The organism is Streptomyces albidoflavus (assembly GCF_000719955.1).
Lineage (GTDB): Bacteria > Actinomycetota > Actinomycetes > Streptomycetales > Streptomycetaceae > Streptomyces > Streptomyces albidoflavus.
The window spans coordinates 57,672-109,314 of sequence record NZ_JOII01000021.1 but is presented as its reverse complement, the minus strand read 5'-3'; the positions used below and the strand labels follow the sequence as shown (position 1 = coordinate 109,314).

Here is a 51,643-nt window from a genome sequence, read left to right as displayed (position 1 = left end):
GTTGGGGGGAGGGGGCGTGGCGGGGTTGGAGTTGACGCGGGGTGTTGTCCTGTTCCGATCCGCAGGAGCCACTGGGCGAGCCGGGTCGGAAGTTGGGGGCTTGGTTTCACTTGGGTGCGACGTTGCTGGGGGGGCGCTCGAGAAGGCGGAGTCAGGTGGGGGGAACTGGGGGAGGATGGGCGGGGGCTGATGAATCGGGAGGGGGTGCTATGTCGCTTTCATGTGAAAGGTCGCAATCGGCGAAGCTTGCAGGAACGGGTGGCGGCGCCGGGTAAAGGTGCAGGTCATGGAGAGTGCTCCCCGCGTGTGCGGGGGTGGTCCCACCCGCCAGGAAGTCCTGCTCGCCGAGGCCACGTGCTCCCCGCGTGTGCGGGGGTGGTCCCGCGACCGCATCGCCGATCTTCTGGTGCGGAAGGTGCTCCCCGCGTGTGCTGGGGTGGTCCCGTCGGGTCGACGTCGCTCAGCTTGATGGGGTTGTGCTCCCCGCGCCCGCGGGGCAACTCACCCGCCCTCCCTCAGCTCTGCCCACGCCCCCTCACGGCTCGCAAGCCCCACCCTTCACAGCAGCCCCCTCCGCGCCCGCGAAAAACTCCACAACCCGCCCCGCGCACCCCCCACCAGCCATCCCCCCATGTTCCCCGTCCCCCACCACCAACAACGACCCCCCAGTTCGCGCCCGCATCGCCCGGGCCCAGGGCAACGGCGTGATCACCTCGTCCCTGTGGGCGACCAGCAGCAAAGGCCCGTCCGTCCGGCCCGGTTCCACAGGCGGCCGCTCCGGAGCCGGCAAGCCCGCGCACGTGCTGGTCCCCGGGACCTCGCCGCTGCCCGGGAACATCGGGCGGGTCGCGCCCAGTACCGGGTAGGCGGTGCGGCGTTCGCCGTAGGCCGACCACTGTTCCGTGAACGAGGCGGCGTGGGTCACCTGGGAGCAGAGCAGTGCGGTGCCTGCGAAAGGGGCGACCAGGGGCGGTGCGGCGGCGCGGGGTTTGCCGTCGCCGCCCCCGGCCGGGGCCCGGCCCCGTGCCAGGGCCGCCAGTGCGGCCCCGGCCCCGGCCCGGTCGGCCGGTTCGGCGTCCAGGTACTGGTCGGTCTCCACTCGCCCGTACGTGCTGTCGGAGGTGCGCAGCGGACGCGTCGTCAGTCGCTCGCGCAGGGACAGCAGACGGGTCCGTACTTCGTCGGCGGTGGTGCCCAGGCCGTAGCGGTCCGAGCGGGCCGCCAGCCAGGCGGTGAAGTGTTCGAAGCGTTGCTCGCGGGCCCGCGTCACCCCGTCCAGCAGGCCGCGTAGGTCCGGGTCGGGGGAGACGACCGACTCCAGGAGCGTCCGGCCGGAGTGGGTGGGGAACAGGGTGCGGTACGTGGCGCCGAGGCTGGTGCCCCAGGAGACGCCGTAGTAGTGGAGGCGGGGGGCGCGCAGGGCGCGGCGCAGGGCGTCCAGGTCGTGGGCGGCGTTGGTGGTGGTCAGGGAGGCGAGCCGGGCCGGGTCGGCTTCCGCGCAGGTGGCGTGGGCCCGGGCGAGGCGGTTCCAGTAGGCGCGGGCGGTGCGGTGGGTGGGGGCGGCGGGCTGCGGGCCCGCGTCCAGGGATTCGGCGGCGGGGCAGGTGGCGGGGCCGGAGCGGCCGGTGCCGCGTACGTCGAGGCCGACCAGGTCGTAGCGGTCCAGGAGGGCGCGGGCGCCGCCGGAGGCGATGCCGATCGGCATCAGGCGGCCGGAGACGCCGGGGCCGCCCGGGTTCAGGGCGAGGGGTTCGGCGGGGCCGTCGCCGGTGGAGGGGAGGAGGGCCACCGCCAGTTCCAGGCGCCGGCCCTGAGGGGCCGTCCAGTCGGCGGGCACCGTGAGGGTGCCGCAGCGCAGCCGGGCCGCGTGGCGGGCGTACGCGGGGCGGTGCTCGGCCGCGCCCCAGACCTGCGCCTCGGCCTCGCTCGGTTCCGGGCACGTGCCCCAGGTCAGCTCGCCGGTCCGGGGCGGGGTCCCGGTGGCCGCCGCCTGCGGCCGTACGTCACCGTCGGCGCAGGCGGCGGCCAGGAGGCCGGCGAGTACCACCCCGGCCACCCTCCGCACGCCCCGCGACCGCGCGCCGCCCACCGCACCTCCACCCGGAGAGAGCCAAGCCCAGCCCGCCCGACGATAGGCACCCCCACGCCCCCGCCCGGGCGACGCGCCCCGGACCTCGGCCGACCGGGTGGCGACACGGCGAGGGCCCCCGGGTGGAACCGGGGGCCCTGTACGTCCGGCGTCTCAGCGCTTGCCGTACCGCAGCATCTCCCAGGTCTTCGGGCCGACCATGCCGTCCGAGAGGGCCTCGCTGCCGTAGTACCACTGGAACCAGGAGACGGCCGACTCGGTGGTGGGGCCGAAGTCCCCGTCGACGGCCAGTCGCTTGCCGGTCTGCTTCGGCCAGATGGTGGTCTCGTTGATGAGCGCCTGGATCTCCTTGACGTGGGCGCCCTTGCTGCCGCGCTGGGCGAAGGCGTTGCTGGTGCTGTAGCCGCAGTGGAGGCCGACGGTGCTGACGCCGCGGCAGGTGTCGGCGGCGGCTGCGACGGGTGCCGGTGCGGCGGATGCCTTGGCGGCCGGCAGCAGGGCCAGAGCGGCGGCGGCGACCACCCCGGCGGCGACGGAGCGGGTGTACGGACGGCTGCGCATGAGATCCCCCTGTCGTCCGGCCGGGGCATCCCGCCCCGGCGCGTCGGAAGCCACCACCAGGCCCTCCGGGCCGGTCCCCCGTGCCGGCCCGGCGGGCGCCGGTGGTGCGGTCCTCGCGGCACACCCGGGGCGCGGTCCGAGGGGTTCTCGGGAGCGCCGGGCGGCGCGGCGTGACGGTCCTCAGCTTGGCGCCGGGTGGCCGATCACCGCCACCCGGCCCGGGGACTTGGCGGTATTCTGGGTCGTCCCAGGCTCTGACCAGGGAGTTTTCCCGCCCGGCGGAGCACGCCGGGGGCCACCGGAGCCGGGGCGAGTGGGGGAGGACGTAGCGCATGGCGCCGTGGAAGGCACTTCCGGAGCACCTCGATCCGCAGGCCGGACGGCTGGTGGACCGGCTGAGGCGGCTCAAGGACGCCACCGGGCTCAGCTTCACGGCCCTGGCCACGAGGACGAGTTACAGCCGTTCTTCCTGGGAGCGGTATCTCAACGGCCGCAAGCTCCCGCCCGCCGACGCCGTCACCGAACTCGCCGTGCTCGCGGGTGCCGACCCCGACCGGATGCTCGCCCTCCACACCCTCGCCGCCCAGACCTGGTCGGGCCCGCAGCCGAAGGACGCCGCCACTCCCGATACGTCCGGCGCCGGGCCGGAGCCGACGGAGCCCGAGCCCGAGCCTGACCCCGGGGCCGCCCCGGAGGCTGCCGCCACCGCTCCCGCCCCTGCTCCTGCGGAACCGGACACCCCCGCCGCCGTACCGCCCGCCCTCATCGGTGAGCCGGACGTCCCGGCCGAGCCCGTCCGGGCGCGTCCTGCCCGGCGTACCCTGCTGGCCGCCGGTGGCGCCCTGGTCGTCGTGGCGGCCGTGCTGGCCGTCGTCGTGACGCTGGTCCTGCCGGGGCGGGGCTCCGCCGGGGCCGGTGAGGAGGAGCACCGCCGCACCGCCACCGAGGAGTTCGCCTTCAAGCCCGACCGCACCTACGACTGCGACATCCACCGCTTCGAAGGCCGCCTCTACGCCGGGCACAGCGACACCCAGGACGCCCTGCTCCAGCAGATATCGACCACCTGGGAGGTGGTCGAGGCGCAGTGCCTGCTGGAACACCGGGGGTACCGCATCGGCGGGATCGACGGCGCCTACGGGCCCGCCACCGAACGCGCGGTCAAGCGGCTCCAGGACAAGGAAGGTCTCGTCGTCGACGGGATCATGGGCCCGCACACCTGGGAAGCGCTACGACGGTGAGCGGCGAACTCACCTTGGAATGCGCCCACCTCGCCCGCGAACTGGCCGGCCTGCGCGCCACCACCGGGCTGAGCCTCGCCGGGCTGGCCGCCCGCACCACCGCCAGCAAGTCCTCCTGGCAGCGTTATCTCGGCGGCACCCAGATCCCGCCGCCCGAACTCGTCACCGAGCTGTGCGCCCTCGCCGGCGAACCGCCCGCCCGCCTGCTGGCCCTGCGCGAACTGGCCGAACTCTCCCGGCGCCACCCGCAGCCCCGCCCCGCACATCCCGCACCGCCCGCCTCCGAGGAGCCGAGCCGGAAGACCGGGCCCGCCACGGCGGGGGAGCCGCCCGCCGCCGGGACCCCGGACACCGGACGGCCGCACGCACCGCCCCCCGCCGCGCCCGCGTCCGTTCCCCGCCCCCGCCGCTTCCTCCGCCGCCGTAAGGTCGCCCTCGCCGGGGCCGGGGCGCTGGCGACCGCCGCCATGGTGGCCGGTGCGCTGCTGCTCGGCGGGGCCCGGGAGGAGCCGGAGGACATCGGCGTCTGGCCCGGCTGCGTGGGCGAGCGGTGCCGGGGCAAGCAGGCGCAGTCGCAGGGCTGCGGCCTCAAGGGCAGCGGGATGCGCACCGTGGCGGAGCGGGAGTACGGCAGGCAGACGGTGGTTGAACTCCGTTACAGCCCGACGTGCCGCGCCAGTTGGGTGCGCATCCGGTTCGGCGCGACCGGCGACCGTATCGAGATCACCGGGCCGGACAAGGAGAGCCAGTCCGCCGAGGTCGCCGACAAGTTCGACGCGCAGAACTACCTCCCCACCCCGATGCTCGCAGGCGGCCCCGAGGGGATGACGGCCTGCCTCGTCCGGGCCGACGGCGGGGAGCGGCACTGCTTCGGGCAGTGAACCGGCCGGGCTGCCGCCGGTCCCGTACCCGCATGCCTGCAGGCATGGGCGGCCGCCACCCCGCTCGCGCTGCTGGCGAGCCTGGAAGGCCGGGTGTGACGGTGTGACGGAACGACCGGGGCGGGGCGGCTCAGTTGTCCGAGTAGCTGAAGTCGCCCACGGTCCACGCGCTGACGTCCTCGATCGCCACGCGGTACATGCCGCCGGTCTCGGGGATGCCCACCGTGCCCTGGAGGATCCGCGCGACGTGGAAGTGCAGATGCCGGGGCGGCCCGTCCGCGGGCCGCTCGTTGGTGAAGACGGCGGAGAACGCACCCAGCTGCGCCGAGTCCGCCAGGACCTCCGAGACGCGTTCGCGCCACACGGCCTCGGGAGCCAGCCGGCCCGTGATGACGGTGCCCCCGGTGACCACGGTCAGAGACATCTGGTTGCTGCGCCCGGACTCCACCAGCGTGGCGAGGTCAACGAGCAGTGCGTCAGTCTTCGACATGAAACCCGAGTCTAATCCGCCCGCCGGGCGGCGGCCCGCTGCCGGGACGCCTCGTAGAGCACCGCGGTCGCCGCGTTGGCCGCGTTCAGCGAACTGGCCGCACCCGCCATCGGGATGCTCACCGTGACGTCGCACACTTCCCGCCACGCCCCCGCCAGCCCCGAGGTCTCGTTCCCCACCAGCAGCAGCACCGGCTGGGTGAAGTCGAAGTCGTAGACGTCCGCGTCCCCCTTCTCGTCGGTCGCCACCAGCACCAGCGGCAGCCCCGCCGCCCGCCGCCGCTCCACCCACGCCATCACCTCGGCGGGCGAGGGCACCCGCACGGTCGGCAGGGAGAAGAGCGAGCCGGTCGTCGCCCGCACACTCTTCGGGTCGTACACGTCGGCGGCGTGACCGGACACGATCATCCCGTGCGCCCCGAAGGCGTCCGCCGACCGGATGATGCTCCCGATGTTCCCCGGCATGGTCGGCCGGTCGAACAGCACCCCCAGAAACTCCGGCCCCGCCTCGATCCGCTCCAGATCGTCCGCCGGCACCTCCACCACGGCCACGACCTCGGGCGCGCCCCCGCTCTTCTCCCCGAGCTCCGCCATCAGCTCCGGCGCCAGCGCCACCCGCTCACCCTCGACCGCCCCCAGCACCTCCCGCGCCCACCCCGACAGCTTCCGGCTGTCGTCGTACAGCAACGCCCTGACCCGCCACCCGTACTCCACGGCCAGCGAGATCGGCCGCACCCCCTGCACCAGGAACTCCCGCAGCTGATTCCGCTTCTTCCGGTTCCCGAGCAACGCCTCCCACTGCTGAAACCGCGCATTCCGCGACGTGACCCGCTGCACCGACGGCATCCGCCCTCCTACATGATCGACAACGAGGATGCGGACCCGACCTCTGCGGAAGGCGCACCAGCGAATCCGAAAGCGTACCCGGACGCCGCCCGCGCCCCGCCCACGGAGCACGCTCAGCCGGCGACGTCCACCCCGTACCCCCGCGCGAGAGCGGCGAGGCCGTGGTCGTATCCCTGCCCGACCGCGCGGAAGCGCCAGACGGGGCCCCGGCGGTACAGCTCGGCGAGCAGGAGGGTGCGTTCGCTGGTGGCGGCGTCGAGGGTGGCGCGGGCGGACGGGGCGGCGGCGCTGCCGCCGGGGGCGAGGGTCACCTGGACCGCGCCGACGTCACCGAAGGCCGGCTCCCCGTCGACGGCGGCCGCGACGACCACCTTGTGCGTGGACGGCGGCAGCGAGGCCAGGTCGACGGCGACGGTCTGTTCGGCGGGGCCGCCGGTGAGGAGGCGGACCGTGCCGGCCGGGTTCTCCGGGGCTCCGTAGAACACGAAGTCCTCGTCGAAGGCGACCTGCCCGTCCTCGTCGAGCACGAAGGCGACGACATCGACCTCGCCGTGGACCGGCTGCTCATAGGCGGCGGTGACGTGACAGGTGGGCGCGGGCGTGCCGGAGGGCGGCGCGGGCAGATCGACGACACCGCCACGGGGCAGGACGAGGGGAGCCCGGGAGCCCACGGACGTCGCCGGTTCCCCGGCCGGTGGCGCGGCAGTCCTGCCAGGCGTGACGCCGGTGTCCGTGGACCCGCCGAGCCACTGCGCGTCACGCACGGGTATCCCCAGCTCCACGACGCGCCGCATCCGGCGGTCGCGCTCACCGCCCGCCAGGACCACGACGGCGGTGACGCCGCGCGACAGGTTGACGGCGGCGGAGCCACCCCGCTCGACGACGCGCGTACGGGCGGCGGCCGCCTCGGCGTGCGGTCCGCCCAGGACGAGTACGCGCTGCCCGGCGAGTGGCTCACCGGCCGCCACCCGCTCAGGACGGCGGGGCGCCGGTACGGGGGGCCTGGACGCGGACGACGTCACCGAGGTGGCCAGGTGCGACGTCCCCGGCCGTACGTCCCCGAGCAGCTTCAGGAAGGTGTCCTCGTCGATCACGGGAACGCCTTCGACGCCGGCCCTGCGCACCTTCGTCGATGCGGACGCCGGTTCGTTGGTGACCAGGGCACTGGTGTGGCGACTGACCGAGGTCATCATGTTCAGCCCGGCGGCGACTCCCCGGCCGGTCAACTCCGCCCGGGCGAGGGCGGTCTCGCCGCTGACAGCGATCTTCATCCCCTGCCGGAGCGGGCCACCGGGTGTCAGCCGGCCGGGGTTGCGGTAGGCGCAGGGCGCCTTGGGCGGCTTAGGCGTGAACTGGGACTCCGCCCGGGGAGGACAGGTCACCAGCGGCAACGGCAGGGCCAGCCGCTCGGCCTCACGCAGCGACGCCCGCAGGACCCCGGCCAGCACCCGCGTGTCGTCCAGCGCGTCGTGCGCCCGCCGCTGCGGTACGCCGTAGTGGGCGGCGAGCGTCCCCAGCTTCAGGTCCTCCGTCGGCGGGTCCACCTGGCGGCTCAGCGCCAGCGTGCAGAGCCGCCGCGCCACCGGCAGCCACCGGCGCGCCCGCGCGAACTCGTGGGCGAGGAAGTCGTAGTCGAACTGGGCGTTGTGGGCGACCAGGACCCGGCCCTGGAGCATCGCCGCCAGCTCCTCGGCCACCAGGTCGAAGGTCGGGGCGCCGAGCAGCCGCTCGGTGGTCAGCCCGTGGACGTCCACCGGGCCCGGGTCGCACCCCGGGTTCAGCAGGGTGGAGAACTCCCCGGTCCGCCCGCCGTCCGGACCGACCGTCACCACCGCGACGGACAGCACCCGGTCCCGGCGGGGGACGAGCCCGGAGGTCTCCACATCGACGAGTGCCCAGTCGTGTGCGTAGTCGCCCATGAGGCGCCCCTCCCACCGGCGGGCCGAACAGCCCCTGAGGAACGAGAAGCCCCTCCCGGACAGGAGGGGCGTGTGGAGCGAAGTGTGCGCCCCCGGCAGGACTCGAACCTGCGGCCAAGCGCTTAGAAGGCGCCTGCTCTATCCACTGAGCTACGGGGGCCGGTGCGGTGTGCCCGGGGTACCGGGTGGTCCGGGGGCTGCGGCCGGGGACAAGGATAGGGCTCCGGTCGGGCTGGCCCGGTTGCTTCACGCGCGTGGCATGATGTGGAGGTTCGGTGAAGCACAGCGATAATCGCAGGTGAGTGCCGATCGCGCAGTTCTTTTGGCGCCTTGTGCGGTGGGTGTTGTGCACTCGTTATACCTGCGACACCTGGAGATCTGACCTTTCCTGCCATACGGGGGCGATCGGGAGCGGTGGCCGGGGGTGTCAGCGTCCCATCCGCAGGCCGTCCTGGTCCGCTCCCCGGCTGAGTACGGCCTTGCGGACGGCGGCCAGGGCGGCGGTGTCCTCGGGGTCGGGGGCGGGCCGCTCGGTGGCGCGGGGGAGGTTGACCAGGCGGAGCGGGTCGTTGGCCATGCGGTGGGGGATGTACTCCGCCGAGGTCACCTGCCAGGCGGCGCCGGGCTCGCGGGGCTCGGTGAAGGTGAAGCGGGCGGCGGAGCCGAGCTGGCCGCGCGGGTCGGTCATCTCGCCCGCGACCTGGTCGCCCATGCCGTAGACGACCCAGGTGCCGTTGACCTTCTCGTACGCCTGGGGGACGTGGGCGTGGGTGCCGAGGATGAGGTCGAGGTCGCGGCGGCCCTGGCTGCGGGAGGCGGTGAGCTGCCGGGCGACCTCGCGTTGCTGCCGGTCGGGGGCCTCCTGCCACTCGGTGCCCCAGTGGACGCTGGCGATCACCACGTCGGCCCCGGCGGCGCGGGCGGCCCGGGCGTCGGCGACGACCTGGTCCGGGTCGAGCTGGTCGACGAGGTAGGGCTTGCCGGGCGGGACCTCCTTGTTGGTCCAGTGGACGTAGGAGAGGTGGGCGACGCGGGCGTCCCCGGCGCGCAGCAGCAGGGGGCGGGCGCGGTCCTCGGGGGCGCGGGCGGTGCCGGTGTGGGCGACGTCGGCGCGGTCGAGGGCGTCGAGGGTTCTGCGGACGCCCTCCTCGCCGTCGTCCATCGCGTGGTTGGAGGCGGTGGAGCAGGTGTCGTAGCCGGTGCTGCGGATGGCGCGGGCGATGTGCGGGGGCGTCTTGAACAGGGGGTAGCCGGTGAACGGCCCGTTGTCCTCGCCGACGATGGTCTCCAGGTGACAGACGGCCAGGTCGGCGCCGGTGGTGACGGCGCGGGCGCCCGCGAGCATCGGGGCGAAGTCGTACCGTCCGTCGTTCTCCGGCGCGAAGGGGTCCGGCCCCGCGTCCCGGTCGGGTACGCCGGAGGCGTCGGCGGCGGCCTGCCGGATCACCGCGTCGTGGGCGAGGATGTCGCCGGTCGCGACCAGGGTGAACCGTCCGGGCGCGGGCGCCGGGGGAGCGGCGGCGCCCGGCCGGGGCGCGGGCGGTCCGGGCTCGGCGCAGCCCGCGGTCAGGGCGCCGAGGGTGAGTGCCGTGGCGAGGGCGGCGGTGCGGCGCGGGAGGGTCCGGCGGTGGGGCGAGGGCATGGCCTGCTCCGTGGGGGTAGAAGGCATTACCTCCATTTATGTGATGATCCGACAGCTCGCCACGCGGAGTGCGCCGGTGTCTCGGCGCAACGGAGCAGCGGAGTCACCCGGGAGGCGGGGCGGACGGGTTACGCCTGTTCCGGGTCCAACCCTTCCGCGCGGGGGGATTCGGTCGAGGAGTGGTGCCCGTTCCGCTCGGTCCGGACATATCGGCGCGCCCGCCTGCCTAGGGTGTGCTGGCTGTACGTTCACTCCTCGTCACTCGGTGTGTGTGGGGGGTCGGGGTGTGCTTATCAGGGAGTTGTACGTGTCGAAGAAGAAGCTGTGGCTGCGCGCCGCCGCCTCCGCCGCTGTGCTGACGCTGGCCCTCACCGGGTGCGGCGGGTCCGACGAGGGGGACGGCGCCACCACCGACAAGGGCGGGTCCGCCTCCCAGGAGCAGGACAAGGGGCAGGGCGAGGAGCAGCCCGAGGAGGAGAAGGGCGGCGGCGAGCTGGCGGCGGGGGAGAAGGCCACCAGCGAGTTCGACGAGGACGGCACCAAGGTCACGTACGAGATCGCCGCGCAGAAGGTCGACGTCGGGACGGCCGAGGACACCAAGAAGCTGGTCTCCGACCCGAAGAAGGCGGCGGGCCTCGTGCCGGCGGTGGCACACGTCGAGTTCACCGTGAAGGACGGCGGCCCGGTCGCCGACTACCCGGACGCCGGCCGTGAGATCGAGGTGTACGCGGACGGGCAGCGCGGCACGATCCTGATCGGTGCCTCCGACGACGCGCCCGGCTGCGAGAAGAGCACCGACGTCAAGGACTGGAAGGCCGGGGAGAGCCACGTCTTCTGCGACACCTACATGGTGCCGGAGGGGGCGAAGGAGCTGACCGTCCAGTGGGCGGCCGACCGGGACGCCGACCCGTTCATCTGGACGTTCGAGAACTCCTGAGCACGCGGCCGGGCCCGCGCTCCCCGAGGAGGCGCGGGCCCGGCGCTGTCTCCGGCGGCGGCCGGCTACGGGTTGATGTCGATCTTGAACGTGCTGGTGTCGTTCTTCACGTTCTGGTGGTTGCCGTTCAGGGTGAGGCCGTTGATCGTGACCTCGCCGACGGCCGGGCCCTGCCCCGCCTCCGGCAGCTCGTTGGCCCAGAGGCCGAAGCCGGACTTGGCGTCGAAGGCGTCACCGGACTTCTTGGCGCCGGTGATCGAGATGTCGGTGAGGACGGTGTCCTTGATGGGGAACTGGGGCTGTCCGCCGACGTAGTTGGTCTGGAACATGATGCCGCTGTACGTCGGGTCGACGATGTCGACGTTGTTGATCCGGATGCCCTGGAAGACCTTCGAGGCGGAGAAGAGCCAGATGCCGGGGAAGGTCTGCGAGCCCCAGAAGTGGCCGCCGGTGCGGACCAGGGAGACGTTCTCGATGGTGGTCGGTTCGGTCCCGAAGCCGTTCATCGGGTAGCCGAAGTCGAGGGAGCTGACGGTGATCCCGGAGTAGACCAGGGTGTCGGCGATGTGGATGTTGCGGAAGGTGTTGCGGTAACCGCCGTAGACCGCGAGTCCGGCGGCGCGCCAGGTCAGGGTCGAGGTGAGGTTCTCGTAGACGTTGTCGGTCTCGTCGGCGCCGCCCGCGTCGATCGCGGAGAACAGGGCGAAGCTGTCGTCGCCGGTGGCGCGGGCGTCGTTGTTGACGACGTGGTTGTGGGTGGAGCCGTTGGTCATGTTGACGCCGTCGGCGAAGAGGTTGCGGATGCGGGAGTTCTTGATGGTGATCCGGTCGGTGTTGGCGCCCCAGTAGAGGCAGACCATGTGCTCGACCCAGATGCCGTCGATCGTGATGTCGGAGACGTTGGCGAAATCGAAGACCTTGCCAGGGCCGTCGATGCGTGAGGTGTAGTTGCCGAAGTAGGCGAAGTCCGCGAACGAGGAGCCCTTGGCGCTCGCCTCCGCGCGGAAGCCGACGTCGGTGTTGTCCTGCGAGGCGGGCGCGTGGAAGCGGGTGAACCAGCCGCCCGCGCCGACGACGTCCACCTTCTTGCCGTAGACCTGGAACTTGCTGGAGGTCTGGTAGTCGCCCGGCGGCAGGTAGACGCCGGTCAGCTTGCCGGTGGTGTCCATACGGACCCGGTCCAGGGCGTCCTGCACGTCCTGGTGGGAGAAGCCGGCCGGGACCGTGTACGCGGCCGGGTCCGGGTTGGGCAGCGCGGTCGCCTGCTCGGTGTCGACGAAGTCGATGGCGTACGAGGAGGCGGTGTTGGCGGCGTCCTTCTGGAGGCGGATCACCGACCCGGCGGGCACGGTGCGGCCGAGCAGGGTGCTCGCCTCGTCGTAGATGTGGCGGGGCGCGCCGGAGCCGGGGCTGTTGCCGGGGGCGGCCTCGTTGCCGTACAGCCAGGCGTACTTGGAGGTGAGGTCGAGGGCCTTGAGGAACTGGCCGTCGACGTAGACGTTGAGGGTGGCGTTCGTGCCGGTCCCGGCGGCGTTGTCGGGGATGGAGAAGCGGGTGACCAGGGTGTTGGTGGGGGCCTTGGTGGTGAACTCGACGTACTGGCCGTTGCCGGTCAGGGTGACGGCGCGCCGCCCGCTCGCCTCGCCGGCCACGTCGCCGACGGTGCGGTTGGGGCCGACGACCTTGGCGCCGCCGCCGACGGTGCCGTCCTCCGCCTCGTGGGTGGTGTACGGCATGTCGGCGCCCCGGCCCACGAAGAGCGGCTCGGTGCTGGTGTTGTTGGCGCGCTTGACCGGCAGCTCGTTGGCGTCGTCGGCGATGACGGTCTTCACCGTGTACTTGCCGTTGGCCGCCGTCCAGGTGCCGAGGCGGACCGGGGCGGTGGTGGCGCCGGGGGCGATGGCGCCGTTGTGCGCGCCGGTGAGGGTCTTGACGACCGCGCCCTTGGCGTCGGTCACGGTCAGCGTGACCGGGTGGGCACCGGAGGCCGAGGCGGTGGTGCCCTGGTTCTTCACGGCGACCGAGAAGGTCAGCGTGTCCCCGGCCGAGGCGGAGGAGGGCGACCAGGAGACCGGCGAGGCCACCAGGTCGGAGCTGGCCACCGGCTTGACCACCAGCGGATCGGGGCTGGTGTACCGGTTGTTGGCCTCCTCCTGCTCGGTCACCTTGCCGCTCTCGTCGACCACGGCCCCGACCTCGTACGACCCGGCGTCGCGCGAGCCCACCGAGCCGGTGACGGTGCGGGAGGCGCCCGCCGCCAGCGCCGGTACGTCGGCGGTGCCCGCCTTCTCGCCGCCGAGGAGGAAGGCGAGGTCGGTGGCGGTGGCCGCCTCGGTGCCGGAGTTGGTGACGGTGGCGGTGAGGTCGATCCGGTCGGACTCGACCGGATCGGCGGGGCTGTGGGTGATCTTGGTGACCTTGAGGTCCGGGTTGGGCGCGGGCACGCCGTGCACCTCGAACTCGGCGAGCTGGCCCGCCGGGGCGCCCGAGTTGGCGGTGAACCTCAGCTGCACGTCGGCGAAGCGGCCCTCGACCGGGATGGTGACGGTGTTCTGCGAGGACGGGGCGAAGGTGTAGCTCTTCGCGGCGACCGCGCTGGTGAAGCCGTCCGCGTCCTGGGCGCGGCCCAGCACCTGCACGGTCTGGTCGCGGGTGCCCCAGGCGCTGTCCGGGTTGAGCTTGAGGACGACCTGCTTCACGTCGGCCCCGGCGCCCAGCTTCACGGTGAGGGTCTGCGGGTAGCTGCCGCCCGCGCCCTCCCAGTAGGTGCTGGTCTGCCCGTCGTTGGCGTTGGCGGCGACGAAGGTGTGGACGGTGGAGGAGGCGGTGATCGGCTTGCCACGTGCCAGGTCGGCTCCGGTGCCGCCGGTGCCCGCGCGGGTCACGGCGTTGCTGTGCGGCGAGGTGTTGCCGGCCGCGTCCCGGGCCCGGACCGTGTAGGTGACGGTCTGCGAGGCCGGGCGCCCGGTGTCGGTCCAGGTCAGCACATCCCCGCCGACCGACTTCACCACCTGTCCGTCGGCGTACACGTCGTACGCCGTCACCTTGACGTTGTCCGTGGCGGCCCGCCAGCTCAGCCGGATGTCGCCGCCGGACTGGGTGTGGGTGAGGCCGGTGGGCGCGGTCGGCGCCTGGGTGTCGCCCGAGCCGCCCTCGCGGGTCACGGCGTTGCTGTCGCCGGAGACGTTCCCGGCGGCGTCCCTGGCCCGCACGGTGTACCGGACGGTGGCGTCACCCGGCTGGGTGTCGGTCCAGGTCAGCACATTCCCGGCGACCGAGGCGCGCAGCTGCCCGTCGGCGTACACGTCGTACCCGGTCACCCCGGTGTCGTCGCTCGCCGCCCGCCAGGCCAGCCGGATCTGGCCGGTGGCCGGTTCGGTGAGGGTGAGGCCCGTCGGGGCGGTCGGTGCCTGGGTGTCGCCGGTGGCCGGGCCGTACACCTCCAGCTCGGCGAGCTGGCCGGCCGGCTGCCCGGTGTTGGCGGTGATCAGCACCCGGACGTACCGGGTGGAGGTCGCGTCGAAGGAGATCGTCGCCGACTGCTCGTTGCCCGCGTCGAAGGCGTACGCGCGGGAGGCGGTCAGGTCGGTGAAGGAGCGGCCGTCGGTGGAGCCCTGGATCTTCAGGGTCTGCGAGCGGCTCGGCCAGCCGCCGGGCAGCCGCAGCACCACCCGGTCCACCCGCACCGAGGAGCCGAGGTCCACCTGGGCCCACTGCGGCAGGTCGTTGTTGTGCGACTCCCAGTACGTGGCGCGGTTGCCGTCCCCGGCGTTCGGCGCCGGGTAGACGTCGGTGTGGCTGCTGGCGGTGAAGGGCTTGCCCTGGGCGAGGTTGGGAGTGGCCGCGGCGGCCGTGCCCACCTGCAGCTCGGCCAGCTGGCCCGTGCCCGCCACCGAGTTGCCCCGGAAGTCGGCCCGTACGTACCGCGCGAGCGTCGCCGGGAAACGCACCGTGACACGGTTCCCCGATCCCGGCGCGAAGGAGTATGTCGCCTCCTTCTTCAGCGTCGCGAAACTCTCCCCGTCCCGGCTGCCCTGGAGCGCGATGGTCTGCTCGCGCTCCTTCCACCCGGCGGGCAGCCGCAGCGTCACCTCCCGGACCCGCTGCGCCTTGCCGAGGTCGGTCTGCACCCACTGGGCGGACTTCTTGCCGGAGCCGCCCTGCCAGTACGTGGCGAGGTCGCCGTCGGTGGCGTGCGCGGCCTGGTGGCGCGGGGCGGCGCTGCCCGCGCGGGTCTCGGCCCCGGCGGCGGCGTTCGGGCCGCCGGCCGCCGAGGCGGGCAGGGCGGGCAGGCCGAGGAGCAGCAGGGAGGCGGTGACCAGGGCGGTCGCCGTCCTCCTGCCTGGTCTCGGGAGGCGGCCGGACAAGGCCGGGGGTCTGCGGCGAGCGGGCTTCATCAGGGGGTGTTCCTCTCTGCGGGGCCTCGGACGCGGGTGCGCCCGAGGGCGGCTCCGGTGGTTCCTTCGTGCAGAGCGGGGGCGCGTGTGGGCGCGCCGGGTTGTGCCGGGCGGGGCCGCTGGACCCCACCGCCGGTGCCGGTGCTCGGTTCTTGCGTTCGGCCATCGGAGAATTGCAGAGAGTTGTGCGTCGGTCTACAGAGTTGGCACGAGTTTTTACCTCACCGGCCTCCTGGTCCCGCCTCTCGGGCGACAGCCACGCAGAAAAGCCCCATACGCTTCAAAACGGCTTCAAAATTGGGCATTCTTCGCTTGTGGTGACCTTGGACGTACGGCCTCAGCTCCTGGACGCTCTCTCCGCCCTGCGCGACCGCGTCGCCGCCGCGCGCTTCCCGCTACCCGTGCCCGGCGCCCCCCGAGCCCGCGTCAACCGCGACGAACTCCTCGCCCAGCTCGACGACTACCTGCTGCCGCGCCTCCGCGCCCCCGAGGCGCCCCTCCTCGCGGTCATCGGCGGCTCCACCGGCGCGGGCAAGTCCACCCTGGTCAACTCCCTGGTCGGACGGCAGGTCAGCGAAGCGGGCGTGCTGCGCCCCACCACCCGCACCCCGGTCCTGGTCTGCCACCCCGACGACCACCACTGGTTCGGCACCGGCCGCGTCCTGCCCGGCCTCGCCCGCATCCCGCACCCCACCCGGCACCACGGCGGCCGCCCCGGCCCCGACCTCGACGAGGACGACGACACCGGCCGCACCGACACCCCCGTCCTGCGCGTCGAGACCGCCCCGACCCTGCCCCGCGGCCTCGCCCTCCTCGACGCCCCCGACATCGACTCCCTGGTCACCGGCAACCGCCTGCTCGCCGCCGAACTCATCACCGCCGCCGACATCTGGGTGATGGTCACCACCGCCGCCCGCTACGCCGACGCCGTCCCCTGGCACCTCCTGCGCACCGCCAAGGAACACGACGCCACCCTCGTCAGCGTCCTCGACCGGGTCCCCCACCAGCTCGTCGCCGAGGTCTCCCGGCACTACGCCGCCCTCCTCACCAAGGCCGGACTCGGCCACGTCCCCCGCTTCACCGTCCCCGAACTCCCCGAGTCCGCGGGCGGCGGCGGCCTCCTCCCCGCCACCGCCGTCGCCCCGCTCCGCGCCTGGCTCACCCACCGCGCCCAGGACCCCGACGCCCGCCGGCACGCCGTCTCCCGCACCGCCGAGGGCGCCCTCGACTCCCTCCGCGCCCGCATGCCGGAACTCGCCTCCGCCGTCGCCGCCCAGTACGCCGCCGCCCTGCGCCTCGCCGGCGCCGTCGAGGACGCGTACGCGGGCCAGTACGACCGGCTGCGCGCCCGGCTGGACGACGGCGAGGTCCTGACCGGGGACGCCGTCAACCGCTGGCGCAGCTTCCCGCTCGACTGCACCGGCACCGAACTCCTCGACTCCCTCGTCGACGGACTCGTCTCCCTCGTGCTGTGCGCCGTCACCGCCGCCGACGCCGCCGTCGACGAGGCGTGGCGCGCCGAACCCGCCGCCCGCGCCGAACCGCTCGCCGCCGCCCCGCCCGACCACGCCGCCGCCGAACACCGCCTCGGCATGGCCGTCCGGCGCTGGCGACGCGTCATGGACGAGTACGTCGAGGACGAACTGCGCGGCCACGAGCGGGCCACCGCCCCCGAGCCGGAGACGGTCGCAGGGCTCCTCGGCACCGTGCTGCTCGGCGGGCGCCGGGGCCGCGCGGCCGGGGAGGAGCTGGCCGAACGCGTCGGCGCCCACGGCGCCACCCGGCTCCGCGACCGGGCCGGACGCCTCCTCGACGAGTACCTCGACCGGGCCGTGCACGCCGAACGCGACCGGCGCCTGGCCGCCGTCGAGAACCTCGGGGTCCACCCCGAGCCGCAGGCCGAACTCATCGCCGCCCTGTCGGTCCTTCAGAAGGAGAGGTGACGCGGGTGACCAGCACCGCCGGCCACACCCAGCAGACCGAGGAAGCGGAGCGGACGCGGGAGGGCGAGGGGGCCGCGCCCCCACCCGGGCCGGACGCGGGCGCCGGGGCCTGGGACGACGGGCTCATCGCCCGGCGCGCCGCGGGCGCCACCGGAGGCGGACAGCCGCCGGTGCCCCTCCTCCCCGCCCCCCACACCGGTAGGCCCGCGCCCGGACCGGACGGCGCCGACGACGACCTCACGGCCCGCCTCGACGCCCTGCGCGAACTGACCGGGCTCTCCCGGCCGCGCGTCGACGCCGCCACCCTCGCGGAGGCCGGACGGGTGCTGGACGACGCCGCCGCCCGCCGCCGCCTCTCCCGCAGGCACACCGTCGTCGCCCTCGCCGGAGCCACCGGAAGCGGCAAGTCCACGCTCTTCAACACCCTCGCCGGGGTGACCATCTCCGACACCGGTGTCCGCCGTCCCACCACCTCCGCCGCCCTCGCCTGCAGCTGGACCGACGGCGCCGCCGGACTCCTGGACCGCCTGGAGATCCCCGGGCGCCTGCGCCGCCGGCCCGTCCAGGGCCCCGACGGGCCCGGCCCCCTCGACGGCCTGGTCCTCATCGACCTGCCCGACCACGACTCGGCCGCCGCCGAGCACCGCGCCCAGGTCGACCGCATCCTCGCCCACGTGGACGCCGTGATCTGGGTCGTCGACCCGGAGAAGTACGGCGACGCCCTCCTCCACGAGCGGTACCTGCGCCCGATGGCCGGGCACGCCGAGGTCACCTTCGTCGTCCTCAACCAGGTCGACCGGCTCCCCGAGGACGCCGCCGACCAGGTCCTCGACGACCTGCGCCGCCTCCTCGACGAGGACGGCATCGCCCTCGGCGAGCACGGCGAACCCGGTGCCACCGTCCTCGCCCTCTCCGCCCTCACCGGTGACGGCGTGGGCGAACTCCGCGACTGCCTCGGCCAGCTCACCTCCGAGCGCCGCGCCGCCGCCCGCCGCATCGGCGCCGACCTCGACGCCGCCGCCGACCGCCTGCGCCCCGCCTACGTGCCGACCGGCCGGGTCGGACTCAGCGAGGAGGCCCGCGAGGAGTTCGCCGACCGCCTCGCCGAAGCCGTCGGCGCCGCCGCCGCGGGCCAGGCCGCCGAACGCGCCTGGCGCCGCAACGCGGGCCGCGCCTGCGGCACCCCGTGGCTGCGCCTGTGGCGCTGGTACGAGGCCCGCCGCGCTCCCCAGACCGCCGAGCGGCCGCCCGGCGACACCCCCGGCGAGGAGGCGACGACGGCCCGCCAGCGCGTCGAACAGGCCGTCCGCGTCGTCGCCGACGAGGCCGCCTCGGGACTCCCCACCCCGTGGGCCGACGCCGTCCGGGAGGCCGCGGGGCGTGGTGCCGACGGCCTGCCCGAGGCGCTGGACGGCCTCACCGCGCCCGAGCCCGCCCCGGCCCGCCCGCCCCGGCCCGGCTGGTGGCCGGTGGCCGTGCTGGCCCAGGTGTCGATGACCCTCCTCCAGGTCGTCGGCGGCATCTGGCTGCTCGGCCAGGTGCTGGGCGTCTTCACCCCCGACCTCCTCCCACCGGTCCTGTTGATGCTCGCGGGCATCCTCGGCGGCCCGTGCGTCGAGTACGGCAGCAGGCTGGCCGCCCGGGGCCCGGCCCGCCGGTACGGGGCCGACGCCGAACGGGCCCTGCGGGACGCGGCGGCCGGCTGCGGACGGGCCCGCGTCCTCGACCCGGTCGCGGCGGAACTGCTGCGGTACCGGGAGGTGCGCGAGCAGTACGCGCGGGTGCTCGACCCGGTCGGCGGGGACGGCGCACGGGGACGCGCGGGCGCCAGGCAGGGCGTCCGGGTGACGGAGTTGTCCACAACCCCCCGGTGATCCACAGGCCCCGGCAGGCCCCTCGCGGCCCGGCCAGAGTGGGCGGTGCGCGGGACACCGGTCCCGCGCACCGGTGGGCAGGTGACGGCGCGGGCGGTCCGCGCGGCCTCCCTCCGCACCTGGCGGGGAGTGGACGAGGATGAACGAGACGATGGTCACCGTGGTCGGCAACGTGGCGACCGCCCCGGTCTACCGGGAGTCGGCACACGGCCCCATGGCCCGCTTCCGGATGGCGGCCACCCCGCGCCGCTGGGACCGCGAACGGCAGACCTGGACCGACGGGCCCACCAGCTTCTTCACCATCTGGACCACCCGCCAACTGGCCTCCAACGTCACGGCGTCGGTCACCGTCGGCGAGCCCGTCATCGTCCAGGGCCGCCTGCGCGTCCGCGAGACCGAACGCGGCGGCCAGCAGTGGACCACCGCCGAGATCGACGCCGCCTCGGTCGGCCACGACCTCACCCGGGGAACGGCCGCCTTCCGGCGCGTACGCAAGCCCGTGGGCACCTGGCCGGGCGGGACGGCGACCGAGGACAGCCGTTCCGCCGCGGCGGCGCAGCGGGCGGCGGGGGAGCCCGACTGGAGCGTGAGCGGGGTGGGGGCCGGTGGGGACTGGGGAGTTGCGGGTGGGGACCGGAGCGGGGGAGGTGGAGAGGAACCGGCCGAGGCCGGGGACAGGGCTGAGGCTTCTGCTGGGACTGGGACTGGGACTGGGACTGGGACTGGGACTGGGACTGGGGGAGGGGAGCCTGAGGTGGAGGCGGTGTCGCCGGGGCCGGGGGCCGCTTAGGTCGCGCCTCGACCTTGCTGGTTGTCGGCGTGGCCCTGCCGAAAATGGCGTGCGGTCTTCGGCCGGTCGTGCTGGGATCGATCACCGTGAATGATCATTTCCCTGGCGAAGCCGACCTGACGGACAGGATGGAGCGGAATCTGGCGGAGCACGCCTGTCACCTGCACCGGGGCATGCCCGGTGCGACCGTCACGGAGACCGGCGATCTGCTGGTCGCGGACAGCGGCCTGGACGACGACACGTTCAACATCGTCGCCGCGGCCCGCTTCACCTCCGCCGACGCGACGGCCCGCATCGCCGAGACCGTCGCGACGCTGGCCGGCACCGGCCGCGGTTTCTCCTGGTGGGTGGGGCCTGCCTCGACACCGGCAGACCTCACCGTCCGCCTGACGGTGGCAGGTCTGCCCCTGTCCGAACGTGAGACGGCGATGTGGGCCGAGCTGGACGACCCCCTGCCGTCTCCCGCCGTCCCGGGGCTGGACATCAGGAGAGTGACGACGCCCGATCAACTCGCCGACTACGCCACGGTCCTCGCCGCGAACTGGGACCCGCCCGCGGAAACCGTCCGGGCCTTCTTCGCCCGGGCCGCGCCCCAGGCACTGGCCGCGACCTGCCCGGCCCGGTACCTGGTGGGCTACGTGGAGAACCGCCCGGTCTGCTCCGCCGAGGTGTTCCACCACGCGGGGGTCGCCGGGATCTACAACATCTCCACCCTGGCCGCCCACCGCCGGCGCGGGTACGGCGGAGCCATCACGCTGGCGGCGCTGCACGCGGCTCGAGAGCGGGACCACCGCGTAGCGGTTCTGCAGGCGTCGGCGGACGGTGAGCCGGTGTACCGGCGGTTGGGGTTTCGTTCGTGCGGGGAGTTCGCCGAACACGCCGTCAACGGCTGAGCCTGCGAGGGTTCGCGGGGTGGTCTCGGCCCGCTTCTCCACCCCGGCGTCAGGCTCCTCGCGCCGCTGGCCGCCCACGCCCCGCCCCTGCCCCACCCCTGGGCCACGCGCGGCCGGACTGCTTGCCGACCGCGCCGGACCGTACCAGCGCGACCCGAGACGGCGGACGCGAAGCCCGAGCACCGCACCCGCCGGACGCTCTACGCCCCCTGCCGCACCAAGCCCCCAACCCTCACCCCACTCGAACCCGGTCCCGTACCTCCTTGCGAACCCCGAACCCCGCCGCCCTGTAGGTGGCCACGGCGCCCGCGTTGGCGCTCGGTGTGCACACGCGGGCGCTGGACGAGCCCATTTCCCGCAGTGCGGCCGCCCCGGCCAGCGTGATCGCCCGGCCGTAGCCCCGGCCCCGGTGGTTGGCGTGGACGCCCATCGGTTCGACCAGCCCCGGTCTGCCCGGGCCGGCGGACCACACCGTCACCACCGCCGCCACGTCGTCCTGGTCGTCGTAGGCGCCCAGGCAGCGGGCGTCGGCGGAGAAGGGGGCCGCCGCCATCGCGTGCCGGTACTCGCTCGTGGGCCGGGAGGTGTCGAACGCCGACCGCAGGACGTCGGCGAAGTCCTGGGCCTGGTCCCGGCCGATCGGTTCGATCCGTACGCCGGAGTCCTGAACCGGCTCGGTGAGGTCGCGGAAGAGGGGGGTCCACGGTGCGTCGACGCCCCACTCCTCCTCGCTCAGCAGGTCGTGGAGGAGCAGGCCCAGGGGCGCCTCGACCGACACCGCTCCTTCCGGCAGGACGCCCCGCTCGGGCAGGGAGAGGTCCTCGACGAGCCGTCGTGCCACGTCCTCGTCCTCGAAGGCGTCCGGGGCGACCGTCATCCGGAGCAGCCTCGGCGAGTCGAGCATCCCGACCGCCACGATCCGGCCCTCCTGACTCCAGGTCCGGATCACCTGAGCCGTCCCGGCCACCCCGAACCGGTGGTGCCAGCCGATGTCCCCGGGATGCAACTGCATCGGTGCTCCGTCGTCCTGCCACTCCCGCAGCGCGGCCATGGCCTCGCGTACCCCGTCGACTGTCGGCGTGCCCAGCGCAATGGTCATGGTCGGGATCACACACACCGTCCCGAAGGCACGCAACCGATTAACCCTGCCCGGCAGATGACGCCCGGCTGTGGTGGCGGTCAGGGCGCGAGCTGTTCGTGGAAGAGCACCACCCACAGGCTGAGTTCATGACCCGGTGCGGCTCCGTCCGGCTTGCTGGTGGTCAGCCCGGCCGTCTGCGCCCGGGTCGCCCCCGGTGGCGCGCTGGAGTGCCGGCGCCGCCCTCTCCGCCCTGGTACACCTGCCGGCTGCGGCTGCGGCTGCGGCTGCGGCTGCGGCTGCGGCTGCGGCTGCGGCAGCGCGCGGCGGACGGCCGCTGAGGGCCGGCGCCCCAGGGTGTTCGCCCTCGACCCATGCCCCATACACCCAACAAGCCCCCAGCCCCTCCCCAAGAGCCCCCGTATGCCGTGCTTACGCCTCTTCCCCCCGACTTCTGACGCCCCGCCAATAACGATTCCGACGCGGATCGATTGGGCGGAGGCTCTCGTGGGCAAGCCCCTGGTTTCGCCTCCATAGGATGCCCGGCATAGCTCACGGGGCACTTGATTCTGCTGGCGGGACGACTTCCCCCCTCGTGAACGCGTCCTGCCCGGAGGGGAATTGCATGTTTTCTGTTAGAAGTCGGGCTGTTTCGCGCCTGGCGGCGGCGACCGTGGCCTCGGGCCTGGTCGCGGCGGGTGTCCTGACCGGAGCCGGGACCGCGGTGGCCGACGAGGCGGCGGCCGGGCACCCCGGTGGCGCCTCCGCCACGCTGAGCGGACTGAAGACGTACGACCAGGCCGTCATCCGCGGGGAGGGCCGCGACCAGAAGGTGTCCGCGGGGCTCTTCGAGATGGTGGTCGACGGCGGCGGCTCGCTCCAGACCTACTGCATCGACATCCACAACCCCACGCAGAAGGAGGCGAAGTACCGGGAGACCGCCTGGGACGCGACCTCCCTCAACGCCAACAAGGACGCCGGGAAGATCCGCTGGATCCTCCAGAACTCCTACCCGCAGGTGAACGACCTCGCGGCGCTGGCGAGCAAGGCCGGCGCGGGCGCGCTCACCGAGAAGACGGCGGCCGCCGGTACGCAGGTGGCCATCTGGCGTTACTCGGACGGCGCCGACGTCGAGGCGCTCGACCCGGCGGCCGAGAAGCTCGCCGACTACCTGGAGCAGAGCGCGCAGGCGCTGGCCGAGCCGAAGGCGTCCCTCACCCTCGACCCGCCGGCCGTCTCCGGCAAGGCCGGCGAGAAGCTGGGCCCGGTCACCGTCCACACCGACGCCGGCAGCGTCAGCGTCACCGGCCCGGCCGACGCCTCCGCCGGCGTCACCGTGGTGGACGAGGCGGGCAAGCCCGTCACCGAGGCCGCCGACGGCAGCCGCCTCTTCTTCGACGTGCCCGCCGCCGAGGAGGGCGCCGAGCACAGCGGCAGCGCCGCGCTGACCGTCCAGGCGTCGACCACCGTCCCGGTCGGCCGTGCCTTCGCCTCGGACACCAAGAGCCAGACGCAGATCCTGGCCGGCTCCAGCGAGTCGACCGTCTCCGCGACGGCCACCGCGCACTGGGCCGGCAAGGGCGCGATCCCGGCGGTCTCCGCCGAGAAGAACTGCTCCGCCTCGGGCATCGACCTCACCGCCTCCAACCAGGGCGACGAGGACTTCACCTTCGAGCTGATGGGCGTCAAGCACACCATCGGCGCGGGCAGGACCCAGACGGTCACGGTCCCGCTCAAGGAGGACCAGGCGTACGACTTCACGATCACCGGCCCGAACGGGTTCGAGAAGCGCGTCACCGGTGTCCTCGACTGCAAGACCGCCGGCGAGACCGGTGCGGGCGGCGGCGCCCAGCCGTCCAGCGAGCCCAGCCCGGCCTCCGCGGGCAGCACCCCGGCCGGCGGCGCCGGTGAGGACCTGGCCGCCACCGGTGGTTCCAGCGCCACCCCCGTCATCGGCGGCATCGCCGTGGCGCTCGTGGTGATCGGCGGCGCGACCGTCTTCCTGCTCCGCCGCAAGAAGGTCTCCGCCGAGAGCTGATGTGATCTGGGCGCCTCACCCGCGCCACCTGGTGCCCGCCGCCGTCCCGGCGCGCGGCGGACATCGCGGGACCCTGCCCTGACCTGGGTCCCGCGCCCCGGCGCCGGGGTCCGTCCCTCCGACGGACCCCGGCGTTCTGCTTGCCCCGACGGCCGGTCCGGAAGCCCCGGGCCGGTGCGGGACCGCGAGTCCGCCGTGATACCCGTTTTCGCCGTGCGCCGCCGGTGCGGCAAGATGGGTGTATCTGCCCTCACGGCGGAGCTGACCACCCACACGCCTGATCCAGACTGCCGGACGGTTTCTCTTGGCTGAGTACATCTACACCATGCGCAAGGCGCGTAAAGCGCACGGCGACAAGGTGATCCTCGACGACGTCACGCTGAGCTTCCTCCCGGGGGCGAAGATCGGCGTCGTCGGGCCCAACGGTGCCGGTAAGTCGACGGTGCTGAAGATCATGGCCGGGCTGGAGCAGCCGTCCAACGGCGACGCCTTCCTCTCCCCGGGCTACACCGTCGGCATCCTGCTCCAGGAGCCGCCGCTCGACGAGTCGAAGACGGTCCTGGAGAACGTCCAGGACGGCGTCGCCGAGACCAAGGGCAAGCTCGACCGGTTCAACGAGATCGCCGAGCAGATGGCGACCGACTACTCGGACGCGCTCCTCGAGGAGATGGGCAAGCTCCAGGAGGAGCTGGACCACGCCAACGCCTGGGACCTCGACGCCCAGCTGGAGCAGGCCATGGACGCCCTGGGCTGCCCGCCCGGCGACTGGGCCGTCACCAACCTCTCCGGCGGTGAGAAGCGCCGCGTCGCGCTCTGCAAGCTCCTGCTGGAGGCGCCCGACCTGCTCCTCCTCGACGAGCCCACCAACCACCTCGACGCCGAGTCGGTGAACTGGCTGGAGCAGCACCTCGCCCAGTACCCGGGCACCGTCGTCGCCATCACCCACGACCGGTACTTCCTGGACAACGTCGCGGGCTGGATCATGGAGCTCGACCGCGGCCGCGCCATCGGCTACGAGGGCAACTACTCCACCTACCTGGAGACCAAGCAGACCCGGCTCAAGGTCGAGGGGCAGAAGGACGCCAAGCGCGCCAAGCGCCTCAAGGAAGAGCTGGAGTGGGTCCGCTCCAACGCCAAGGGCCGCCAGGCCAAGTCCAAGGCCCGCCTCGCCCGGTACGAGGAGATGGCGGCCGAGGCCGACAAGATGCGGAAGCTGGACTTCGAGGAGATCCAGATCCCGCCGGGCCCGCGCCTGGGCAACATGGTCGTGGAGGTCGAGCACCTCAGCAAGGCGTTCGGCGACAAGGTCCTCATCGACGACCTCTCCTTCACCCTGCCGCGCAACGGCATCGTCGGCATCATCGGCCCGAACGGCGCCGGCAAGACCACGCTCTTCAAGATGATCCAGGGCCTGGAGGAGGCCGACTCCGGCTCCATCAAGGTCGGCGACACGGTCAAGATCAGCTACGTCGACCAGTCGCGCGCCAACATCGACCCGAAGAAGACGCTGTGGGCCGTCGTCTCCGACGAGTTGGACTACATCAACGTCGGCCAGGTCGAGATGCCCTCGCGCGCCTACGTCTCCGCCTTCGGCTTCAAGGGCCCGGACCAGCAGAAGCCGGCCGGCGTCCTCTCCGGCGGTGAGCGCAACCGCCTCAACCTCGCGCTCACCCTCAAGCAGGGCGGCAACCTCCTCCTCCTCGACGAGCCCACCAACGACCTGGACGTCGAGACGCTCTCCTCGCTGGAGAACGCCCTGCTGGAGTTCCCCGGCTGCGCCGTGGTCGTCTCCCACGACCGCTGGTTCCTGGACCGCGTCGCCACGCACATCCTGGCGTACGAGGGCAACTCCAAGTGGTTCTGGTTCGAGGGCAACTTCGAGTCGTACGAGAAGAACAAGGTGGAGCGGCTCGGCGCCGACGCCGCCCGGCCGCACCGCGCCACCTACAAGAAGCTGACCCGGAGCTGACCGCAGTGGCCCGCCACCTCTACCGCTGCCCCCTGCGCTGGTCGGACATGGACGCCTTCGGGCACGTCAACAACGTCGTCTTCCTGCGGTACCTGGAAGAGGCGCGGATCGACTTCATGTTCCGGCTGGCGCCGGGGAACGGCAGCAAGTCCTTCTCCGGCGGCTCCGTCGTCGCCCGCCACGAGATCGACTACAAGCGCCCGCTCGTCCACCGGCACGAGCCGGTGCTCGTCGAGTCCTGGGTGACCGGCATCCGCGGCGCCTCGCTGACCATCGCCTACGAGGTCAAGGACCCCGACACCGAGGAAGGACCGGGCACCGTCTACGTCCGCGCCTCGACCGTCGTCGTCCCCTACGACTTCGAGACGCAGCGGCCGCGCCGCATCACCGAGGAGGAGAGGCACTTCCTGGAGAAGTACCTCCCGGAGGAGCCCGGTCCCGAGGACGCGGGCGTGCCGGGGGCGCGGACCGCGTGAGTACGGCACCGCTGCGCCCGGCGGACCGCGGGGAGGCGGCCGATCTGGCCGCCTTCCTGCGCCGCCTGGTCCATTACGACAAGGCCGCCGCCGTCCGCCTCCAGCTCACCGGGGAGCGGCTGGCGGTCTTCGGCCGGCCCGCCTCCTTCGAGGTGCTGGCCGTCCGCACCGTCCTGCTCGACGACGCCCCGGCGGAGCTGGACCGCACCGTCTCCGCCGGTGAGCTGCTGGAGCTGGTCCACGCGGAGCCCGAGCCGGGCGCGCCCTTCGGCGTCCCCGAAGCGGTCACCGGCCCGCCCTGGGCCGGGGTCCTGCCGCCCCGCACCGGCTGGCACCCCGAACCGGGCCTGCCCGCCCCCGACGCGCTCCGCGCCGCCGTCGCGGCCGTCGTCGCCGAGTTCCGCACCCGCACCGAGGCGCTGGCGCCCGAGGAGCGGACCCGTACGGCGCTCGACGCGATCGGCCACGAGATCTGGTCCCGGCCGCTCGGCGACACCGCCCTGCCGGTCCGCGCCGCCCACGCCGCCCACGCCATGGGCTTCCTGCGCCCGGCACCGGTCCGCGTCCCCGCCGTCTCCGTCCCCGGCGACGGTGCCGCCCCCGCCGAGCCGTTCGCCCTGCGCTCCGCCGGCGCCTGGCTGCGGCTGCGCACACCGTACGGCTCGGTGGCGGTACGCCGGGCCGGCCTCGGGGCGTTCGGGGTCAGCGTCCGCTGATCCCGGGCCGCCGGGCGGGCCCTCAGGCGGCCGGCGGCCCGGTCAGCTCTCGCGCTGTTCCGGGTCCGGCCACACCCCGAGGTGGTCGCTCTCCAGCTCCAGCAGGACGCGGTCGCGCAGGTCGAGGGCGGCGACGTGGTCGGCGGGGAGCTGGAGGCGTCCGGCGCGGTCGAGCATCGCGTACTCCCGGGCCACCACCGCCTCCTGGCCGGTGGCCGCGTCGACCTCGGTACGGCGCAGGACCTCGGTGGAGGTGCGGCCGTCGCGGATGGCGACGGTGCGGCGCACCTCGGAGGCGACGGCCTGGTCGTGGGTGACGATGACGATGGTGGTGCCCAGCTCCTCGTTGGCGGTGCGGAAGGCGGCGAAGATCTCCTCGGCGGTGTGCGAGTCGAGTTCACCGGTCGGCTCGTCGGCGAGGAGGACCGCCGGTTCGTTGGCGAGGGCCACCGCCAGCGCCACCCGCTGCTGCTGGCCGCCGGACATCTGGTGCGGCCGCCGGTCCCGGCACTGCCCCACCCCGAGCAGGTCCAGCAACTCCTGTGCTCGGCCCGCCCGTCTGCGGGCACCGCCGCGCAACTGCATGGGCAGCGACACGTTCTGGGCCGCCGTCAGGTACGGCAGCAGGTTGCGGCCGGTCTGCTGCCAGACGAAGCCCACCACCTCCCGGCGGTAGCGCAGCCGCTCCTTGGCGCCCATCGCCAGCAGGTCGCACCCGGCGACGGTGGCCGCCCCGGCGCTCGGCTCGTCGAGACCGGCCAGGATGTTCATCAGCGTCGACTTGCCGCTGCCCGAGGCACCCACCAGCGCCATCAGCTCGCCCTCGCGCACCAGCAGGTCCAGCCCCTGGAGCGCCTGCACCTCCACCCCGTCGGCGGAGAAGATCCGCACCAGCCGGTCGCAGGTGATCAGCGCGTTGTGCCCGTACGCCGGACGGTCCCGCCGGGCGGCGGCCCGCGCCTCCAGCTCGGCCAGCGAGACGCCGCCGGCGTGCGGCCCGGATTCGGTGGAGTGGGTCATGGTCGGACTCCCGCCCTGGATGCCGTACGGAATGGGGGACGCGCCCGCGCGGAACGGTCCGGGGGACCGGGGCGGGCCCTCACCGGCCGTCCCCGGCGCGCAGCTCGGTCGCCGCCGTGCGGCGCGCCGTCCACCAGGCCTGTGCCGCCGCCACCGCCACGGTCAGCAGGACGCTCCCGGCGGCGGGGAGCAGCAACGACCAGGCGTCGGACCGTAGTTGGGCGGTGACCGCGTCGAAGCCGAGGGGCAGGGCGAGCAGTTCCAGGCTCACCCCGTCCGCCATGAGCGCGACCGCCGCCCGGCCCACCAGGACGCAGCCGGCCGCCGCCAGCACCGCCTGCGGCAGCGCCTCCAGGACCAGCAGCCGCCGCCCCTGCCGCGCGCTCAGCCCCATCGTGCGCAGCCGCGCCAGCAGCGCCGACCGCTCCGAGGCCGACTGGAGCAGCCCCAGCAGCACGGCGAGGGCGGCGAAGGCGACGCCTGCCGCGACCGCGCCGAGGTAGAGGCGTTCGGCGCCGGACTGGAGCGGCGAGTCGGTGAAGGCGGCGCGTTCGGCGGTCCGCAGGGTCAGCTCGGTGTGCGAGCCGCCCGCCTCCGTGACCTTCTCCAGCGCGGCCGGGTCCAGGCCGGACCCGGAGGCGAGGACCAGGGTCGGCAGCGCCTTCGGCAGCTCGGCCCCGTCGATCACCAGGAACTCCTGGCCGGGCAGGGCGGGCGTGGTGGCCCGCACCTCGGTGACCTGGAGCGTGAAGTTGCCGAGCGGCCCGCCCCAGCGGTGCCGTCCCCCGCCGAGCAGTTCGGCGGTCTTCGGCGAGGCCACGGCGGAGAGGACGGGGCCGGACTCCTTGGTGGCGGCCGGGCCCGGCGGCGTCTCGCGCAGCACCTCCGCGTCGAAGGCGCCGAGCCCGGTCTCCCGGGTCAGCCGCGCGTACGCGTCGGGCTCGACCACGGCCAGCGCGGCGGTGGTGCCGTCGGGCAGGGAGAGGCTGTAGTCGATGTGGACGGCGGTGGTCTGCCGGACGCCGTCCACGGCGGCGACCCGGTCCGCGAAGCCGTCCGGGAGCGGCGCCCGGCTCCGCTCCACGCGGGCGTCGGCGCCGGTGGCCAGCAGGGCGGCCCGGTCGCGGGCGTCGTCGATCCCGGCGAGCACCGCCCCGCCGAAGGCCGCCGTGGTCAGCGCGGTCAGCACCGCGAGCAGCGGCAGCACCTGCGCCGGTGAGCCGCGCCCGGTGCGGGCCACGGCGAGGAAGCCGAGGGCGCCCCGGGTCCGGGCGAGCGGGCGCAGCGCCAGGCGCAGCGGCAGCGGGTAGAGACGGACCAGGACCAGCGCGGCGATCACCGCGACCAGCACCGGCGCGGCGGCGACCAGCGGGCCGACGCCGGTCGCTGCGCCTTCGGTACCGCCGCCGCGCAGGGCGAGGACCGCCCCGGCGGCGAGGACCAGCAGGCAGAGTTCGGCGACGGTGCGGCGCCGGGAGGGGCGGGCCAGCACCAGGTCGCCACGGGCCTCGTGGACGCGGGGCGTGCGGTGGGCGAAGGCGGCGCGGACCGGCAGGGCCAGGCAGGCGAGGGCGGCGACGGCGGCCGAGGCGGCGAGCGAGGGCCAGGCGCGGGCCTCGGGCAGCAGCAGCCAGGCCAGCGCCTGCCCGGCGGCGGCCGCCGGGAGCACCACCACGGCGGTCTCGGCCAGCAGCCGCCCGGCGATCCCGGCGACGGAGGCACCACGGGCCCGCAGCAGGGTCAGTTCGGGGCGCCGCCGGGTCGCGGTCAGTGCCTGCGCCATCAGCAGCACCACCCCGGCGACGGTGCCGGCCCCGACGAGGGCGACGGCGGTCACCGAGGAGACGGCCCCGCTGAGGGCGGCGAAGGCGTCCACCGTCCCGTCGAGCCCGGTGCTGACCGTGGCCCCGGAGGCGACCTCGCTCCGCAGCCGGGACAGGAGCGGCCCGCCCTCCAGCGAGGCCAGCCCCGTCTGGAGCGCCGGCACGTCCCGCGCGGTGAGCCCGGTGGCGTCGGGGCTGATCCGCCAGTACGCCTGGGGGAGCGGGTCCAGGCCGTACAGGAAGGGGCCCGCGTCGGGGGCGAGCAGCAGGGCGGCCTGCCAGTAGTAACTGGTGTTGAAGGGGGAGTTGCTGGGGGCGGCGAGCAGGCCGGGGGCGCGCAGGACGTCGGTGTGGGACCAGTAGGTGGTCCGGGGCGCGAGGGGTTCGACGAGGCCGGTGATCTTCACCGCGCGGTCCGGGCCCTGGACGGCGGGCAGGTGGACGACCGAGCCGGGCCTCAGCCGCATGGCCTTCGCGGTGGCGCGGGTGACGACGGCCTCGGCGCTCCGGTCGGCGGAGCGGACCCCCTCGCCCCGGGGCCAGGCGCCGGCCACCAGCCGGGCGTGGTCGGTGAGGCCGTCCTGGGCGGCGACGAGGAAACGCGGCGGGAGCCCGTCCGGACGGGGCAGGCCCGGGTCCTCGGAGGGCAGCGGCTCGGAGAGCTGCACGCCGCGTGAGCCGCGCTCCTCGGCGGGGGCCAGCGGCGCCGGGAGGAGCGCGTCGATCTGCGCGCCGACCTCGCGCAGCGCCGCCGGCCGCGCCGCCTTCTCCCGTACGGGGACGGGGTGGTGCGGCGCCGGGGTGTCGGCCAGTACCTCGATCGCCCCGTCGGCCGGTCCGGCCTCGGCCAGCGCGTGCCGCAGCCCCGCCGCCTCGGCGTCCTCCACGGCGCGCGGCAGCGCCCCGGCGAGGAAGGCGGTGACGAGGACGAGCACGGCGAGGGAGAGCGCCTGGAGCGGCGCGGCCCGCAGCCGGGTGCGCACCCAGGGCGCGGCCGGTCGTACGGCCATGTCAGCGGCCTCCCTCGTGGCGCAGGGTCACGGTCGGGTCGCCCCGGCGCAGGGCGAGCGCGGCGACGATGAGGAGGGGGACGGCGACGACCCCGGCGAGCAGCGCGGCGACCTGGCCCGCGGGGAGTTCGACGAGGACGTCCGGGAGCGGGCGGGCCGCCTCCCCGGTGAGGACCACCAGCGGCACCACGGCGCGGGCCAGGAGCGCGCCGAGCAGCGGCCCCACGAGCAGGGCGATGCCGATCAGTACCGCCTGTTCGATGGCGATGAGCCGGGCCAGCTGGCGGCGGGGGGCGCCGAGGGCCCGCAGGACGGAGAGTTCGGCGCCGCGTTCGCGCAGGGAGCCCGCCGCGCTGACGGCGAAGCCGACGGCGGCCAGTGCGGCGGCGACCACGGCGACGGCCAGCAGGGCGGCCTGCGGCCCGGCGCCCAGCGGGTCGTCGCGGAGCCGCTCGCCGATGGCCTGGCGGTCGGTGATCTGCTCGGGGTCGGTGTCGGGCCGGGCGGCGAGGGCGGCGGCGGTCCGCGCAGCGTCGCCGGGCGCGGTCCGCAGCCACCACTCGCCGGGGACGGGGGCGGTGGCGCCGGTCTCGTGCAGGGCGGCGTTGACGGCCGCCAGGTCCAGCAGGAGCGCCCCGCCGTCCCCGGTGGTGTCGCCCGGGGCGCGGTCGCCGGTGGTGGGGACCGCCTCGACGGTGCCGGTGATCTCGGCGCTGAGCGTCTCGGCGCCCACGGGCACGTCGATCACCGAGCCGGTCTTCGCGCCGCTGGAGGCGAGGAAGCGCGGGGTGGCGACCGCCGTCAGCTTCGGCGGCGCGGGCCGCTTCACCCCGACGGTGATGCCGAGCCCGGGGGACGCCCCCGGCTCGAACCGGTAGAGGGAGTCCTCCGTGGCGGGGGCGACCCCCGTGCGGTAGGTGACGCGCAGCGGGGTCCGCGCCGTGGTGGCGGGGTCCAGCGGGGTCAGCTGCGGCGGGCCGCCCTCCAGGGGCTCCTCGCCGGTGTCGCGGAGGCCCTCCCAGGCGAGGCCGTCCGGCAGCTCCACCGGCGCGCCCGCGCCGTCCTCGCCCGCCGGTACGGCCCGGATCTTCTCGACGGTGAGTTCGTGCTCCTGCCCCCGCTCGAAGGGCTGCTCGACCTGGAGCCGCAGCTCGGCGACGGTGTACGGGGCGGCGGCGTCGCGGGAGTTCGCGCCCGGCTCCCCGGCGGCGAGCGGCACCTCGATGTCCCGGGCGCGGCCGTCGGCGGGCAGCTCCCCGGCGTGGACCAGGTGCCGGGTGCCGAACCGGTCCTCGACCACCACCGTGAGCCGGGGCGCCAGCGGCTCCCCGTGGTCCCCGCCGACCGCCTTCAGCCGCGTCGTCAGCACCGCGCGGCCGGTCTTCTCCGGCAGCGGCAGCCCCGCCCGGCGCGCGGGCGCGGGCCGCAACTGCCGGGCCAGTTCCGTCCGGTCGCCGAGGTCCTCGCGGAGCAGCAGCCCCTCGGCGGCGAACCCGGCGTCCACCGCCAGCACCTCCGCCGTCCGGTCGGCCGCCAGGTCCATGGTGGAGCGCAGCACCGGCGCCGCGTCGCGCACGCCGTCCACGCCCCCGTACACCCGGCCCCGGTCGGCCTCCGGGACGCGGCCGCCCGCCACCCGGACCTCGGTGCCGGCGGCGAAGTCGGCCTGGTCGCGCTGGGACCGTTCCCAGGTGGCGCCCTGGGCGACGGCGAGCATGCCCATCGCCATGGCGAGGACCATCAGCAGCACCGGCCCGGCGCCGCGCAGCGGGCGGCGGCTGAGCTGCCACCCGGCGAGCGCCCCGGCCAGCCCCCGGCCCTTGGCGGCGCGCCGCTCGGCGAGCCTGGCGACCGGCGGCAGCAGGCGCAGGGTCAGCACGGTGCCCGCGAGCAGCGCGAGGGCGGGCGCGGCGACCAGCAGCGGGTCGACCCCGAACGCCCCTTCGTCCGGGGTTCCCTGACGGTCCAGCTGCCAGTAAGCGGCCCCGGCGACGACCAGCAGCGCCACGTCCGCGCCCGCCTTCACCCAGCCGGGCAGCGCCCCCGTCCGGGCCCCGGCCCGCTGCTCGCCGGAGGCGGCCGAGAGCGCCGGGGCGACCACGGCGAGGGCGCAGCCCAGCGCGGTGGCGGCGGCCACCAGCCAGACCGCGGGCGTCGGCGAGGTGTCGAGCCGCAGCCCGATCCGCTCCAGCGCGCCCTGCCCCGCCAGCAGCCGGGTCAGCGGCCCGGCGAGCAGCGGCGCGAGGACCACGGCGGGCAGCGCGAGCAGCAACGCCTCGACGGCGGCGAGGGCGGCGACCCGGCGGCGCGAGGCACCCCGCGCCAGCAGCAGCCCCGTCTCCCCGGCCCGCTCGGTGCTCAGCAGCCGGGCGACCAGCAGCAGCGCGTACCCGGCGAGCAGCACCAGCTGGAGGGCGACCACCAGCAGCGTGGTCCGCGAGACGGTCAGGGCCCGCTCGGAGCGCTCCAGGACCTGCGGCAGCCCCGTCTCGGCCGAGGCGCCCGTCCCGAGCGCGGGGTCCTTGGCGAGGGCGGCGGCCGAGGCGGTGGCGGACCGGGCGAGGGCGTCGGTGGTGGAGGTGTCGAGGGAGGCGTAGTCGGCGGTGGCGAGCCAGCCGGTGGGGCCCGCCGTCACCCGGGGCGCGGCCAGCGCCTTCGGCCCGGTGAGCAGCGGGCCGTACGTGGTGAAGTCGACGGTGCGCTGGCCGCGCCCGCCCAGTTCGTCGAGGAGCCAGTACGGCGCCGAGGTGTCGGCGGGCCGGTACAGGCCGGTGATCTCCACGGTCAGGGTGCGGTCGGTGGTCCGGTCGGTGAGCGTCAGCGGCTCGCCGCCCGGCGCCAGCTTCAGCGCGGCGGCGGCACTCTCCGGCAGCGCCACCCGCAGCGGGTCCTCGCGGGTCCCCCTGCCGCCGTCGCCCGGCCACGTCCCGGCGGCCAGCCGCAGCTGGGAGCGGTCGAGCGCGGCGAGATGGGTGAGCGGCGGCTCCTCGCCGCCCCGGGCCCCGGGCAGCGCGTACGTGGCCGAGCGCGGCAGGGTGCGGACGGTCACCGGCAGCCCGGCGAAGGCGCGGCGGGCTCCCTCGGCGACGGCCGCGTCGGCGGCCTCGCGGGCCTCCGGCTCCGGTTCGCCCCGGACGACGAGGGCGGCGTCGGCGGCGGCACGGTGGTCGAGGGTGTGGCGCAGGGCCGCCTCGCCCACCGAGCCGGAGAAGGCGGTGAGGGTGGCCAGCACGGAGGCGGTGAGCAGGACGGCGGTGAGCGCCGCGGTGAGCAGCAGCCGGTGGGCGCGCAGCCGCAGGAGCACGAACCTGGTCACGAACATCCCCCGAATCCCCGTCGTGGGGAGGTGTCCCCCGCACCCCGCAGCTCTCCCGCACGTCTGCGGGGAAGCCTCTCCGGCGCGGGGCGGCCGCCACAACGCTCCGGGAGCCGACTTGATCAGATTGTGACCGGAATGCGTACGCGAGGTGCCGGAATGTGAGCATCCCCTCACGCAGGGGAGGGGATGCCGGGGCCAGGAGCGACGAAGGGGGCCGGGTCAGCCCTCGGTGTTGACCATGGAGGCGGCGGCGTACGTGAGGTAGTTCCACAGCGTCCGCTCCTGCTCCTCGGGCAGGGCCAGCTCGTCCAGGGCGACCCGCATGTGCCCGAGCCAGGCGTCGTGCGCGGCCCGGTCGACCTTGAACGGGGCGTGCCGCATCCGCAGACGGGGGTGGCCGCGCTCGTCGCTGTAGGTGCGGGGGCCGCCCCAGTACTGCATCAGGAACAGGGCGAACCGCTCCTCGGCCGGGCCGAGATCCTCCTCCGGGTACATCGGCCGCAGCAGCGGGTCCTCCGCGACCCCCTGGTAGAACCGGTGCACCAGGCGTCGGAAGGTCGCCTCGCCGCCGACCTGCTCGTAGAAGGACTGCTCCTGAAGCGTGTCGCGCGGGTCGTTAGTCACGTCACCATGGTGGCAGACGCGAGGGCCGAGGACCGGGGGCCTAGGTCCCGTCAACGGTGGCAGGATGACGGCATGGACGAGCGCACATTCGACAGGACGGACCAGCACGCCTCGGTGATCGGCCTCGGCACCTGGCAACTGGGCGCCGACTGGGGAGACGTCGACGACAAGCAGGCCCACGCGGTGCTGGAGGCGGCGGCCGAGTCGGGGGTGACCTTCTTCGACACCGCCGACGTCTACGGGGACGGACGCAGCGAGCAGACCATCGCCACCTTCCTGCGCGGCCGGCCGGACCTGCGCGTCACCGTCGCCACCAAGATGGGCCGCCGGGCCGAGCAGCTCCCGCAGAACTACGTGCTGGAGAACTTCCGCGCGTGGAACGACCGCTCCCGCCGCAATCTCGGCGTGGACGTCATCGACCTCGTGCAGCTGCACTGCCCGCCCACCCCCGTCTACTCCAGCGACGAGGTCTACGACGCGCTGGACACCCTCGTCGCCGAGGAGCGCGTCGCCGCCTACGGGGTCAGCGTGGAGACCTGCGAGGAGGCGCTGGCCGCGATCGCCCGGCCCCACGTGGCCAGCGTGCAGATCATCCTCAACCCGTTCCGGACCAAGCCCCTGCGCGAGGTGGTTCCCGCGGCCCGTGCGGCGGGCGTCGGCATCATCGCCCGGGTGCCGCTCGCCTCCGGGCTGCTGTCCGGCAAGTACACCCGCGACACCGTCTTCGCCGCCGACGACCACCGCACCTACAACCGCCACGGCGAAGCCTTCGACCAGGGCGAGACCTTCTCCGGCGTCGACTTCGCCACCGGCGTGGAGGCCGCCGCCGAGTTCGCCGCGCTCGCGCCCGAGGGGTACACCCCGGCCCAGCTCGCGCTCCGCTGGATCATCCAGCAGCCCGGGGTCACCACGGTGATCCCCGGCGCCCGCTCGGCCGAGCAGGCCCGGTCCAACGCGGCCGCCGCCCGGCTCCCCGAGCTGTCCCCGGAGACGCTCGCGGCCGTCGGCGACCTCTACGACCGGCGCGTCCGGGACCAGGTCGAGGGCCGCTGGTAGCCACGGGCACGCGCTGGCCCCCTCGCGCTCCGGGCAGCACAGTGGAGGTATGACCGATCCGTGGGGAAGCGAGGGAACGCCGGGGCCGCCGGGGCCGCGGCGGGGGCCTGAGGGCGGCGCGGCCGGGGGCGAGTGGGAGCAGGCCGTGGCCCGGGCGCGGGCGCGGCTGTCGCAGGACATCGCCAACCAGGGCGGCTTCGACGGGGAACCGGAGTGGCGGGAGGCGTTCGCGGCCGTTCCCCGCCATCTCTTCGTGCCGAGCTACTTCGGGCCCTCGGCCGGCGGATGGCGGCGGATGTGGGGCGAGGACCCCGACCCGGTGCGGCGCCTGGCCTGGCTCGAAGGGGTCTACACCGACACCCCGCTCGCCACGCGGCTGCGCGACGGCGAACTCCTCTCCTCCAGCAGCCAGCCCTCGCTGATGGCGAAGATGCTCGCCGACCTGCGGGTCCACGAGGGCGACAGGGTCCTGGAGATCGGCGCGGGCACCGGCTGGAACGCCGCCCTCCTCGCCTACCGGCTCGGCTCCGCCCACGTCACCACCGTCGACCTCGACCCGGACATCACCGACTCCGCCCGCCGCCACCTGGAGGCGGCCGGACTCCACCCGCACGTCGTCACCGGCGACGGCGCCCGCGGCTGCCGCGCCGACGCCCCGTACGACCGTGTCCTCGCCACCTGCGCGCTGGACACCGTGCCGCGCCCCTGGCTGGAGCAGACCCGGCCCGGCGGGCTGATCCTCACGCCCTTCGCTACCGGCCTCGTCCGCCTCACCGTGCACGGACCCGACCGGGCCGAGGGCCGCTTCCTGCCCACCCCGGCCTACTTCGTCCCGCTGCGCGGCACCGAGCCCCGCGCCGCCCGCGACCTGCCCACCGACGGCATCGCCCGCCACCTGCTCAACAACGAGGGGTTCCGCTTCCTCCTCACGCTCACCGCCGGACGGCTCAGCCCCGCCGAGGCCCTTCAGGTGTGGCAGCGCGAGAGCCACCCCGTCCGCGAACGGTTCGGCCTCACCGCCGACTCTGGCACCCTGACCGCCTGGCTCGACGACCCCGCCGGGCCGGACCGCTGGCAGCTGGTCTGACCCCGGGGGCGTACGCCGCGAGGCCGCGCCCACCCCGTCGCGGGGAGGGCGCGGCCTCGGCCGGAGCGGGGCTCCGGGTCAGTCGCGGCGCAGGGTGATCGTGGTCCAGGCGCCGACGTGGACCCGGTCGCCGTCGGAGAGCGGCACCGGCACGTACGGCTGGATCGGGTCCTCGCCGCCGTTGACGGTGGTGCCGTTGGTGGAGTTCTGGTCCACCACCGCCCAGCCGCCGTCCGGCTGCTGCACCAGCATCGCGTGCTGGTGCGAGACGCCCGGGTCCTCCGGCGGCACCGACAGGTCGATGTCCGGGGTGTCACCGGTGGAGTGGCGCCGGCGGCCGATGGTGAACTGGTTCCCCACCAGGGCGTGGCGCTGCTCCGGCGAGTACGCGGGCAGGTTGAGCCCGTTGGCCTCCGGGCCGCTGCGCTGCATCATCGCCATGAAGTAGCTCCGGTCCGGGCCCACCGACACCGACCAGCTCGCCGGTCCCGCGGGCGCGGGCTGCTGCGGAGGCCGGTTCTGCGGCGCCCCGGCCGGGGTCGACGGCGGGGGGAGCACCCAGTCGTCGTCCTGCCCGGCCGTGCCCGGTGCCTGCGCGGGGAAGGCCCCGCCGCCGGTCGCGGGCGGGGGCGGCGGCGGACCCTGCGCGGGCCCGCCCGCGTACGGCGGCGCCGGGTACGCCGTCGGCACGCCCGGCTGACCGGGCACCACCGGCGGGGGCTGCGTCTGCTCGGGGCCGGGGGTGAGCGGCTCGGCGGGGCGGTTCATCTGCGAGGGCCGCGAGCCCTGGTAGTCGTACGACTGCGGGGGCGTGCGGAAGCCGCCGGGCGGGGAGCCGGCCGGGGGCCGGGGCGCGGCGGGCGTGTACGAGGTGGCCATGTTGGTGAGGAAGTTCCACCGGCACTCCTCGCAGAACGGCTCGTCGGCCTCGCGAGGGGTGTGGCACTGCGGGCACACCTGCGGCGGGCCGCCGCCGGGAGCGCCCGGGCCGCCGGGACCACCGGGACCGCTCTGCGGGCCGCCGGGCCCGGGGAAGGCGGGACCGGGGCCGCCGGGCTGGTGGCCCGGGCCGGGCGGCGGGTAGCCGTAACCGGGGGCGGGCGGCGGCGGGGGCGGCGGGGGAACGCTGCCGGCGGGGCCGCCCGGGCCCGGAGGCACACCCGGGCCCGCCATGCGGTGGCCGCAGACCTCGCACCAGTCGTCGGCGTCCGACCGGTGTCCGTTCGGGCAGGTGGGCATGGTGGGCCTTTCCCCTCTTCTCCGGCGGCCACGGGGCCGCGTCCGTGCCCTCGGGCACGTCGTCGTCTCGTCGGTGTACGGCACCGCCGCCCACCACGGGCACCGGGCACCGGCGACCGCAGTCGTCAGTCTCCGCTGTGTCCGCACGGACGGCAATGCCCGCCGTCACGTCCCGGATCGGGGCGCCGGCGGGCGTTGGTGCAGGCGGGCCGTCTTCGTCGAGCGGGTGTCCAAGGTCATCTCGTCGGCGTCCTCGACCCGTGCCTTCAGCCGCACAGTACCGTTCGCCTCGTCGATCACGTCCACCACCTTGGCCAGCAGCTTCGCCGTATCGGCGTGGCCGGAGGCGCCCGCCAGCTGCACCGCCCGGCCCAGCTTCGCGGTCGCCCCGTCGACGTCCCCGGCCTTCCGCGCGGCCAGCCCGTCCTGGATGGCCTGGGCCAGTTCCGCCTGGCCGGTGTAGTGCGCGACCTGCGGGTTCAGCGAGGTGGAGACGGCCGTGTCGTCGGTCCACACCGCCCGCACCAGCCCCTGCGCGACCGGCGTCGCCCCGCCGTCCGGCTGCGGGACGACCAGCGAGACGCGGGCGGCCAGCATCTCCCGGCCCACGTCGGCCGCGGGCACCCGTACGCAGACGTGGTAGTCGCGGGACTCGTCGCCCCAGGAGCCGGTCGGGTAGTCCCCGGAGCGTGGTCCCGCCGCTGACCGGCGGCCCGTCAGGTCGCTGACGCTGGGCGCCACTTGCTTGACGAAGGTGACCTCCGCGCCCTGCGGCGTCCACAGCCGCAGCGCCACGTCGGCGACCTCCTTGCCCATCGCCGACTCCATCATCGTGCGGAAGTCCCGGGCGAGCCCGGCCGGGTCGGCGACGATGTCGGCCGACCCGAGCAGCGAGGTCGCGATCCCTGTGACCTCTTTCACCTCCCAGTCGGTGCCGACGCCGCGTGCGTCGCAGGTGAACCGCCCGGCGCAGAGGTCCAGCGCGGCCCGCAGCTCCTCGGGCGTCTCGTGCTCGTTGCGCCCGTCGGTGAGGAGGATGCCGTGCCGGACACCGGCTGGTTCCGAGGTGAGCAACTGCTCGGCCAGCCGCAGCCAGGAGCCGATCGCCGTACCGCCGCCCGCCCGCAGCCGCAGCACCGCCTCCCTGGCCTCCTCCCGCGTCCGGTCGTCGGCGGTGGCGAGCCGCCCGCCGCCCGGGTAGACCTCCCGGGCGACGTGGGTCCCGGCGATCACCGCGAACCGGGTGCCGTCGCGGAGCGCGGCCACCGCGGTCCGGGTGGCGTCCCGGGCGTGCCGCATCTTCGAGGACGGGTGGTCCATCGAACCCGAGCAGTCCACCATCAGCGCCACCGCCGACGCCGCCCCCGCGGCGCCGTCGTGCGCGGGCAGCCCGCCGAGGGTGCCGCCACCCGTGGCGGTGACGGTGACGATCGCGTTGACCTCGCGCCCGCCCTCCGGCAGGAACTCGTTCTGGTAGACCTCCACGGCGAAGCGCGGTACGTCCGGTTTGGCGAAGTTGGCCATCTTTCCGGTCCCCCCTGGGAACCGCGCGGCCGGGCCGGAACCCGGTGCGCGCGGACAGCGTTGACGTACGCCGGGCGCCTTCGGCCCGGCCCGGTCAGCCCGATCCTGCCCCCGTCGGGCGGCCCGTCAACCCTGTGCGGTGCCCGGCGTGTCGGGCATGTGCCGTTCGGCGGGCCGCCGTCGCCGGGCCCGCCGGAGGGTCAGGAACCCTCCTGCGGCCGTACGTCGAACGGGACCACGGCCACCGTCACGTTGTCGTGCCCGCCGCCGTCCAGGGCGTGGCCCACCAGGACCTGGGCGCTGTGCAGCGGGCGGGTGAGGGCGTCGGCCGGGAGCGCCGCCGCCATCTCCTCGGCGGACTCCGCGTAGTTCCACAGGCCGTCGCTGCAGACCACGGCGACGCCCGGCCGGTCCGGCTTGAACGAGGCGGTGTGCGGGTCGAGTTCGTAGGCGTCGGCGCCGAGCCAGCCGGTGATGGCGTGGGCCCGCGAGTCGGCGTACGCCTCGGCCTCGCTCATCAGCCCGGCGGCGACCATCTGGGCCGCCCACGAGTCGTCCTCGGTGAGCCGGGCGACCGGGCCCTCGCGGTCGGCGGGCACCCAGTAGACGCGGCTGTCGCCGATCCAGCCGACGACCAGCAGCCCGCCCGCCGCGACGGCGCCGACGATGGTGCAGGCCGGGGCGTTCTGCCGGGGCGCCTCCGCGTCGGCGGGCCGCTCCTCGGCCAGGTCGTCCACGGCCCGGGCGGCCGCGACGATCGCCTCGTGCATCGCCGTCTGCGGGTGCGTGCCCTGGCCCAGCGAGGCCACCAGCGCCTCACTGGCGGCGCGCGAGGCGGCCAGGGACGCTTCGTCGGGCCGGGTCGCCGAGGACACCCCGTCGCAGACGATCGCCACCACGGCGGGCGAGCCGTCCGGCAGCGCCGCCTCGGCCAGCGCGTACGCGTCCTCGTTGCGGTGGTGACGCAGCCCCCGGTCGCTGACGGCCGCGACCCCCGCGATCTCCTCCTCCATGTGGTCGCGTTCCCTCGGCTGGGCGTGCCCGCAGTTCTCGCAGTACCCGTCCACGTCCACCTGCCCCGCCCGGCACGCCACACAGCTCTTCCCGCCACCACCGGACGCCGCCACGGCCTCCCGGGGATCGGCGGGCGCGTCCTCCCCGGCGGGCGGCACCGCCGGAGCCGGGTCGACCAGCGTCGGCGGCCCGTTCCCGGCGGGCGGCGCGGGCGGTGCCTCGGGCACAGGCGGTACGGGCGGCGCGGGCGGGACGGGGGGCGCCGGTACGGCCCCGGGCTCGGCCAGCGCGAAGTCGCCCTGCCCGGCGGCGGGTCCGGCCCCGCCGCTCCGGGCCTCCGGAACACGCGTACCGGTGGCCGGCGGCGCCCCCCACGGCTGCCCGGCCGCAGGAGCCGGGGCGGCGGGAGTGCCCGCCGGGGCGGGACCCTCCGGCGCGGCGGAACCGGCCGGGGGAGGGGGCTCGGCCGGCGCACCCGGCAGCGGCGCCCCTGCCGAGTCCGTGCCCGGCAGGTCCTCCGCCCGGTGCAGCGGCGAGGTCTCGCCGGGGGCCGCCGACGGCGGGAGGGGCGGGGCGGCCGGCCAGGCGACCGGGGTGCCCGTGGCGCCCTGGGGGGCCGGGCCGTCGGGCGGGCCCGCGCCGGGCCGGCCCGACGGCGGCTCGGGCACGGACGACAGGTCGAACCCGCACGCCCCGCAGAAGTGGTCGGCCGGCTCCAGCGGCTCCTCGCAGCTGGGGCAGGCGGAGAGTTGGGGAATCCGCGACATCAATCACACCATCGTCCGGGGGCGGAAGCGGTTGGCCCGCTCCACCAGTTCGATCCGCTCCTCGCCGCGCCGGGCGAGTCTGGCCAGCGTCCGGTAGGCGCGCTCCAGACCGAATCTGAGACCGCGCTCGTCCAGTTCGCTGCCCAGCAGCACCGTACGGGCCGTGCCACCGGCCCGAAGCCCGGAACCGGAAGCTCCGTCGGGCGTCTGCCCCGGGCTACCCGAGAGTACCCAGTCGAGTGCCGTTCCCAGCACCTCCGTGGCCAGCCGTTCCCGGCGGACCGGGTCGAGACCGAGCCCCTCCAACGCCTCCAACTGGGACGCGGCCGCCGTCAGGTCCGGCAGCAGCGGCTCGGTGGGATCGCGTCTGCGCAGCCGCACGCGGATCGCCGCGACCCGCGCCGCCGTGTGGTGGACGGAGGCTTCCGGAACCGACTCCAGGGTCCGCACCGCCTCCTGGCGCAGCCCCGAGGCCCACTGCACCCGCGCCAGCGAGAACGCGGCGCTGACGAAGGTGGGGTCGCAGCTCCACACCAGGCGGTAGTACTCGGCGGCGTTCTCCCCCTGCCCGAGCACCTCGGCGGCCAGGCCCAGCGCCAGCTTGGGCGCCGGCTCGCCGGGGAACGCGTCGTACAGCGCGTCGAAGGAGAGCGCCGCGCCCTCGAAGTCCCCCGAGGCCAGACTCGTGACACCCCGGTACCAGACCAGCCGCCAGTCGTCCGGGACGTAACTCTCCAGCTCCCGCAGCCCCTGCTCGGCGGCGGCCACCCGGCCCCGCTCCAGCTCGGCCCGGAGCCTGCGCAGCCGCAGTTCCGGCGAGTCGACCGAGGCCAGCCCGAGCGCCGAGGCCAGCTCGCCGGGGGCGGCGGCCGCCAGGCCCGCGAGGAACCCGGCGTTCGGGTCGCCCGGGTCGACCCGGGGCATCGGCAGCGCCAGCGCGGCCGCCGCCGGGTCCGGCGCGCCGTGCGCCGGGGGCGTCCCGGCCGTGAGTTCCGGCGCGGTCCGCGCCCGCCGCAGCGCGCGGGCGACCGGAGCGGGCCGCTCGCCGAGCCGCGAGACCACCCCGTCGTCCGGCACCACCTCGGTGTCGGTGACCCGCAGTTCGGGCCCGAAGAGCGTGGAGACGGCCGGGTGCGGGCGCCCCGACTGGAGCGCCACCACCTCCCGCAGCACCCCCGTCAGCTGCTCCGCCATCTCCTCGGCCGTCGCGAACCGCCGCGTCGGATCGGGGTCGGTGGCGCGGATCAGCAGCCGGTAGAAGGACTCGTACGTCCACAGGACCGGCACGTCGTGCGGGTCCGGGAGGCTGTCCGCGTAGACGCTGGTGTAGCCCTGGAAGTCGAAGGTCAGCACGGCCAGGGTGCGGGCGACCGTGTACAGGTCCGAGGCGACCGACGGGCCGTGGGTGGCGACCTCGGGGGCCTGGTAGCCGACCGTGCCGTAGATCGCCGACTCCTCGTCGTCCATCCGGCGGACCGCGCCCATGTCGATCAGCTTCAGCTGGCCCTCGGTCTGGATGGCGTTGTCGACCTTGAAGTCGCAGTACAGCAGGTTCCGGCTGTGCAGATGGCCGAGCGCCTCCAGCGCCTCGATGCCGTACGCGCACGCCTGCTCCACCGGCAGCGGATCGCGCCGCCCCTCCGGGGTGCGCCGCTCGTTGGCCAGCTCCTTCAGGGACTTGCCGCCGACGTACTCCATCACGATGTAGCCGTCGAGGGAGCCGGTGCGCTGGTCGAGGTGTTCCACGAAGTTGTAGATCCGCACGATGTTGGCGTGCTCGATCTCGGCGAGGAAGCGCCGCTCGGAGATGGCCGCCTCCATGGCGTCCTGGTCACCGGTGTCCAGCAGGCCCTTCAGCACCACCCACCGGTCCGAGACCGCCCGGTCCACCGCGAGGTAGACCCAGCCGAGCCCGCCGTGCGCCAGACACCCCACCACCTCGTACTGCCCGTGCACCACCTCACCCGCCCGCAGCTTCGGCACGAACGAGTACGGGTGCCCGCACTTGGTGCAGAACCCCTCGGTACGGCCCGGCCGTTCACCCCGCGACCGCCCCACCGGCGCCCCGCACTCCGCCCGGCTGCAGAACCGCTTGCGCTCCGGCACCCGGGGATCGGACGCCACCGCCGTGCGCGGGTCGGGGCGCGGCACGTCCGGCACCGCCACCAGGCCCGCGCCGAGCCGCCCGCGCTGCGAGGCGCTGTTCGAGGCCGAACTGCGCACCGACACCGACCGCGTGGTGGCCCGGCCCGACTGCGACCGGGACAGCTGCCCCGACACCGACCGGCGCGAGGAACGCGACCCCGTCGAGGCCGCCGTACGCGCCGACCCCGAACCCCGTGCCGACCCGGCCGATCCCCGCGCGGAGCGGCCCGAATGCGCCGAGCCGCCCGCCGCCACCCCCGTCGGCGGCGAGGAGAGCGACCCGTCGGGCGACACCACCGGCGCCATCCCGCACTCGTCGCAGTACAACTCACCCCCGCCGACGTCCTCGTACGCGCCGGCACACCCCGGCCGCTGGCAGCTCCGTCTCACGCCCCGCCCCTCCCGTCGTCACCCGCACCCGGCGCCAGCGCCTCGGCGGCCGCCCGCTGAAACCTGAGGACGGCCTCCTCGGCCACCCGCAGGTCGCAGGGGGCGCTCCACAGCACCCGCCGCGCCGCGTCGTACCGCTCGGCCAGCACCGGGTCCTCCGCCAGCCCCAGCCGGGACACCTTCGCCCGGTACGCGTCCAGCCGCCCGCGCAGCTCCGCGCGGACCGCCAGCGGCGCCGTCACCGCCGTCAGCGAGGCGCGGGCGCGCTCCAGTTCGTCGTCGGCCCGCCGCTCCAGCGCCTCCAGGAGCGGCGAGAGCCGGTGCCAGCGGCCGTGCCTGCGGTGGTCCGCCGCCGCCGCCACCTGCTCCTTCAGCGCGCTCGGCGGCCCGCTCACCGCGGGCACCTCCGAGGCGGCGATCTTCGCCAGCACCTCGCCGCGCGCCGTCCGCGCCTCCGCCAGCGTCCGGTCGGCCCGCGACAGCACGTCCCGCAGCCGGGCGAGGCGCGCCTCGGCGTCCTGGCGCACCTGGAGGACCGCCTCGATCTCCCGGCGCACCTCCTCCAGGGCCCGCGCCTCCCGGTCGTACCGCCGGGTGTCCGGGCGGCCCGCGCCGGGCGTGGCGCCGCCGTCCGAGGCCACCCAGAAGGAGAGCGGGTCCGAGACGACCTGCTCGCGCAGGACCGTCAGCACCCGCCCGATCCGCTCCAGGTCGTCCCCGGCCGGATGCTCACCCGGCAGCACCCCCACCGAGCCGGCCAGCGACCTGGTCCGGCGCTGCTCGGCGGCGAGCAGGTCGATCCGGGCGGGCAGTGCCGACCACACCGCGTCGGCCGCCACCACCACCGCCAGCGACTCGGCGTACAGCGTGTTCATCCGGTCCACCAGCTCGGTCAGCGACAGCCGTTCGGCCAGCACCGCGGCCCCCGGCCCGCCGCCCGGCGTGCCCGGCACCGTCACCGAGGCACCCCGCAGCAGCTCGCTGAGGGCCGCCAGCTCCTCCCGGCCAGGCCAGCGCCGCCGCGCCCGCACCTCACGGGCCTCGGTGACCGCCGCCGAGTAGGCGTCGAAGTACGCCCACAGCCGGGTGATGTCGGCCTCCGTCGCCCGCCACCGCTCGGCCGTCGTCCCGGTCAGCCCGGCGCCCTCCAGCAGCCGCCGCCCGGCATGGTCCTGGAGCGCCAGCAGCGAGGTCTCGACGGCCTCCCGCTCCGCGCCGAGCCGCGCCAGCGCGCGGTCCGCCTCGTCCCTGTCGAGCACCGGCCCACCGGCCGTACCACCGGAACCCCCGGCCCCGGGGTCCGCTCGCGCGACACCCATCGCTCCCCTTTCACCGTGCGGCCGCCGGGCGAGTACCGCCCGGCGGCCCGCTGCCGCTTCCGTCCCGTGTTCCCGCGCCCCGTGCCGCCGCTCCGTCCCCGGGCCCGGTCAGTCCCGGTAGGTGGCGGGCGGCGGCCCGGGGGACTTCCCCATGCCGTCCTTCAGCCACTTGTCGTACGACCGCTCCCAGCCGTCCTTGCGGTACTCCACCAGCACCTGGTTGACCCGGGCCACCAGATCCTTCGCGTCCTTGTGCATCGCCACGCCGTAGAACTCCTCGGTGAACGGCTCGCCCACCAGCTCCACCATCGGGTCCTGCGCCGCCTGCCCGGCCGCCAGCGCGCTGTCGGTGACGACCGCGTCGACCTCGCCGAGCTGGAGCCGCACCAGGCAGTCCAGCTGGTTGGGGACGGTGGTGGAGATGTCCGCGCCGTGCGCCTCCCGCTCCAGTTCCGTCAGCGCCGTCGACCCGGCCGCCGCGCAGACCTTGCGGCCCTTCAGCGAGGTGTCGTGGCCGGTGATCCTGGACCCCTTCGGCACCAGCAGCTGCTGCCCGGTCTCGAAGTAGGCGGTGGAGAACGCCACCTCCTTGATCCGGTCGCAGGTGATGGTCATGGTGCGCACCACCATGTCCACCTCGCCGCTGTCGATCGCCTGGACACGCCGGTTGGTCGGTATCGCCCGGAACACCACGGCCTCCGGGTCGCCCATCAGCTCCTCGGCTATGGCCCGCACCAGATCGATGTCGAAGCCCTCCAGGGAGCCCGTGGCCGGGTCCCGGTAGCCCCAGCGGTAACTGTTCTGGTCGATCCCGACGATCAGCTTCCGCGGCTTGTCCGTACGGGACTTGATCCGCTCCAGCGTCGCCCCCTCCGCCTTCGAGGGCCGCGCCGACGACGCCTCCGGCTTCTCGCACGCCTCGGCCCGGGCCGGCTCCGCCGCCGCCGGACCGCGCGGGGCGGTGTCGTAGATGCCGAGCGTCGCCTCGCTCACCCGCTGGAGCGGCAGCAGCACCAGCGCCGCCGTCAGTACGCACGCCACCGCCATCGCCGTCACCCCGCCCCAGCCGCGCAGCCGGGGGCCGGGGCGTGGCCGCTCACGGTCGCTACGGTTCATGGCGTCTCCTGTCACCGGTACTCCGCCAGTCTGCGGGCGATGCCGACCCCGGCCCCCGCCGTGCCCAGCGCGGCGAGCACCAGCGCCCCGGCGACCAGCCCCGTCAGGGCGCCGCCGCCGGTCCGCGCGGCCCGCTCGAACTCGCCCTGCTCGTGGGCGAGGGCCTTCTCCAGGGCGGCGTCCAGACGGTCGAAGGAGGCACCGGTCGCCTCGTCCTTCTCGGCGCCGATCACCCGCTTCAGCGCCTGCTCGTAGTCGCCCGCCTCGTCGTACTCCCGGGCCTTCAGGTGGCGTTCGCGCCACTCTCCGGCCCGGTCGGCGGCGGCCCGCACCGGGTCGCCGCCCGCCGGGTCGTCGGCCAGCTCCAGCGCCTGCCCGAGCAGCCCGCCGCTTCGGCCGCCGCCCTCCGGGCCGAGCAGCCGCGCCATCTCCGCCCGGTACGCCACGTCGTAACTGTCCTGCCCCGCGAACTTCTGCCCCGCCGGAACCGTCACGGCCCCCCGCGCCACCAGCGTCAGATTCTCCCCGCCCCGCGCCTTCAGCGCGCTGATCCGCGCGTCGTTCAGCACGTTCAGCGACCGCACCCCCCGCTCGTACGAGTCGGAGAGCCCCGCGGAGGCCAGCGTATGACCGGCCGTCACCCACACCAGCAGCACCCCGCAGGCGGCGGTGGCGCCGAGCAGCCCCACGTTGAACCGCCGGTTGGTCCGCCGGTACAGGGCGTGCTGCACCCCGCCCAGCGCCCCGACCGTCAGCACACCCAGCCCGACCGCCACCCAGGGGAAGCCCTGCGCGGTGGCGTAGTCGGTACGCAGCCGCTCCTTCTCCGCCTGGTAGAGCCGTTCGGCGGCGGGCAGCATCTCCTCCTGCATCAGGTCGTTGGCGTTCCGCAGCCAGGCACCGCCGAGCGGCAGCCCCTGCCGGTTGTTGGCCCGCGCCGCCTCGATCCGCGCGGTGTACACCGGCAGCAGCCGGCTCAACTCCTCGATCTCCGCCGCCGAGTCCGCCGACCCGTCGGTCGCCGCGGCGGCCGTCACCAGCTTCCGCGAGGCCGTCGCGATGTCCCGGTCGTACCGCTCCCGCACCTCCGCCGGCTCCAGCCCCCCGGCCAGGAACCCGCTGGAGGCCGCCGTGTTGGCATCGGCCAACGACCGGTACACGGCCGCAGCGTCGGCACTGAGCGGCTGCGACCGGCTCAGCACGTCCCGCGCCGCGTCCGACCGCTCCGCCACCTGAAAGGAGGCCGCCACCCCGAACGCCCCGATCAACACCGTCAACAACCCCGCCACCACCCGCAACCCCCCGGGCACGGTACGAGCCTGCGCCCGCAGCCGCGAGGGCAGACCGGGCTCGTGCGGCGGCTCGGGAACATGACCGGGCTCACCGGCCGGACCAGGCGTCTCAGGAGCAGCCGCGGGCGACCGCTGCCCCGGCACCGACAACGCACCCACGCCGGACCCCGGCGGCGCCCCGCCCGTCGGCTGACTGCTCACGCGACCTCCCCCTCGGTCCTGTCGCAGAACACCCTTCCCCACTCCCGGGAAAGCTAGTGCCCGGCCGCCAGTATGGCCGCACTCCCCACGAACCACACGGGCGTTCACCTGATCCGGGGGCTGGGGCCCGGGTGGGCGGGGGGTGCGGTGGACGGCTCTGTGGGGGGACACGTGGTGGGGGGTGGGGTTGGTTCCTGGGCAGTCCTTGAAGACGTCACGGAGGAGACCGACCCGCGGCCCCGGATAGCAGTAGGGCGCGACACGTACCCAGTGGTGCCGCGCCGGCGCCGTTCGCGGGCTGCGACTTGGTCATCAATCAGTGGGCAATGCCCGTACGGGAAGGGGCCGCAGGGCGGGCGAAGTGGTACAAGTTGCGGCAAGTCGTCAGATAACTTCAGGGGGCCACCCGTGGAATCGCGCCATCGCTTCCTTCTCAGCGCTGCTCCGGCGCTCTCAGCCCTGATCCTTGCGGTGGCTCCCGCACCGGCTGGTGCCTTCGCATCCGCCGAGGCATCCGGCGGTTACGACGCGACGTGCAGGAAGAAGCCGCAGAAGCATGTGCTCAGGGAGTACTTTCGGGGGCCCGCCCGGTACACAGTGCGCTGCGGGACCAACAAATACGGGTGGAAGCACATCAAGGCCCGGCATGGCTGGAGCGCGACCATGGACAGGAAGATCAATACGGCCATCACGTCAGGCAAGCCCAACGAAGCTCGTGGTTTCTCGACCTGGAGTGCGCAGTGCCCGAGCGAAGAGGTGTTCCGGACCGTCATCGGCACCCCAGTCGCCACCAACGACCTTCTCACCGCCTACCGCATCGACGGTAGGAGCGGTGCCAAGAAACCCGGTTCATGCTGACGAGAGGCGGATCATTCCATGAAGATCCCCGAGGAGACCCGGGCGGCGTTGGCTGCCTGCTTCTCCAGGTCGGATGGTGAGCTGGTCTTCTCGGTGAACGGGCTGGATGTCACTGAGCGCCAGCCGAGAAGCTTCGACCTCACCTATGACCTGACGGTGACGCGAAAGGGGCACGATCCGGAGCGGTGGGAAGTGACGCTGTGCTGGGACGACAAGTCGCAGGCCGACTTGTTCGAAACGGATGGTCGTGACCCGGAACGGGTGAGGATGCTGGCGTTCGTCGTTCAGTCACTGATTCAGGAATGGTGGGACACCAAGGCCCGGAACCGGCAGTCCGCGAAGATGGGGCGCCAGATCCACTGAGGGTGCATCAGGCCATGTGAGAGGGCGCTGTCGACATCCGTCCGGCCTTCCCGGGGTCTCGTCGCCACCTCACCCGAACCACCCCCGCACCCGCTCATAAGCCCCCACCCCCGCCCCCACCGCATCCATCCCCAACAGCACCGCCCCCAGCACAGGTGCAGCCTCCACCACCCGCACCTCCGCCAGTGGCGCCCGCCGGCTCAACTCCCCCCGCACCCCCGCATCCAGCCCAGGCCGTCGCGCAGCCAGGATGCTCCCGCCCAGCAGCACGGGCGCAGGCGAGTCCAGCAACCCCAGCCGCCCCAGCGCGACAGCCGCCATGTTGGCGACCTCGTCCGCCAGACGGTCCACCAGCCCGGACGCCACCGGATCGCCCGCCTCCGCCACCGTGAAGAGAACCGGCGTCAGCTCATGCCGTCGCCCGGCCGGGACGCGCCCCAGGTGCAGTGCCTCGATCAGCGCGTACATCGATCCCAGCCCGAAGTGCTCGGGCAGTGCGCGCGCCAGCTCCGTTGGTGCGCCCCGCCCGTCCTCCGCGCGGGCCGCGTGCCACAGGGCCTCCTCGGCGAGGCCGCCTCCGCCGCCCCAGTCGCCGGAGACGCGGCCGAGGGCGGGGAAGCGGGCGGTGCGGCCGTCGGGGAGCATGCCGGCGCAGTTGATGCCGGCGCCGCAGACGACGGCGACGCCCCGGGGGGCGGCGTCCTCCAGGAGGCCGGCGCGGAGGACGGCGAAGGTGTCGTTGCGGACCTCGACCGACGCGCCCCAGCCCCGGGCGGCTATCGCGGCGGAGAGCTGTTCCTCCTCGACGGGGAGGTCGGCGTTGGCGAGGCAGGCCGACACCTGGGCGACGGGGAGGTGTCCGGCCGCGTCCTGGGCGCGGGCGACCGCCTCGGCCAGGGTGTCGACGGCCGCCTCTACGCCGGTCGCGGGCGGCCGGAAGCCGCCGCCACGGGCGGTGCCCGCGACCTCGCCGTCGGCGGTCACCACGGCCACGTCGGTCTTGCTGTTGCCCGCGTCGATGGCGAGGACGGCTCCGCTCAGGCCCACGGCAGGTGCTCCTGGTTGTGGGAGAGGAGGAGGTCGGTGAGGGTCTCGGCCTGGTCGTACTGGCCGATCAGGGGGTGGGCGAGCAGGGCGGCGAAGACGCGGTCGCGGCCGCCTTCCAGGGCCGCCCGGAGCGCCAGGTCCTCGTACGCGGTGACGTGCTGGACCAGTCCGGCGTACAGCGGGTCGAGGGCGGGGACGGCCAGCGGGCGGGCGCCCTCGGGGCCGACCTCGGCCTGGACCTCGACGACCGCGTCGTCGGGGAGGAAGGGGAGGGTGCCGTCGTTGCGGGCGTTGACCACCTGGAGGGGGCTGCCGCCACGGCCGAGCAGGGCGGCGGCGAGGTCGACGGCGGCCTCCGAGTAGAAGGCGCCGCCGCGCTGGGACAGCAGCTCGGGCTTCTCGTCGAGCGCCGGGTCGGCGTACAGCTCCAGCAGTTCGCGTTCCATCGCCGCGACCTTCTCGGCGCGGGAGGGGCCGGTGCGCAGCTCGTCGACGACCACGTCGTGGGCGTAGAAGTAGCGGAGGTAGTAGGAGGGGACGACGCCGAGGCGGTCCAGGAGGGGGCGGGGGAGGTGCAGGTCTGCGGCGATGGCGTCGCCGTGCTCGGTGAGCAGGCGCGGCAGGACGTCCTCGCCGGTGGGGCCGCCGAGCCGGACGGAGGTCTCCCAGGAGAGGTGGTTGAGGCCGACGTGGCCCAGGTGGACCTCGGCGGGCGCCACGTCGAGGAGGCGGGCGAACTTCCGCTGGAAGCCGATGGCGACGTTGCAGAGCCCGACCGCCTTGTGGCCGGCCTGGAGGAGGGCGCGGGTGACGATGCCGACCGGGTTGGTGAAGTCGATGATCCACGCGTCGGGGTTGGTACGCCGGACGCGCTCGGCTATGTCGAGGACGACGGGGACGGTGCGCAGCGCCTTGGCGAGGCCGCCCGCGCCGGTGGTCTCCTGGCCGACGCAGCCGCACTCCAGCGGCCAGCTCTCGTCGCGCTGCCGGGCCGCCTGCCCGCCCACCCGGAGCTGGAGCAGCACGGCGTCCGCGCCCTCGACCCCGGCGTCCAGGTCGCCGGTGGTGGTGATGGCCCCGGGGTGGCCCTGCCGGGCGAAGATCCGCCGGGCCAGCCCGCCGACCAGCTCCAGCCGCCCGGCGTCGGGGTCGACCAGGACCAGCTCGGTCAGCGTCAGTGTGTCCCGCAGCCGCGCGAACCCGTCGATCAGCTCGGGGGTGTAGGTGGACCCGCCCCCTACGACGGTCAGCTTCATGGATGGCTCCTCGGGTGTGGAGTGTGCGGGGTGTGTGGGGTGACTGGGGTGTCTGGGTACGCGACGCCGCCGCTACAGGGCGGCGGTGTCGAAGACCTCGTCGCGGACGGTGGTGAGGGCGGCCTCCAGGCCGCCGCGTACCACCGGGTCGCCGGTGACCTCGCCGGCCAGCAGGCGGGGCCGGGACGGCGCCAGCTCGGCCAGTTCCGCCTCGGTCAGCCGCAGCAGCGGCTCGCCCCCGGCGGCCAGCACCCGGCCGGTCAGCACGATCACCGCCGGGTCGAGCACGGCGACGAGCGAGGCGATCCCGGTCGCCAGCCGCACGGCGTACGCCCGCAGCAGCGCCGCCGGACCGGCGTGCGGCGAGGAGGTCCCCTCGTGCGGCGGCTCCGCCGCA

The 51,643-nt window shown here is 74.8% G+C and carries 37 protein-coding genes and 1 tRNA gene (1 of these 38 running past the window's edge); 15 read left to right on the top strand and 23 right to left on the bottom strand.

Annotated elements, in window-relative coordinates; genetic code table 11:
• Window positions 1-535: 535 nt before the first annotated feature.
• Both IF45_RS0121080 and IF45_RS0121075 read right to left on the bottom strand, forming a co-directional pair.
• On the bottom strand, window positions 536-2,047 hold the full coding sequence (locus IF45_RS0121080) for an alpha/beta fold hydrolase (RefSeq protein ID WP_242534354.1): 1,512 nt from the start codon (window positions 2,045-2,047) through the stop codon (window positions 536-538).
• 195 nt (window positions 2,048-2,242) lie between these two features.
• Complete coding sequence (locus IF45_RS0121075) at window positions 2,243-2,650, bottom strand: peptidoglycan-binding domain-containing protein (protein ID WP_030308936.1); 408 nt, start codon at window positions 2,648-2,650, stop codon at window positions 2,243-2,245.
• A gap of 332 nt (window positions 2,651-2,982) precedes the next feature.
• On the opposite strand from IF45_RS0121075, the gene IF45_RS0121070 reads away from it, so the two are divergent.
• Entirely contained in the window at window positions 2,983-3,888 is a 906-nt protein-coding gene (locus IF45_RS0121070) for a helix-turn-helix domain-containing protein (RefSeq protein WP_030308934.1), read from the top strand.
• Complete coding sequence (locus tag IF45_RS0121065) at window positions 3,885-4,769, top strand: helix-turn-helix domain-containing protein (RefSeq protein ID WP_030308932.1); 885 nt, start codon at window positions 3,885-3,887, stop codon at window positions 4,767-4,769. Before IF45_RS0121070 ends, IF45_RS0121065 begins: the two co-directional genes overlap by 4 nt.
• A 130-nt stretch (window positions 4,770-4,899) precedes the next feature.
• Here IF45_RS0121065 and IF45_RS0121060 read toward each other — a convergent pair whose 3' ends face one another.
• The 5 genes from IF45_RS0121060 to IF45_RS0121040 all read right to left on the bottom strand — a co-directional run bounded on the left by IF45_RS0121060 (window position 4,900) and on the right by IF45_RS0121040 (window position 9,665).
• Window positions 4,900-5,259, bottom strand: coding sequence for a hypothetical protein (locus tag IF45_RS0121060; protein WP_003948122.1), 360 nt, complete (start codon window positions 5,257-5,259; stop codon window positions 4,900-4,902).
• 11 nt (window positions 5,260-5,270) lie between these two features.
• Window positions 5,271-6,104 (bottom strand): TrmH family RNA methyltransferase, encoded by an 834-nt coding sequence (locus IF45_RS0121055; protein ID WP_030308929.1) that lies wholly within the window; start codon window positions 6,102-6,104, stop codon window positions 5,271-5,273.
• 113 nt (window positions 6,105-6,217) lie between these two features.
• Complete coding sequence (locus tag IF45_RS0121050; protein ID WP_037638320.1) at window positions 6,218-8,023, bottom strand: TerD family protein; 1,806 nt, start codon at window positions 8,021-8,023, stop codon at window positions 6,218-6,220.
• An 87-nt stretch (window positions 8,024-8,110) separates the two neighbouring features.
• Window positions 8,111-8,183: transfer RNA gene (locus IF45_RS0121045), tRNA-Arg, on the bottom strand.
• Window positions 8,184-8,450: 267 nt separating this feature from the next.
• A complete protein-coding gene (locus IF45_RS0121040; RefSeq protein WP_030308926.1) occupies window positions 8,451-9,665 on the bottom strand; it encodes a CapA family protein in 1,215 nt (404 codons plus the stop codon).
• A 307-nt stretch (window positions 9,666-9,972) separates the two neighbouring features.
• Between IF45_RS0121040 and IF45_RS0121035 the strand changes: the two genes are divergently transcribed.
• Window positions 9,973-10,602 (top strand): hypothetical protein, encoded by a 630-nt coding sequence (locus IF45_RS0121035; RefSeq protein WP_008407005.1) that lies wholly within the window; start codon window positions 9,973-9,975, stop codon window positions 10,600-10,602.
• A 65-nt stretch (window positions 10,603-10,667) separates the two neighbouring features.
• Here IF45_RS0121035 and IF45_RS0121030 read toward each other — a convergent pair whose 3' ends face one another.
• A complete protein-coding gene (locus IF45_RS0121030) occupies window positions 10,668-14,999 on the bottom strand; it encodes a discoidin domain-containing protein (RefSeq protein ID WP_037638317.1) in 4,332 nt (1,443 codons plus the stop codon).
• 314 nt (window positions 15,000-15,313) lie between these two features.
• Here IF45_RS0121030 and IF45_RS0121025 point away from each other — a divergent pair, with 314 nt between their 5' ends.
• The 4 genes from IF45_RS0121025 to IF45_RS0121010 all read left to right on the top strand — a co-directional run bounded on the left by IF45_RS0121025 (window position 15,314) and on the right by IF45_RS0121010 (window position 20,499).
• Entirely contained in the window at window positions 15,314-16,942 is a 1,629-nt protein-coding gene (locus IF45_RS0121025; protein WP_030308923.1) for a dynamin family protein, read from the top strand.
• A 5-nt stretch (window positions 16,943-16,947) separates the two neighbouring features.
• Window positions 16,948-18,816, top strand: coding sequence for a GTPase (locus IF45_RS0121020; RefSeq protein WP_010637999.1), 1,869 nt, complete (start codon window positions 16,948-16,950; stop codon window positions 18,814-18,816).
• Between the two features lie 139 nt (window positions 18,817-18,955).
• A complete protein-coding gene (locus IF45_RS0121015) occupies window positions 18,956-19,606 on the top strand; it encodes a single-stranded DNA-binding protein (RefSeq protein ID WP_030308921.1) in 651 nt (216 codons plus the stop codon).
• 128 nt (window positions 19,607-19,734) lie between these two features.
• Window positions 19,735-20,499, top strand: coding sequence for a GNAT family N-acetyltransferase (locus tag IF45_RS0121010; RefSeq protein WP_008407016.1), 765 nt, complete (start codon window positions 19,735-19,737; stop codon window positions 20,497-20,499).
• Between the two features lie 232 nt (window positions 20,500-20,731).
• On the opposite strand, the gene IF45_RS0121005 is transcribed toward IF45_RS0121010, so the two are convergent.
• Entirely contained in the window at window positions 20,732-21,598 is an 867-nt protein-coding gene (locus IF45_RS0121005; protein ID WP_030308919.1) for a GNAT family N-acetyltransferase, read from the bottom strand.
• 604 nt (window positions 21,599-22,202) lie between these two features.
• On the opposite strand from IF45_RS0121005, the gene IF45_RS0120995 reads away from it, so the two are divergent.
• The 4 genes from IF45_RS0120995 (at window position 22,203) to IF45_RS0120980 (ending at window position 26,776) form a co-directional block, all read left to right on the top strand.
• Window positions 22,203-23,615, top strand: a complete 1,413-nt coding sequence (locus tag IF45_RS0120995; protein WP_003948111.1) for a Cys-Gln thioester bond-forming surface protein — start codon at window positions 22,203-22,205, stop codon at window positions 23,613-23,615.
• A gap of 304 nt (window positions 23,616-23,919) precedes the next feature.
• Window positions 23,920-25,584: an energy-dependent translational throttle protein EttA gene (ettA, locus tag IF45_RS0120990; protein WP_030308916.1), complete on the top strand. Its 1,665-nt coding sequence runs from the start codon at window positions 23,920-23,922 to the stop codon at window positions 25,582-25,584.
• 5 nt (window positions 25,585-25,589) lie between these two features.
• A complete protein-coding gene (locus tag IF45_RS0120985; protein WP_003948109.1) occupies window positions 25,590-26,060 on the top strand; it encodes an acyl-CoA thioesterase in 471 nt (156 codons plus the stop codon).
• Complete coding sequence (locus IF45_RS0120980) at window positions 26,057-26,776, top strand: DUF8185 domain-containing protein (RefSeq protein ID WP_030308914.1); 720 nt, start codon at window positions 26,057-26,059, stop codon at window positions 26,774-26,776. Before IF45_RS0120985 ends, IF45_RS0120980 begins: the two co-directional genes overlap by 4 nt.
• A 42-nt stretch (window positions 26,777-26,818) precedes the next feature.
• Here IF45_RS0120980 and IF45_RS0120975 read toward each other — a convergent pair whose 3' ends face one another.
• From IF45_RS0120975 to IF45_RS0120960, 4 genes are all read right to left on the bottom strand, one after another.
• Complete coding sequence (locus IF45_RS0120975; protein WP_010637993.1) at window positions 26,819-27,796, bottom strand: ABC transporter ATP-binding protein; 978 nt, start codon at window positions 27,794-27,796, stop codon at window positions 26,819-26,821.
• A 79-nt stretch (window positions 27,797-27,875) separates the two neighbouring features.
• Window positions 27,876-30,629, bottom strand: a complete 2,754-nt coding sequence (locus tag IF45_RS0120970; protein ID WP_030308912.1) for an FtsX-like permease family protein — start codon at window positions 30,627-30,629, stop codon at window positions 27,876-27,878.
• A 1-nt stretch (window position 30,630) separates the two neighbouring features.
• A complete protein-coding gene (locus IF45_RS0120965) occupies window positions 30,631-33,951 on the bottom strand; it encodes an ABC transporter permease (RefSeq protein WP_030308910.1) in 3,321 nt (1,106 codons plus the stop codon).
• A gap of 216 nt (window positions 33,952-34,167) precedes the next feature.
• Window positions 34,168-34,572, bottom strand: a complete 405-nt coding sequence (locus tag IF45_RS0120960; RefSeq protein ID WP_003948103.1) for a globin — start codon at window positions 34,570-34,572, stop codon at window positions 34,168-34,170.
• Window positions 34,573-34,644: 72 nt separating this feature from the next.
• Here IF45_RS0120960 and IF45_RS0120955 point away from each other — a divergent pair, with 72 nt between their 5' ends.
• Window positions 34,645-35,628 (top strand): aldo/keto reductase, encoded by a 984-nt coding sequence (locus IF45_RS0120955; RefSeq protein WP_003948102.1) that lies wholly within the window; start codon window positions 34,645-34,647, stop codon window positions 35,626-35,628.
• Between the two features lie 145 nt (window positions 35,629-35,773).
• Window positions 35,774-36,715, top strand: coding sequence for a methyltransferase domain-containing protein (locus IF45_RS0120950; protein ID WP_015507877.1), 942 nt, complete (start codon window positions 35,774-35,776; stop codon window positions 36,713-36,715).
• A 78-nt stretch (window positions 36,716-36,793) separates the two neighbouring features.
• On the opposite strand, the gene IF45_RS0120945 is transcribed toward IF45_RS0120950, so the two are convergent.
• The 7 genes from IF45_RS0120945 to IF45_RS0120910 form a co-directional block, all read right to left on the bottom strand.
• Window positions 36,794-37,954: an FHA domain-containing protein gene (locus IF45_RS0120945; RefSeq protein WP_015507878.1), complete on the bottom strand. Its 1,161-nt coding sequence runs from the start codon at window positions 37,952-37,954 to the stop codon at window positions 36,794-36,796.
• 165 nt (window positions 37,955-38,119) lie between these two features.
• Window positions 38,120-39,478: a vWA domain-containing protein gene (locus IF45_RS0120940; protein ID WP_003948100.1), complete on the bottom strand. Its 1,359-nt coding sequence runs from the start codon at window positions 39,476-39,478 to the stop codon at window positions 38,120-38,122.
• 200 nt (window positions 39,479-39,678) lie between these two features.
• Window positions 39,679-41,259, bottom strand: coding sequence for a PP2C family protein-serine/threonine phosphatase (locus IF45_RS0120935; protein WP_030308909.1), 1,581 nt, complete (start codon window positions 41,257-41,259; stop codon window positions 39,679-39,681).
• A gap of 3 nt (window positions 41,260-41,262) precedes the next feature.
• Window positions 41,263-43,794: a serine/threonine-protein kinase gene (locus IF45_RS0120930; protein ID WP_107048048.1), complete on the bottom strand. Its 2,532-nt coding sequence runs from the start codon at window positions 43,792-43,794 to the stop codon at window positions 41,263-41,265.
• Complete coding sequence (locus tag IF45_RS0120920; RefSeq protein ID WP_044474537.1) at window positions 43,791-45,113, bottom strand: coiled-coil domain-containing protein; 1,323 nt, start codon at window positions 45,111-45,113, stop codon at window positions 43,791-43,793. Before IF45_RS0120920 ends, IF45_RS0120930 begins: the two co-directional genes overlap by 4 nt.
• Window positions 45,114-45,221: 108 nt before the next feature.
• On the bottom strand, window positions 45,222-46,229 hold the full coding sequence (locus IF45_RS0120915; protein WP_015507881.1) for a glutamate ABC transporter substrate-binding protein: 1,008 nt from the start codon (window positions 46,227-46,229) through the stop codon (window positions 45,222-45,224).
• A gap of 11 nt (window positions 46,230-46,240) precedes the next feature.
• On the bottom strand, window positions 46,241-47,500 hold the full coding sequence (locus tag IF45_RS0120910; RefSeq protein ID WP_317135649.1) for a GlnX family signal transduction membrane protein: 1,260 nt from the start codon (window positions 47,498-47,500) through the stop codon (window positions 46,241-46,243).
• Window positions 47,501-48,130: 630 nt separating this feature from the next.
• Here IF45_RS0120910 and IF45_RS34000 point away from each other — a divergent pair.
• Both IF45_RS34000 and IF45_RS0120895 read left to right on the top strand, forming a co-directional pair.
• On the top strand, window positions 48,131-48,580 hold the full coding sequence (locus IF45_RS34000) for a hypothetical protein (RefSeq protein ID WP_239102109.1): 450 nt from the start codon (window positions 48,131-48,133) through the stop codon (window positions 48,578-48,580).
• Window positions 48,581-48,598: 18 nt separating this feature from the next.
• A complete protein-coding gene (locus IF45_RS0120895) occupies window positions 48,599-48,943 on the top strand; it encodes a hypothetical protein (protein WP_010637960.1) in 345 nt (114 codons plus the stop codon).
• A gap of 69 nt (window positions 48,944-49,012) precedes the next feature.
• On the opposite strand, the gene IF45_RS0120890 is transcribed toward IF45_RS0120895, so the two are convergent.
• The 3 genes from IF45_RS0120890 to IF45_RS0120880 form a co-directional block, all read right to left on the bottom strand.
• On the bottom strand, window positions 49,013-49,990 hold the full coding sequence (locus IF45_RS0120890; RefSeq protein ID WP_030308904.1) for an N-acetylglucosamine kinase: 978 nt from the start codon (window positions 49,988-49,990) through the stop codon (window positions 49,013-49,015).
• Window positions 49,981-51,246 (bottom strand): 6-phospho-beta-glucosidase, encoded by a 1,266-nt coding sequence (locus IF45_RS0120885; protein ID WP_030308902.1) that lies wholly within the window; start codon window positions 51,244-51,246, stop codon window positions 49,981-49,983. The genes IF45_RS0120890 and IF45_RS0120885 overlap by 10 nt, the downstream gene beginning before the upstream one ends.
• A gap of 72 nt (window positions 51,247-51,318) precedes the next feature.
• A protein-coding gene (locus IF45_RS0120880) for an ROK family transcriptional regulator (protein WP_030308900.1) crosses the window boundary here: on the bottom strand, window positions 51,319-51,643 show its end. Its footprint extends 965 nt past the window's final position; the window shows 325 of its 1,290 coding nt (coding positions 966-1,290); the start codon falls outside the window, past its right edge; the stop codon is at window positions 51,319-51,321.

Bases quoted from the DNA above. Each gene is read 5' to 3' on its own strand.
- IF45_RS0121075 (WP_030308936.1), bottom strand. From the start codon at position 2,650: ATGCGCAGCCGTCCGTACACCCGCTCCGTCGCCGCCGGGGTGGTCGCC.
- IF45_RS0121070 (WP_030308934.1), top strand. From the start codon at position 2,983: ATGGCGCCGTGGAAGGCACTTCCGGAGCACCTCGATCCGCAGGCCGGA.
- IF45_RS0121060 (WP_003948122.1), bottom strand. From the start codon at position 5,259: ATGTCGAAGACTGACGCACTGCTCGTTGACCTCGCCACGCTGGTGGAG.
- IF45_RS0121055 (WP_030308929.1), bottom strand. From the start codon at position 6,104: ATGCCGTCGGTGCAGCGGGTCACGTCGCGGAATGCGCGGTTTCAGCAG.
- IF45_RS0121050 (WP_037638320.1), bottom strand. From the start codon at position 8,023: ATGGGCGACTACGCACACGACTGGGCACTCGTCGATGTGGAGACCTCC.
- IF45_RS0121040 (WP_030308926.1), bottom strand. From the start codon at position 9,665: ATGCCCTCGCCCCACCGCCGGACCCTCCCGCGCCGCACCGCCGCCCTC.
- IF45_RS0121030 (WP_037638317.1), bottom strand. From the start codon at position 14,999: ATGAAGCCCGCTCGCCGCAGACCCCCGGCCTTGTCCGGCCGCCTCCCG.
- IF45_RS0121015 (WP_030308921.1), top strand. From the start codon at position 18,956: ATGAACGAGACGATGGTCACCGTGGTCGGCAACGTGGCGACCGCCCCG.
- IF45_RS0121010 (WP_008407016.1), top strand. From the start codon at position 19,735: ATGGAGCGGAATCTGGCGGAGCACGCCTGTCACCTGCACCGGGGCATG.
- IF45_RS0121005 (WP_030308919.1), bottom strand. From the start codon at position 21,598: ATGACCATTGCGCTGGGCACGCCGACAGTCGACGGGGTACGCGAGGCC.
- IF45_RS0120995 (WP_003948111.1), top strand. From the start codon at position 22,203: ATGTTTTCTGTTAGAAGTCGGGCTGTTTCGCGCCTGGCGGCGGCGACC.
- IF45_RS0120975 (WP_010637993.1), bottom strand. From the start codon at position 27,796: ATGACCCACTCCACCGAATCCGGGCCGCACGCCGGCGGCGTCTCGCTG.
- IF45_RS0120970 (WP_030308912.1), bottom strand. From the start codon at position 30,629: ATGGCCGTACGACCGGCCGCGCCCTGGGTGCGCACCCGGCTGCGGGCC.
- IF45_RS0120965 (WP_030308910.1), bottom strand. From the start codon at position 33,951: ATGTTCGTGACCAGGTTCGTGCTCCTGCGGCTGCGCGCCCACCGGCTG.
- IF45_RS0120955 (WP_003948102.1), top strand. From the start codon at position 34,645: ATGGACGAGCGCACATTCGACAGGACGGACCAGCACGCCTCGGTGATC.
- IF45_RS0120945 (WP_015507878.1), bottom strand. From the start codon at position 37,954: ATGCCCACCTGCCCGAACGGACACCGGTCGGACGCCGACGACTGGTGC.
- IF45_RS0120940 (WP_003948100.1), bottom strand. From the start codon at position 39,478: ATGGCCAACTTCGCCAAACCGGACGTACCGCGCTTCGCCGTGGAGGTC.
- IF45_RS0120935 (WP_030308909.1), bottom strand. From the start codon at position 41,259: ATGTCGCGGATTCCCCAACTCTCCGCCTGCCCCAGCTGCGAGGAGCCG.
- IF45_RS0120920 (WP_044474537.1), bottom strand. From the start codon at position 45,113: ATGGGTGTCGCGCGAGCGGACCCCGGGGCCGGGGGTTCCGGTGGTACG.
- IF45_RS0120915 (WP_015507881.1), bottom strand. From the start codon at position 46,229: ATGAACCGTAGCGACCGTGAGCGGCCACGCCCCGGCCCCCGGCTGCGC.
- IF45_RS0120895 (WP_010637960.1), top strand. From the start codon at position 48,599: ATGAAGATCCCCGAGGAGACCCGGGCGGCGTTGGCTGCCTGCTTCTCC.
- IF45_RS0120885 (WP_030308902.1), bottom strand. From the start codon at position 51,246: ATGAAGCTGACCGTCGTAGGGGGCGGGTCCACCTACACCCCCGAGCTG.